Here is a 57,671-nt window from a genome sequence, read left to right as displayed (position 1 = left end):
CTCGATGCGCTTCACCTCCGCCACGACCAGACTGTGGTCGTGGTGTCCGAAGACCGCGACCGGTAGGCAGAGCAGATACGCGAGCGTGCCGGGCAACCGCGGCACGGACCCGTCCCACGACCAGTCGAGTCCGCTGAACTTGTCGACAGCGCGGCTGCTGAACACTTCCGCGATCCGTCGCTGCCGGGCGGTGAGCAGGTGCACCCCGATGGAGTCCGCCTCGACGATGGGCGAATGGGAGCGAGCAGTCATACGCACGTTGAAGCACACGCTGGGAGGAAGACTGCTGAACGACGTGAGTGAGGTAACCGTGAGCCCGGTCGGGATTCCCGCTCCGCTGGCGGTGACGACCGCGACCCCGGCGGCGTGTCCGCTCATCACTTGTTGGAAATCCGTGGTCGCGGTGTGGTCCGTCGGGAAGCTCGGGGCAGCCATGGGAGGAGACTGCGCACTCGTGTTCTCAGCCTTTCCTGAACGCATCATCGGCACCGTTTCCCTGGGTTTCGTGAACTGTGTCGTCGGCGATGGGTCCGCCGCGTTCCGCGAGATCCTTCAGCTCGCGCAGGTGCTGACGAAACTGCCGCGTGGCGAAACGCGCCATGGCCTCGCCCGACCAGCCGCTGAATCGGATCCGCGCGCGCACTTCGGTTCCGCCCTCGGTCGGTACACAGGTGAAGGCACCCTCCATGCTGATCGGGCCGCTTGTGGTGCGAAAACCCCAACTCCTCGGCGCTGCGTGCTTGGTGATCTCGTATTCGGTGATGACGGAGCGGCCCATGACGTGTCGGACCTCTCGTCCCTGACTTCCGACACCGCCGTCGCCGGAGACGATTCCGTCACTCGTCAGATCCTTCTGCCACAGTGGATGCCGATCGGGCCGCGCGATGAGTTCGAATACCTCAGGCGCGGGAACCGCGACGTGCTCGGTCACCTCGGTTGTCGCCATGTCTCCACCTCTCAGCCGTCGGGTTCTCGGTGGCGGCCGTGAGCCGCCACCGAACGAAGGCCGCCTCGTGGTTACCGGACCGCGCCGGTTTCCCGTTCCGAACCGATCTCGCGTGCTTGCTCGTTCCGCTGCCGCTCATAGCGAGGTCGGATGCCCGCCCAACGCCGTGCGGCCTCGGTGCGGACCAACTGACCCGCCTCGCGCAGCGTCGTGTCGACGGGGACCTCGCCCTTACGCAGCTGTGCCGCGATCACCAGCGCGAACCGGTACGGGGCGATGAATCGTCGAACGCCGTAGCGTCTCCCGAGCACTTCCTGCAGCCGAAGCTTCAGCCGTGGTGATGCCGCTATTCGCGCGAAGAAGCTTCCATACAGCGGGGAGGTGACCCCCGCCTTGCCCATGTCTCGGGAGAGCCAGTACATGGGTGCTGCGTCCCGGTCCTTCGAGCGCCACCAGCCACGCGTCGCGCTGTCCAGCGAGCGGTCGGACCCCCAGCCGTGTGATACCCGTGCCGTGAGCTGCTCGGCGTGCCGCAGGGCGTCACAGATGCCCTGCCCCGTGACGACGTCTTTGACGTGACTGGCATCCCCCAGCAGAACCCAACCTGGCCCCGCGCTCTCCCGAAAGAAGCATGCGTAGCGCAACACCATATTGGCCGCTCCCTCGGGCGTGGCGTCCGCGAGCAGGTCCCCCCATTCGTGGTTGCCCTGTCCCCAGGGCCGTGCCCTGCGGAGGAACATCCGCTCGATCTCTCCCGGTGCTCGATACGCCGCAGTTTCCTTGAGCGCTGGCTGTACGGAGAGCATGACGCGGCCCTGATCACAGGGTGCGGCGAGCAGCAGGTCGCTGCCTCGGCGGCAGAAGAAGAACTCCGGCGGGGCGGGCAGGTCCTGGAAGTACCGCCACACCGCCCCGCGTTCGTTCCCGCTCCGGTTGTACTTTCGCGCCCCCACCAGTCGGCCCACCGTCGAACTGCGCCCGTCAGCACCCACCACCAGCCGGCAGGAGACGGTGAGATGCCGACCGTACGGGTCCTCGTAGCGCAGGCCGCGCACGCGTCCGTCGTGGTCGGTGCGAAGCAGGCCGGTCACCTTGCGCTCGAGGCGCACGTCGGCACCGGCCTGGCGCGCCGTGTCCAGCAGCAGCTCATCCAGCGTCGTGCGGCGTACGGACAGCCACGGCTGTTCGGGGTGGCCGACGGACAGGTCGCAATCGTCCATCCACAGCGTGGAGCGCGGCATAGGAGGCGAACCGGTGGCGAGCACCCTCTTCAGGACGCCGAGCCGCTGCAGGCAGTCGAGGTCCTGAATGGTGTGCGTGGACAGGGTGTCGCTGGGGAGTTTCGCTCGTTCCAGGAGGAGTACGGACAGTCCGGCGCGAGCGAGGTGGGTCGCGGCCGAGGAGCCCGCCACCCGCCCTCCCACGATCGCCACATCGAAGTATTCCGTGGTCACTTCGTGCACGTCGGCGCCCTTCTCAGCGCCGCGTCGCCGGGGCGCTCGCCGCCGGTCCCCGCGGTGGTGAGGTGGGCGTCTCCCGTTCGTGGCGGCGGGAGACGGCCAGCGCGACCAGAGCGATCACCACGGTGATGAACAGGGTACCGGCCTGCGGAACCGTGTCCCAGAAGCCCGACATCCGCCAGTTCACCATGTGGTAGATCATGTGCGGAAACGCGGCCACCGCGTTGGCCATGCATATGCCCTGGACGTAGTCGGGCGTCAGTCGGCGTGCGGCATGGTAGGTCGCGACTGTCAATCCGAGGTACAGCGCTCCGGCGTCCCGTGTCAGGTGCTCGCTGTAGGCACCCATCTCCTGTAGCCAGCTCGCGCCGAGGAAGAACTCCTCGTAGAAGTACCGGGGGAAGAACAACGCGTGGACGCCTATCACCAAACCCTCCAGGATGAGGAAGGTGAGGCACAGTCGGATGATCAGTGGGCGATTCGGCGAGTGGGTCGGGTTGGGCATGCTGGTCGTCCCCTCTCTCGTTGTTACGTCTGGCGGCTGGTGGGCTCAGCACTCAGCCCGTAGACGGACCTCCGAGGGTCCTCGCCGGTCGCGATACTGATCCCCTGCAGGTGGGTGGTGCTGAGGACGGGGAGGTTGGCCTCTCCGAAGGGGCCGCCGGAGAGCCCGGTGCCGCCGTGCGCGGGCAGCGGCGCGACGGTGCCGATGTGGGAGTCGTTGACCTTGAGTAGCCCGCCGACGGACACCTCGGTACAGAATCGGTCGATGACGTGCTCGTCCCGCGCCCAGAGCGAGTTCCGCAACCCGTAGCGGTTGCCGTTCAGAAAGTCCACGATGGCGCTGAGGAGTTTCTGGTCGTCCCCAGTATCCTCCGGCACGACGATCGGCAGGAGTGGGAAGAACGTCTCCTCACGTACCACGGGCATGCTGTCAGCGAGTTCCAGCCCGTTGACGCGCAGTACGGTCGGTTCGATGAAGGACCCAGCCTCGTCCTGCTCTCCATCGAGGTCGCAGCGGTGCCCGCCGACCAGGACGCGCGCACCCGCCTGCACTGCCGTGGTGAGGAAATCGAAGTACCGCTCGGACTTCATCACAGGACTGAGCCAAGCGGCCTCGTCAGCCGGCCGGGTGGGCCGGATCGCCGCTACCTCGTCACGCAACCGGGAAAGGAGCTCGTCGGCGACCGCGGGATGGACGATTCCGAACTTGGGAACAAGGCAGACCTGTCCGGAGCCGATGAAGCTCTCGGTGAGGGCGCGAGCGGCGTGTTTCAGGTCGGTGTCCCGCCACACCACCAGTCCGTCGTTGCCCGCGAGTTCCAAGACGGGCTTGGTTTCCTTGGCCATGCATTCCTGGGCGATGGCGAGACCGCGAGTGCTGTCTCCGAAGTAGAAGACGTCGTCCACAAGCGGGCTGTCGATCCAGTGTCGCAGTGTCAGCGCGGTGGGGGCCGTGACGATGTTGAGGGTGCCGGGTGGTGCCCCCATCCTGTCCAGCAGGGGCACGACGAGTTCGCGAAAGAGGAAGTGGACACCTGTGGGGCAGCCCTGAGGAGCCCGCAGCACCAGGGTGTTGCCCGCGGCGAGAACACAGACGCCGACCGCGCTGTTCGTCGTCGCGGCGTTCTGTGGCGGATTGAGGCCCACGACCCCGTCCGGTTTGCGTACGAGTGTGAGGTGACGTCGCGGGGTGTCGACCTCCTGTACGAGCTGTTGCCGGTAGAAGTCGATGGCCTCCTGGCCCGTGGAGTCCAGGATGCTCGTCGCTTCGATCTCGGCGAACCTGCGCGGATGCCCTTCAGCGATCAGCAGTTCGATGAACTCCTCGATCCGGCCAGACAATTCCTGGTGAAAGCTGCTGAGCAGGTCGAGTCGCTGCTCGAGAGGCACCGCCGCCCAAGCCGGCTTTGCGTTGTGCGCGGCCCGGGTCGCCGCCTCCAACTGCTCGGGGCCCGCTGTCGCGCAGCGGGAGAGGATCTCGTCATCCGGCAGCACCTCGCCACCCTTGTCGAGTCGGCGCTTCAGGGAGACTGCGGTGAGGACGTCGTCGAGCATCAGGCTTGCGTGGACGGCGTGCACCGCACCTGTCCCGTCCAGGTCCCTGCCGCCTATGTAGAGCCGGTAGTCCCTCATGGCGCCACCGCCCCCTGCCGCTCCGCGGAAGCCGTCGGCGCGGCGTAATCGAGAACGGTGTAGGTGGGGTGGACGGATTCGTCCGGCTGTTCGTCCGCCGGGAAGGAGACGGCAGGCCCGAGCAACCCGATCAGGATGAGCTCGAAGTTCTCCTTCAGTACGCGTGCGGCGATCGGTTCGACGATGGACTCGATGCTGCTGACACCGAAGTCGAAGGTGCTCTCCATGAGAATGTCGCAGCCGCCCTCGGTCGGTATCACTCGGTAGCGGCCGGTCAGGACGTCGAAGTCGCCCTCGTCCTGGTCGAAGCTGAGGGTGAGGCGGGCCCGATCGATGTGGTCCTTCTCGGACCAGTTGAGAATGCCCTTGCGGAAGAGCACGGACCAGCGGCTGTTGAAGTCGTCGTCAGAGGTGCGGTCGATCTCGATGGTCCGGACGGGATCTACCAACTCCGGATACTTCTCGAAGTCGATGATCTTCTCGAACGCGTCGCTCGGATCTCCGCCGGGAAAGCGAGCGAGCAGCCTGGCATGACGCATGGGTGCCTCCGGGAGGTGGTACGTGCGGGGAACGCTGGGTGGACGGCGCGCTTAACCACCCGTGGGGAAGAGGCCCGCCAGGTGCTCTGCCGTGGCCCTCACGGCGCTGAACAACCAGTCGAGATCGGCCTCGCTGAGACAGGCCGGCGGGGTGATGCGGATGACGCTGGACGCGTTCAGCGAATGATTCGTGACGACGCCGCGGTCCAACAGTTCGAACAGGAACTCTCCTGCGAACTCGCCTGACTTGAACTCGAGGGCGAAGAGCAGACCCGTCCCTCGTACTTCCTCGACCAGGTGTGGGCATACCTCGTCGAATATCTCGCGTAGCCCGTCCAGGATGATCGGGCCGAGTTCCGCCGCTCGCTCAGGAACTCGCTGTTCGACGATGGCGTGCGCGGCTGCCTCGGCGGCCGCCATGGCCACCGGCGCGCATGAGAACGTCGAGGAATGCAGCAGCGGGTCGCGATTGATGAGCGCGTACGCCTCCGGCGTGGCGACGGCCGCTGCCACCGGTACCACTCCGCCGCTCAGTCCCTTGCCGACGAGCATGATGTCGGGAGCGACGTCTCCGCAGGCCCAGAGTTGTCCGCAGCGGCCCATACCCGTAAGGATCTCGTCGAAGATGAGGGTCGCGTCGTACTCGTCGCACGCCTCACGCACCTCGCGCAGATAGCCGTCCGGCGGGAGGATGACCCCGCCCTCACCTTGCACCGGTTCCATGATGACGCAGCACTCACCGGGGGCGGCGACCAACTCGCCGCGGAGTGCGTCGATGTCGCCGAACGGCACATGACTGCGGTCGGGCAGTAGAGGCTCAAACGGCGTCTGGTATATCTCCCGCGCGGTCACACTCAGAGCGCCCATCGTCTTGCCGTGGAATCCGTTGATGGTGGAGATGAGGCGCCGCTTGCCGAGTCCACGTGCCATCTTGATGGCTGCTTCCGTGGCCTCGCTTCCCGAGGGGACGAAGTGCACGTACTCCAAGCCCGGGTGCGTGAGATCCGCGACCGCTTTGGCCGCACGGGCGGCCACCGGTTCCAACAGCACTCGGGTGGCGAGGGGATGTGTTGTCACCTGACGGACCACGGCCGAGGTGACGGAAGGATTCCGGTGCCCGAGGATAAAGACGCCGTATCCACCGCACTCCAGGTAACGCCGTCCATCATGGCCGAACAGATAGGCCCCCTCACTGGCCACTTCGCTGTGGCCGCCAAGCATTTCGGCGACTGCGGCCCGACCTTTGTTGAGGTGGGCCCGGGACGTTTTGACGACTTCGTGAAAGTCGAATCCGGAAGCGTCGGTTCGGGCGGAGGGGTTCTGCGGTGGGGCAGTGTCGATGGTCATCGTGCGGTCCTCTCACTTCATCGGTGTGTGTCCTCGAAAGGCGTGGAAGGGAGCACAGAGCTGAGGAGGGAGCGGAGTTGAGGGGAGGATGGCGCGACCCACTCAGGTGACGTTGATCTGGTCGCCCTTGATGTAGTCGGCGAAGGAATCGATCGTGCCGGTACGGTTCGGTGGGTGCAGAGCCAACGCGTGAGCTGAGGCCAGGAGACAGGCCACATCCGGAGAGGAGACGAACTCCACTCCACCGAGCAGCTCGACGCAGGAGGACGCCGCCCGGGCGAGCGCGTCCTGGATAGCGAACCGGCCGATCAGGCAATGGGCGAACGCCTCGGTGTCGTGCTCGGTCGCTTCCTGGGCTCGGGCCATGCCCTCCAGCTGAAGCGCGGCCCCCTCGACCTCACAGAGCAGTCGGACCTGTTCCGCCTTCGGAACCCGTTGGTGGGCGAAGACCCGCTCAGCTAGAGCGCTCACGGCACCCACGTAGCTCGCCGTGATGAGCAGTTCGAACCAGAGGAAGCTGTAAAGCGTCAGCTTGTCCAGTTGGTGACCAAAGCCGACGGTCGTCTCGATGACGAGGTCGCTGTGGACGAATACCTCGTCGATCACCACCTCCTCACTCTCGGCACCAGCCAGCGCCCAGGAGTTCCAGAACGGTTTCACGTGGACGCCCGGAGACTCGGTGGGGATGAGCGCGACAGCCATCACAGGAGTGTCGTCAGGCCCCTCGATAGCTATTCCGGCGGTGATCAGGTCCATCGAGCGGGACAAGCTGCACGGCTTCTTACGGCCACTGACGAGATAGCCGTCTTGGACCGGCGTCGCCCGCATACCCGGACTCAGGATTGGCTGTCCCGGCCGGCCTTCGGCGAACGCGGAGGAGACCAGGCGGTGGTCACGGGCCACCGCCTCCAGAAGCAACCACTCGAAGCCCGTGCTCTCCTCACCGAGCGAGACGATCGAGGCCATGCTGAAGTGATGCATCGTCGTCGCCACCGCCAGACTCGGTGATCGGGCGCCAATCGCCCGCTGCACGCGCACCGCGTCGACCGCGTTCGCGGCAGAGCCGCCGAACTCGGTGGGAATGAGCAATCCCGGGCCGGGTGAGTCGCGAAACAGTCCGATGGCCGGGCTCTCCTGGCTTTCCAGGACATGCAGGGGCAGCTCGGCGAGGGCCTTGTCGAGATGCGGAATGTACCGCTGGAGCGTCTGGCGCTCCCGCTCAAGGAACTTCATCCCACACCTCCGGCGTCGCGCTCGGCGGGTTTCAGCCGTGGTCGCGAGGCGGCTCCGTCAGCCTCGGCTGCCAGCCGTCGCCGTAGTAACTCGGCTCCCTCACCGCGCAGATCACGGGCGGCGTCCGCACGGCCGCACACCGCCATCACCAGGGCTTCCGCTGGACCACATACCTCGGCGCCGATCCCCGTACGGAAGGGCACGTCGTCCGCAGCGAGGCGCAGACCGCGCATTCGGGCCCCGCTGCCCACTCGTGCGCTGAGTCGCTTCAGCGAGTGGAGCGCGGCGAGCAGGCGAGCCTCCGGGATGTCCCGGGGCTGGCCCAGCGGGCGACGGATGTCCTGGTGGTGCACCAGGTGGTCGGTGAACAGCTCGGCCCGCCGTACGAGGGCTGTTGGCCCCTTTGGTCGTCCGGTGGTGCCGCGTCGGAAGGCGGCGAGGATCTCGGTGGGGCTGTGTGTCGCGGCGAACCGGCGAGCCATCACCTCCGACGTCTTCTCGACGGAGCCCCCGCAGCGGACGAGCGTCGCCAGGTAGCCCGCCAGCGAGGCACCGTGGCCCGCTGCCATGTGAGCCACCACCTCCTGCACGCGCCAACCCGCGCACAGGGACGCACTGCGCCACGTCGTATCGGGTAGTTCTTCCAGGAAGCTGGCGAGATCCCGGCTCTCCTCTAGCATCAGCCTCAGATAGTCGAACTTCACTTACACCTCCGGATAGATGGGGATGCCGGAAATCGGCAGCGAGGGCTCAGTGATCGTTCCGTGTCGGGACCCCACGCAGCCGCTGGACAAGAGCCCCGCCGCGGTCGACGGCGTCCATGGCTGTCACATAGCTCCTGACGAACGCGGGCTGTAGCGGCCCCAACCGTGGAGTGCCAGTCCGCGACCGGAGCCAGGGACGAGTGGTCGGTGTGTGCTCTTCCGTCAGGAGGTCAGCGATCGTGGGACCGCAGCCGACGGACATCGCCAGCCCGTGTCCGGTCCACGCGCCCGCGAACAGCACACCGGGCTGTCGGGGTAGCGGACCCAGCAGCGGAATCCGGTCGAGGGTGGCGCCGGTCAGCCCCGACCAACGGTGGGTGAAGGGCACGTGGTCCAGTGCCGGGAAGCGTCGGGCGAACTCGCGCGCCAGTCGGCTCCAGACCCGCTCGGAGAACTTCCGCGAGGCGTTCACGCCGCACACCGGACCACCGCCGAAGAGCAGGCGGCCCGTCTCGTCGAAGCGGTAGTAGGAGAAGAAGAATCGCTGATCGATGACAGCCTCGTGGCCGCTCCAGCGCAAGGCGGCACGCTCCGCCGCGGAAAGCTGTCGGGTCGCCAGCACATGTGTCCGGACCGGTACGATCCGCCGGCCGTGCGGCAGCCCGGGCGGGGTGTAGCCGTCCGTCGCGACCACCACCTGGCGCGCGTCGACCTGACCGTACGGGCCGACACGAAGTCTGCTGCCGCCGTTGTGGGGTCTGATTCCCGTCACGGGACTCTGTTCGGCGACACGGCCGCCCGCGCGAACCACAGCGTCGGCCAAGCCGAGGGAGAGCGCCAGCGGGTTGAGCTGGACGACGGGTTGGTAGGCGAGCGCACCGAAGTAGCTGGGATGCCCCAGCCTTTCGGAGAGTGGTCGACGGGGCAGGAAGGGGACGTCGATGCCGAGTCCGGCGAAGGCGCGCTCCTCGCGTCGGAGCATTTCCGCCTGAGCCTGTGTGGTGGCGCACAACAAGTGGGTGCTCGGGGACATCGCGCAGTCGATACCCTCGTCCTCGACGAGGCGGACTACCGTACGCACGCACTCCTGGCTGTACTCGTAGACGCCCCGGGCGGTATCGGCCCCGTAGCGCTTGTGGAGTTGTCTGATCCGGCCGCCGACCCCGGGGCCGACGATCCCCGTGCTGCGCCCGCTGGCCCCGGCACCCACACGGTCGGCTTCCAGTACCAGCACCGACCAGTGCGGGCGTTGCCGTAACAGGTGCAGCGCCGCGGACAGACCGGTCAGCCCGGCGCCAACGATCGCGACATCGACCAGGGCATGGCCCGTGTGGGGGTCCCGTGCGGGGGCCTCGGGCCGGCGTCGCTGCCATACGGGAGCATCCGGGACCGGGTACCCCGACCGGATAGAGCGGGCATGAGGGGCTTGACCCTGCCGGGGACTCATATCAGGTTCGCCACTTTCATGAGGCGCCACACGTCGATCAAGCGCAGACGGCCGGGGTACGCCAGGTACTCGGGCGTTGCCGGCTGTGGACGCCACTTTCGTTTGAACGACGCCTGACTGGCGGAGGGGTAGAGGAACTGGCCACGCTCGGCCAGCAGTCGTATCGCGCGAGCCGCGGACTGGTGGGTGCTGGCGAGTTCGTTAGTGGCATCCAGGCCGACGAACGGAGTCAGACCGAGATGCAACCACGGGTCGCCGTGCTGTTTCATGCGTTCGGCGGCAAGGGCGAAGGCCATTTCGATGGCTCCGCGTGCGCCCTCGGGCCGCCGTCGGGTGAGGTCGTACAGCCACCCCGGCTGCGTGCCGAAGACGGGAGAGTAGGAAATGTACGCGACGACGTCCTCGTGAGCGTGCGCGCTCTCCCGGCGTGCGACGAAGGTACGTCGCAGGTGCTGGTACTCTCCGGTGCGCTCGCCGACGAAGAAGCGGATCTCCCGGGTAAGTCGTCCTTTCTGGCGTAACCACGACGCGTCGATATCGTCCAGTTGGCGCCGCAGGGAGGCGACGTCTCCGGGTGCGCCCTCCTGGCCGAACTCCTGCACCGTGATGCCGTCCCTACGGGCCCGCGAGATCATGTTGCGCGTCTTTACGAACGCCTGACCACGCAGCGCGAATTCGGGCAGCGAGATGCTGAAGGAACTGCCGAACTGGTTCGTGTGGAAGTCGTGTTCCGCCTGCAGCTCGGCGTCCGCACGCAGCAACTGCACGCCCAGGACACGTACCCGCTGCTCTTTCGCCCGCTGCAAAAAGGCCGCGAGCAACTCACGGCGGTTTTCCGGCGGGGCCACGGGGCCGCCGAACTGCACCCAGATGCGGCGCGCCGGTCGGTAGGCGATGAATCCGTCCACGCCTGGTTCGGTGAAGTACTCGTTACCCGCATTGAGCGAGAGGAAGCCGGAAGGGTTGGTGCCGTACTGGTGCAACGTTCGCAGCCGAACATCGTGGGCGACGTGGGGAGGCAGTGGGGTCGCGGTCATGCCCGGCTTACCTCCACGGGTTCCGGCTCTGTCCGTAGCGTCGTACGAACGGGTGTGTCCGATGCTCCGGTAGCCCCGGCCTCGGTCGCCCAGCGAGGCGGCTGGGGGCGGTCGAGGAGGGGCTTGGCGGCGTAGTACGCGGGGTGTTCCTGTGGCTCGAAGCGGACACCGAACGGCTTGAGGAAGTTCCCCACGACGGAACGGTCCGCGAACAGGTGCAACGGAAGGGCCAGGAGAGCCCACTCGGCTCCCGCGATCAGGCACCACACGCCGGCTACCGCTGCGGCCGTGAGGAGCGTGTGCATGAGGTTGTAGAGCACGTAGTACCCGCGGTGGATGTAGCCCGTGCTGCTGCGTCTGGCCGCGATGGCGCCGGGGATGTAACCGATGACGTCGATGTATGCGAACAGGATCAGGAACGGCACCCAGCGGATCTCGTGCCAGTGCTGGACGACGAGTACTCCCACGGCCACGAGCGCGGCGAAGTACTCGAGCCGTATGACGCGGTAGGTCGTCGGTGTCTCGAAGAGATTGCGGCTGTCCATGGATGAATGGCCACCCCTCGGCAGTCGTTTACATACTCAAAGTATGTAACATAACAAGCGGAGCCTAACACTCATCGATTTGCTTGCCTAGCCGCCCCGGCAGCTGCCGGGGCGGCGGGCGGGGCCAGGGGCGAAGCCGCCACGTCCCGCCGCAGGTCGGATGGTTGAAGCACCATGGGCTGGAGGCGAGACCGACCGCGCGAGGGTGTGGTCGGTCCCTGACGTCCTACGACCGCTGCTCGCGCTGCCCGTGGCGCTCGGGTCTTCCGATCCGCAGCCCCCGCCGCGGGAGCCGGCCGGTTCCGAGGCCGGTAAGCGGCACCCTGAGGCGGATTCGGGAGCCGTGCTGGCCCGGCGTACTTGCGCTCCGGGGTAGCGGAGCCCTTCCGGGAGGCATGAAGCGTCCACTCCACAGCGCGGCCTCGTGCCGCGCCCCACCCGGAAAATGCGTCCCGAGCTCGGGGCCAGGTATCTCGACGAGCCATGTTCTTGCAGTTCAGGGCCACGTGCCAGTGCACCGCGCCGCTGGCGCGCAGCCCGCCTCGCAGGAGCCGGAGGTCAGTGCTGGGGCACGGTCAGGTTTACCTGTGTCGGATGTGCGGCAAACTAGGCCAGGGATTTCCTGTGCGGCCCGGCGGACGGGCATGACGGAGGAAGAAGGGGGATCGTGTCGCAGCGCCAGGCGGAGCCGTGCTCCCGACCGCATTCGGTTTGGCACGGGACCCCGCGAAGATCGACCGAGAGCGCGCTGGACGCGACGCCGGCGGCCTACTCGTAAATCACTCTGACCAGTGACTTCGCAGGTTCTGTGGATATTTCTCCCGGATTCCCCGGGTGCGAGGAACACTTCTCGCTCACAGGTCTTGTGCCTGCCCTTCGTCCATCGCGCGAGCAGATGTGTGTCCGTTGCTTGGGAGGGACCTTGCGCGGTCGTTTTGCCAGCCCCGGGTTGAGCCGATACATCACGTAGGCAGTTCGTCACTTCAGGAGCAAAGAGATGAGTAGTCCCTACCAGTTGGCGACTTGTCCGTCGGACCGTTCCAAAGAAGGGGGACTTCCTCGTCTGGTGGCTAGCGGACTCACGTTCTTCGAACCAGGCCGCAGTCGATTAGCTGGTGTGTCACTCACCGTGGCCTCCGGCGAGCAGGTGGGGTTAGTGGGTGGCTCCGGGGCGGGAAAGTCCACTCTTCTGGATATTCTCACTGGTCGGCTGAGCCCCACCTTTGGCATATTCAAGATCAACGACACGATCGTGCGCGGCGACGGGCCACCCTGGGGCATGGTGGGTACCGCGGTGCCCGAGCAGACCATGTGCCCCGAGTTGTCCGGGAGAGCCTGGCTCAAGGGCGTGGCGCGGCGAGCCGAGTTGGACGAACCAGCTGCCAGCAGGTGGCTTTCGCGCCTGCTGTGGCGTATGGGGCTCTCGGCGCTCGGAGCCAGCGCGCTGGGTTCCTATCCCCCGTGGGCAAGGAAATTGCTGTCCCTGGCCGCCGCATCCGCGGGGTGCCCGCCGGTCATCGTCCTCGACGAGCCAGCCGCTGGGCTGTGTGGACCACATATCGCGATCCTTCGGCGGCTGGTCAACACTTGGTGCGCGGAGGGGAGCGCGGTTCTCGTCAGCACGGCACGCACGGACGCGGCCGCCCTCGGCTGCCACCGTTTGTATGTGATGGAGTCGGGCACGATCGTCGCGAGTGGCACGAGGAACCAGTTGTATGGCATGGGCGCACTCGTTCCCCATCCTCTGGTGTCGACACTGTGTTGCCAACAGGAACTACACGACCTGAGAGGACCACGTTGACCAGGACGGAGATTCTCGGAGAGGCGAGATACGTTCACTTGCGACAGGGCCCTCTCAAGTATCACGAGCGCGGCCATGGGCGACCGGTGGTCTTCGTCCATGGCCTGTTCGTCAACGGAGACTTGTGGCGGCATGTCGTTCCACCACTCGCACACGCGGGATTTCGGTGCATCACGCCGGATTGGCCGTTCGGTTCACACGAGGACGCGTTGGCGCCCGATGCGGATCTCAGCCCGCCCGGGATCGCCCGCCTCATCACGGATTTGCTGGCGGCACTGGACTTGACGGACGCGGCTGTGGTGGCCAACGACACCGGCGGAGCGTTTGCGCAGATCGCGGCGGTGCAACAACCAGAGCACCTTGGGTCCCTGGTTCTCACACCAAGTGACAGCCTGCACCGGTTCTTTCCTCCGATGTTCCGGTACCTTCAGTGGTTCGGCCACCTACCTGGTTTTCCGTTCCTGATCGCGCAAACGCTCAAAGTAAGACCGATACATCGGCTCCCACTCGTCTTCGGACTGCTGTCGAAGCGTCCGATCCCCGATCAGGTCATGGACTCCTACCTGACTCCCATGCGTCGAAGCCGTGAGGTTCGGCGTGACCTCGGAAAGATCCTCAAGGGAGTGAGCAGTCAACACACACTGGCTGCGGCGGAACGCTTTCCCGAAGTCGATGTTCCGGTTCTGCTGCCCTGGGCCACTGAAGATCGGCTGTTCCCTCTGGAGCTGGCCGAGGAACTCGTCCGGCGTTTTCCTCAGGCGAGCCTGAAGCCGATCGAGGATTCCTACACGTTTGTCTCCGAAGATCACCCCGAGCGTCTCGTCGAGGTGCTCGTGGATTTTCTCACCAAGAGCTAGAGAGGTCTCCTTGGGCAGGTGCTCAGTTCGGCTCTGCTTATTCTGGCCGGGTCGATCTGGGTGCTCGTAGGGATTCTACGAGTTCTCCGATGAGCGCAGATGCCTCTTTTCGCGCCTGCTGCTTATTCGAACTGTTTGACACGGCCAGTGCCATTTCGTGAAGAGCTCCGATAATCGAGTTCATCAGCAATTCGCTTGGCATGTTCCGAACAAATTCGTCGGTGCAGCGCCGCTTAACCATCTCAGTGAAATGATCGGTCACGTGTCTTTGGGCCTGGCGCCACCGCTGCCAACCTAGCGCGATGGGCCCCTCTTTGAGTGCCATCTCGCAGAAGGCTGTCTCGAGACTCGCATCCAGGTATGCGTTGAGCGCGGTCGAGAGCGCTTCCCAGCCGGTAGCCTCCGCCTCGATCTCCCGCTCGACGCGTTGAGTGAAGTGCTGGTCGATTTCGGCGAGTACGGCCTCGAAAACTGCCTGCTTATTTGCGAAATGGTGGTAGATAGCACCTTTTGTCACTCGGGCGTGGTCGGCAATGTCGTCCAAGGATGTCTTGGCGTATCCGTTCTGCGAGAAGAGCTCCCTCCCTGCCTCAACGATGGCATTACGCGTTGCTTCCGCGTACTCGTCTCGGCGACGTTTGGTTTCTCCCATACGGTTCCTCCGTCGTCATGCGCCACGGTTCCTAGTGCAATCCTAGTACTCCAACCGTTGATCGTGATCTTCGTGTTTGATGCGCGGCTCGCCGGTGGCCCAGCGGAGCCGGTGGGCTTCATCGTGGGGGCTGGATGACGAGTGAGGTAACGAGTCGCTGGATCTCGGTGCAGCTGAATGTGATCAGCCCGTCGGGTACGGACACGAGAGGTACCCCTCGGCGTGGACGACGGCGAGGAAGGCGTGGGTGAGCAGAGCCACGGTGAGCCCGGCGAGACCACGAGGTGCAGCGGCGGAGTCGAGCCGGCGGATCAGCGGCTGACGGCCGCCGAGTCGGGGAGCGGGCGGGACGATGACGGCCCAGCCGTAGAAGTGATCCCCTGGCGTTGGCCCCGCGGCTTCCGTCAAATCCGCTCCGGGAATCTTCACAGCTCGGTCATGCTCGCCGAACGTCTCTGCGAGGCGGAGGAGTCGAGCGCAGCGGCACTGCGTGCGACGACAACGCGGCAGATGTGCGTGCCAGACCCCGCGCCCGCGGAGATCCGAACGACACGGCTTAGGTATCAGGAAGTGGCGATCAGGGGCGGCCAGTTCGGGCTTGGTCGTGACGACGCTGCCCTTGCCAGGGCCCGCGCCGCGCCAGATTGCCGGTGGACCAGCCGATTGCGCGCGGATCTCCGATGAGGACTTCTCGGGGGCAGGACGTACCTAACCCGTGATCCCCTGATGGGTCGACCCCGTCGGCCATGCACTGTGACGTGTGTCGCCCAGGCTTTGAGCGACGGGAGGGATGACGCGCCGACGTCAGCGGCCGGCGAAGGGGGACAGCACCAGACACGCGTTGTGCCCGCCGAAGCCGAAGGAGTTGGACATGACCGGTTGGGGGCCGATGGGTTGGGGAGCGTCGACCACCACGTCCAGTGTGAAGTCCTCGTCACCTCGCTCATGGTTGGCGGTCGGTGGCACGACCCCGTTCGTCGCGGACAGCATGGCGATGGCCGCTTCAGCCGCACCAGCGGCACCCATAAGGTGCCCGAAAACGCCCTTGACCGACGTGACGGGTGGCGGCCCCGTCGGGAACACCCCGTGCAGGGCCCGCGCCTCCATCGCGTCGTTGAGGTCCGTTCCGGTTCCGTGCGCGTTCACGTGGCCGATGCATTCCGGGGTGAGTCCCGCGTCCGTGATCGCCGCCCGCATACATGCGGCGGCGCCGCTGCCGTCTGGCCGCGGGGCTGTGAGGTGGTGCGCATCCGAGTTGAGCGCGTAGCCAACGACCTCGCCGTAAATTCGCGCGTCACGTGCCAGAGCCTGATCCAGCCGCTCGAGCACGAGGAATGTGGCGCCTTCCCCCATGACATAGCCGTCACGGTCGGCGTCGAACGGGCGGGAGGCCCCGGCCGGGTCGTCGTTGCGGGTGCTCAGCGCGCCGCTACGACAGAAACTGGCCATGGCGTACACATTCACGCTGTTCTCGGCGCCGCCGGCCAGCACCACATCGCACTGACCGTGCCGGATGAGCCGTGCCGCCTCACCCAGGGCGGTGGTACCCGACGCGCAGGCGCTGCCCACCGCGTAGTTGGGCCCGGTCCAGCCGAGCTCCATGGCGACGAAGGCACCCGTGGCGTTGGGCATGAGCATGGGTACCAGAAGAGCGGAGACGCGGTTGGCACCATTCCTCTCGAAGGCGATCGCCTGGTCGCCCATCGTGGGTGCGCCTCCCGTTCCGGTACCGACGATCACGGCTCGTCGTGCCGATTCGCCAGCTGGAGAGCCGGCGTCCCCGACGGCGTCCATGGCGGCGGCGAAGCCGAGTTGTGAGACCCGGTCCATGCGGCGGGATATCCGGCGGTCGACATAGGCGAGCGGATCGAAGTCCCGTACCTCGCAGGCGATACGCACAGGCAGGTCGCTCGCGTCGAAAAGGGTGATGGGCGCGGTCACGGGCGTGGCGTTGAGCATTGTCTCGTACATCGTCTTGAGGTCACATCCGGCGGGCGTCTTCACTCCCATGCCGGTGATCGCGACGCGCCATCGACCCTCGTGATCGCGGGCGAGACTCTCCGGGTCGCGGGTGGGGCGCTGATCCTCTGTCGGGCTGCCCTGCTGGGTGCTGTGGGACATACGTGTCCTCCGGAGTCGGTCAGGGCGTTCGTTCGTCGAGGGCCATTCCGATGGCGTGCGCCCCGCCGTCGACATGGACGATCTCGCCGGTGGTGGCGGGCAGCCAGTCCGATAGCAAGGTCACGCAGGTCCGTCCCGCCGGTTCGGGATCGGACGGGTCCCAGCCCAGTGGCGCGCGGGCTTTCCAGATCTGTGCGAGGGCGTCGATGTTCGGGACGGCGTTGGCAGCGACAGTGGACAGCGGCCCGGCGGACACCAGGTTGACCCGGATACCTCGTGGGCCCAGGTCTCGCGCTAGATAGCGGGCCGTCGATTCCAGAGCGGACTTCGCCACTCCCATCCAGTTGTAGTCGGGCCACGCTTGTCCCGCGTCGAAGTCGAGAGCGACAAGCGATCCGTGTCCTTCCATGAGGGGCGCGACGGTCTCGGCGAGGGCCTTGAGCGAGTAGGCGGAAACCTCCAGCGCGGCGGCGACGTCCTTCCACCGCGGACGTAGGAAGTCACCTCCCAGACAAGTTTCCGGCGCGTATGCGACGGCGTGCAAGGCGCCGTCAAGGCGCCCCCAGGTCCGCGCCAACTGGTCACCCAGCGCTTCGAGATCCGCAGGGCGGGTGACGTCCAGCTCCAGCACCTGCGGGGTGTGGGGCAGGCGTGCCGCACAACGCTCCGTCAGCCTCCGCGCTCGACCGTAGGATGTGAGGATGACCTCCGCGCCGTGCCGCTGCAACTGCCGCGCCGTCGAGAAGGCGATCGAGGACTCGTTCAGCACTCCTGTGACCAGGAACCTCTTACCAGTCAGCATGCCCGCTCCTCTCGCGCCTTGGCGTGCTGGTTCATAGCGCCGCCGGTAGGAACGCGAGGGAGGCGTTGTGCCCGCCGAAGCCGAAGGAGTTGGAGAGCATGGGCCCCTCCGGGAGCTTACGCACACCATCCGCGACGACGTCCAGGTCGCACTCGGGATCGCGCCTCTCCAGGTTGGCGGTTGGGTGGGCGACGCCCTCCCGCATCGTGAGCAGCGTGGCCACCGCCTCGACGGCTCCGGCGGCCCCGATGAGGTGCCCGATGACGCTCTTCGTGGAGGTGACGGGAAACCGCCTGCTGAAGAGTTCGACGATCGCCTTTGCTTCGGTCACGTCGTTCAACGGCGTTGAGGTGCCGTGGGCGTTGATGTGCACGATGTCGTCCGTGGTCAGACCGGCATCGGTCAGTGCCTGCTGCATGCAGGTACGCGCTCCAGAGCCGTCCGGCGATGGCGCCGTGATGTGGTGCGCGTCCGAGTTGCGCCCGTAGCCCGCCAGCTCACCGTAGATGGTGGCGTCCCTGGACACCGCGTGATCCCAGTTCTCCAGGACCAGAAAGCCCGCGCCTTCGCCCATGACGAAGCCATCCCGGTCCACATCGAAGGGCCTGGAGGCTCGCTCAGGGTCGGACACCCGCGTGGACAGCGCCCCCATTCTGGCGAAGGAGGACATCGTCAGAGGCGAGACGGCCGACTCACAGCCGCCGGCGAGGACCAGGTCGGCCGCGCCTTCCCGGACAAGTCGTGCACCCTCGCCGATTGCTTGAGCACCCGACGCGCACGCGGTGCAGATGCACAGACTGGGGCCCTTCAGCTCGTGCCGAATGCTGAGCAGCCCTGCCGTGGCGTTCGCCATCGTCATGGGAACGTAGTGGGGGCTCACACGCTGGTATCCGCGTGTCGGGACGGCACCGAACTCGTCCTCCTGAGTGCGGGTTCCCCCGTGACCGGTACCCGTCACCACGCCGCGTTGCTCCGGTGGGACAGCGTGGGCTCCCGCGTCAGCCAGAGCGTCCGTGGCCGCGGCGAAGCCGAGCTGAGCGGTCCTGTCCATCCGCTTCGCGCTCTTCGCGTCCATATATGCCCGGGGATCGAAGTCCCTGACCTCGCAGGCGAAGTCCACGGAGAGGGTCCCCGCGTCGAACGCGGTGACCTGCCTGGCCATGGAGCGTCCGCGGCACAGCGTGCCCCAGAAGGTCTCCAGGTCATTGCCCGCCGCCGTCTTGACTCCGAGGCCGGTGACGGCGACCCGCTGTCGCGATCCCCTGATCCGGTTCATGACCGCGCCGCGGCGAGATGCTGCTCGAGGAGGTCCAACGTATCGGAGACCGTAGCCACTTGCTTGAAATCCTGTTCCGGGACGGAGACGCCGATGCGGTCCTCCAACGCCATGGCGAGTTCCGCCAGGTCGAGACTGTCGGCGTCCAAGTCGTCCCGGAGCACGGCATCGTGCGTGACCGTGTCCTCGGACACCCCGAGGATCTCGCTGCAGGCTTCGACCGTGGCTTTGAAGATGTCGTCGCGGTTCATGCCGTGTTCCTTTCGTCGTTGGCGTATCGAGCGTTGGCGATGTGGGTGAGGACCACGACGGGTGACCGGTAGCGGAACCCAGGTCAGGACGTGGCGCCCCGTCACGGGGAACGCACGAGGGAGGGGGTGAGTGGGTCAGGATGCGGGGGTGGTCGCGGATGAGCCGCCCATGGACATGCCGCCGTCGACGGGCAGGGTGGCCCCGGTGATGAACCCGGAGCTGTCAGAGATCAAAAACGCCACCGCCTCAGCCACTTCGTCGGAGGTGCCCATCCGGTTCATCGGTGACATCCGGCTGAGTTCGCGCACTCGCTCCGTAGGTAGTTCGGACAGGATCTCCGTACGGATCGGTCCGGGCACGACCGTGTTGACGGTGATGTTCCGAGAGGCGACCTCGCGTGCCAGGGAGCGGCTCATCCCGAGCAACCCGGCCTTCGCCGAGGCGTAGTTGACCTGCCCGGCAGAGCCCAGCACCCCGGCGACCGACCCCACGTTCACGATCCGACCCCAGCGTCTACGGAGCATGCCGCGCAGTGCCCGGCGGGCACAGAGGAAGGGGCCGTCGAGATTCGTTCGCAGCACCTGGCTCCAGTCCGCCTCGGACAGTTGCAGAGCGAGCCCGTCGCGGATGACCCCTGCGTTGTTGACGAGGATTTCCACGGGGCCGAAGGTGGCCTCAACGGCGGTGAAGATGCCGTCCACGTCCTCTCCGAGGCCGACATCACCCTCTACGGCCACACCGGTGCCGCCGACTCGGTCGATCAAGTCCAGCGTCTCCTGCGCCTCGGCACCACCCGAGCGGTACCCAACAGCCACCAGGTGCCCACGCGCGGCGAGGGCCAGCGCGACGGCCCGTCCGACGCCCCGGGAGGCACCTGTCACCAGAGCGACACGGGGCTTCGTGCCCTCCGGGTTCCGGGCCTGATCGGTTGCATGTCGTCGTCCAGAGTCGGTGTGCTCTGCTCCGGGGCCTCCCGAGGACGGCCGTATGACACTGCTCAGCGTTCTCGCCTCCCAGTCAGCGGCGCTACGGTAGCGGCCAGCTCAGCCGCGACCGCGGTGACGGCTGCCGGGCCGTCGACGTTGTGGGTATCGCACGCCGGGACCGTGCGGCGGGCGATACCGGTCAGCGTCGTCCCGTGGCCGACTTCCACCAGAGACCGCACCCCGAGGTCTTCGAGCAGGAGTTGGGAAGTCCGCCAGCGCACCGGGCTGATGAGGTGCTCCGTTAGCAACTGAGCCCACACGCCGCCGTCCACGACGGGGCGCGCGTCGATGTTGGACACCACCGGACGTGAGGGCTCACCGAGGGAAAGATCGCGCAGATGTGCGGCGAACGGATCCTGGGCGGCCAGCATCAGCGGAGTGTGGAACGCCCCGGGGATGGCGAGCTTGATGACCTTCCGGGCACCCAACTCCCGCGCCCGTTCCTCGACACGACACAATCCGGTGCCGGTTCCGGCTAGGACGATCTGGCCGGGGGCGTTGTCGTTGGCGACCCAACATTCCCCCGGAGCTGCTCCACAGGCCCACACGGCGTGGTCGTGCCCGAGTCCCAGGACCGCCGCCATGCCCGCGTCCTGGCTTCGGCACACTTCGTCGGTGACGTCACCCCGTCGTGCCACCAGACGGATACCGTCGTCGAATGTCAGCACGCCAGCAGCCGTGAGCGCGCTGATCTGGCCAAGCGAGTGTCCTAGGAACACGATGGGTGAGCCGAGTACTGAGCGGAGTGCCTCCCAGGCCATCATCGATGTCAGGAACACCGACACCTGGATGTCTCGGGTGGACTCCGGCACGTCGTTCTCGCTGAGGAGGAAGGGGGCCAAGCTTTGGCCCAGTACGTCCTCAGCGTGCTCCACGAGGCCCCAGCTGGGGTGGTGACGCCATGCCGCGCCCATACCGGGAGCCTGTGATCCTTGCCCGGGGAAAGCTACGGCCGCGTACTGTAACGGGTTTTGGGCAGCGTTCTGGTTGAGGTGGGACGATTCTCGCTCAACGTGCGCGGGGGTGGGGGCCACGATCTGCTTTCCTGCCATCAGTCCCGCCCCTTTCTCCTCGACGTGTCATAAGCGGATGGGTGGCGAGGTCAGTCGACGATGGCGACTTGATCCGGTCGTCGCGCTTCGGACGGCAGAGCGCGGGATACCCCCGCGCGCCGTGCGCCCGCACGGCGCTCTTTCCGCAACTCCTTGAGGTACTTTCGGAAATCAACCTGGATCGTGTGCCGACTCGACTTCACGTAGCGTCGTGCAACGGAGGACTGGTACGCCTCAATCTCCTTTGCCATATCGGTGTGTCCGGGCAACTTCGCTCGCCCTTCGAGGAGATCGGCGACCCATTCGGACTGTGCCTCGGCCATTGGCATGATGGCACCGATCGGTTGCACCAGTCCGATGAAGTACAAACCCGGGTGCTGCGGCGGCACCACGCGGTGGTAGAGAGATATCCAGTTTTCCTCTGCATCGATCAACTGGGAGTTCAGGAAGGGAAAGCTGATGTTGTACCCCGTGGCGTACACGACCACGTCCACTTCCTCGGAACTGCCATCCGCGAAGTGCACCGTGTCATGGTCCAGCCGCTCGATGTTCGGCTTGACGGTGATGTCACCGTGGCCGAGCTTGCTCAGCAGTGTGTCCGATGCGGTGGGGTGGGCGGCGAGAATTCGGTGGTCTGGTGTCGGCATCCCGTAGCGTGCCGGCTTTCCGCGGGCGAGGCGCAACGCGGTTCCGAGGACCCACTGTTGGGCCCGCAGGGGGAGCAGGGTGGAAGCCCAGGAGAGGGTCAAGTGGTCCACGGGTACGCCGAAGACGAACTTCGGCACGATGTGCGCGCCGCGCCGTAGGGCCAGGTACATCCGATCGGCCACCTGGGAGCCTTCGACAGCGATGTCCGAGGCCGAGTTGCCGATGCCCAGGACCACGACCCGTTTGCCAACGAATGGGTCGGGGGTCCGGTAGTCGTGCGAATGGAGCTGGACTCCTTTGAAGGTGTCGGCACCGGGAAACGCGGGGTCGGGCATTCGTGGGTCCCAGTGGTGCCCGTTGGCGACCAACACAGCGTTGTACGATCCAGTGCGCTCGTCGCCGGTGTCCCGATCGCGCGTCGTCACCCGCCAGCAGTCGTCCGGGCCCTTCTCTACCCGGGTAACCTCCGTGCGGAACTGGATGCTGTCACGGAATCCGAAGTGGTCGACGAAGTCGTCGAAGTACTGCGCCGCCTGCGCGTGATTGACGTACGGCGGCAGGTCGTCCGACATGGGGAAGTTCGTGTACTGCATGCTCTGCCGTGATGAGTTGATGTGCAGTGAGCGGTACGCGGACGACATGCCGTTGTCATTCATGTAGCGCCAGTTCCCACCTACCTCTGACCCCGCTTCGAAGCAGTCGAACGGTATCCCCCGGGAATGCAGCACTTGACACGAGGTAATGCCGGATGAGCCAGCTCCGATAATGCAGACGCGCTTCATGAAGGTATCCCGTCCTTCGGTTTCAAGACCCTTGGCGCTGCCGCATGGCCGCCGGCCATGCGTACCGTACGTTGCTTACATACTTGAAGTATGTCAGTGGGTTGATGGTTGGTCAATGGTCTCGTGGATCCCGTTCCTTGGCCCCGGTACGCATAGGCGGGCGAGCGGTGCCAACCACCTCGGCCTGGAGTCACGACGGAAATCACGGTGGAGGAAACTCGCCCCTCGGCGGGAAAGTCCTGGACCGACGGCGGGGAGGCGCACGACCGGCGTGGGCTGAAGCAACGCAGCGCGGGGGAGGTGCGGTTGGTCCCGATCCCACCGCCGCTCGTACGGATGCTGAATGAGCACCTGGAGGAGTTCGGGCACCGCGAAGGACCGGCGGATCTTCGCCAGCGAACGCGGGAACCTGATCGCCTCTTCCCCGTACTACCGGGTCTGGCGCCAGGTCAGAGAACTGGGGCTGCCGCCAGAGCAGGTGTCNCCTCGGCCGCCCTGGCCCGCCACGGCCGGGACGCGACCGCGCCGAGCGCCACCCGTACGTCCCGTACGACACCGTCCTGGACGTCGAGCGCGGCGGCGACCGAGCCGATGGCGAAGGCGTACGAGGCACGCTCGCGCACCTTGCGGTAACGGGAGCGGGCGGCGACCGGGGCGGCCGGCAGCGTGACGCCGGTGATCAACGCGCCGGACGGCAGGGCGGTCTCCCGGTGCGGGGTGTCGGCCACCGGGAGGTAGAACTCCTCCAGCGGCAACTCGCCCAAGCCGTCGGCCGTCTCGTACGAGACGACGGCGTCGAAGGCAGCCAGCGCGACACCCATGTCAGAGGGATGCACGGCCACGCAGTGCTCGGAGGCGCCGAGGATGGCGTGGTTGTGGTGCGCGCCCTCACGGGCGGGGCAACCGCTGCCGGGCACACGCTTGTTGCAGGGGCTGGCGACGTCGGTGAAGTAGCCGCAGCGGGTGCGTTGCAGCAGGTTGCCGCCGACCGTGGCCATGTTGCGCAGCTGACCGGAGGCCCCGGCCAACAGCGCCTGTGTCAGCGCCGGGTAGCGGCGGCGTACGTCGGGGTGGGCGGCGAGGTCGCTGTTGCTCACGGTCGCGCCGATGCGCAGGCCGCCGTCCTCCGTCGACTCCACCTGGTCGAGGGGGAGTTCGCGGACGTCCACGAGCCGGTCCGGGCGCTCCACGCCCGTCTTCATCAGGTCGACGAGATTGGTGCCGCCGCCGAGGAACCGGGCGTTCGGATCGGCGTTGAGCAGCGCGACCGCGCCCGGGACGTCGTTGGCGCGCTGGTAGTCGAACTCCCTCATACCCTTGCCTCCGTGTCCCTCGCCTCGACGCCGCTCGCGTTGGCGGCCTTCGTCTCGGTCCCGGCGGCCTGGGAGACCGCCCGTACGATCGACACGTACGCGCCGCAGCGGCACAGGTTGCCGCTCATCCGTTCCCGTATCTCTTCGTCGGACAGGGGTGGAGGTGCCGCTTCCGGTCGTACGTCCCCGGTGACGGCACTGGGCCAGCCCGCCTCGTGCTCCGCGAGCATGGCCACGGCCGAACAGATCTGCCCGGGCGTGCAGTAGCCGCACTGGTAGCCATCCCGTTCGAGGAACGCCTGCTGGACCGGGTGCAGTTGCTCCCCGTCCGCCACGCCCTCGATCGTGGTGATCTCCCGGCCCTCGGCGGCCACCGCGAGTTGCAGGCAGGAGACCGTACGACGCCCGTCGAGCAGGACCGTGCAGGCGCCGCACTGGCCGTGGTCGCAGCCCTTCTTGGAGCCGGTCATGTCGAGTCGCTCGCGCAACGCGTCGAGCAGGGTGGTGCGGTGGTCGACGGTCAGGGTGTGCGTCTCGCCGTTGATGCGCAGAGTGACGGCGCTGGACGACGATGGGGCCATGGTCAGCCTTCTTTCGGTATCCGGACACGTCGGAACCGGCCCGCGGCACGGCGTGGACCGGGTGCGGTCGAGTGAGGGCGGTCGGGCACGGGCGGAGAATGCCGTGTGTGGCGTGGATGGGCCGGAGGAGTGCAGGATGCGGGCAGGGAACGTCGGTGGGACGGCCACCGGTTGCCGAGGTCGGCCGCGCCCGTCGCCAGGACGGCAAACCTAATCGGACAACTGTCCGCTTAGCAAGGACGAGTTTCGGCCAGCAGCTCGGAGGTCCGGAGGAGGAGACGAGTGCGGGAGAAGAGGGAGACGCCGCTGCGCTCGGACGCCAGACGGAACCGGGAGCGCATCCTCGCGGTGGCCCTGGTCGAACTCACTCGCTCCGCGGACACCCCACTGAGCGTCATCGCGAGGAAGGCGGGAGTCGGACAGGGCACGCTCTACCGCAACTTCCCCAGCCGCGAAGCGCTCGTACTGGAGATCTACCGGCACGAGATGCGGCAGGTCGCCGACAGCGCGGTGCAACTGCTGAACGACAGGGAGCCCGAGCGGGCGCTGCGCGAGTGGATGGACCACCTCGCACGGTTCGCGATGACCAAGGCGGGGCTCGCGGAAGCCATCCGCCAGGCCACCAGCACCTCCGGGAACCTGCGGAAGCCGGCGAACACGCCGGTGACCTCCGCGGCCGAACTCCTCCTCCGGGCCAACGAGGAGGCCGGCACCATCCGCCCCGGAGTGACCTGGGACGACTTCCTGCTGGCGATCTCCGGTCTCTGGCAGATCGACCCGCACAGCGACTGGCAGCCGCGCGTTACCCGGCTGCTGGACCTCATCATGGACGGGCTGCGCGCGGGAGCGCCCGGTCGTTGACGCCGGGGCGCCGCACCTCTCCCCGCCCGATGCTGCGGAAGCGGTGGAACTGGTGGTTCCTCAGCTCGGCACGGGCCTCCATGCCGTACCTCAACGGCGCATCGCCGAAGGTCGCACGCCCTTCGGCGATGACCAGTTCGGCGTGTGACGCCGACGAGGTCCGGGGCGTATCCGTGCCGAGACGACAGGCCTGTCGTACTCGCCTCCGCCGCGACGAACCGGTGAAGACCAAGACTCCGCGGTCAGGCGTGCGGATGTACGCGACCCGTCGCGTGCGCAGCGGAGGTGTCGTGTGGTGCCGGGGCGATCCCGAGCACCGGCAGACAATCGGCGACCCCGAAGAGCTCCGTGTCGTCACGCCGCTGCGCGGCCCACTGCTCGCGGGTCAGCCTCCAGCATCTGATCCGCGCCGGCTCGCCCCGCCGCGTGTCCCAGCTGAACCGTTCGGCACGTATCCCAGAGTCTCGGAGACACGGTTCGACGCGTGGTTGTCGACGAAGGCGTCGCTGCCCGCCTCGCGTGCTCCCAGCCCGTCGAAGGCCAGATGCGGCACTGCCTGCCGCATCTCCTTTCCCAAGCCGTCACCACGAACGTCCGGACTGAGCCAGGAGAAGGTGGTGACTGTTCCGAATGCGGCGAAGTCCGCGCTGATCAGGTCCTGCATGCCCACCGGCTCGCCGTCGATCACCACGACGAAGTAGAGCCGCCACAGGCTGGCACTGACGCGGCCTCGGCCCCTCCACGCCCCCCGCAGCCAACTCCACTCGCGTTCCGGCCCCTCCTCGTACAGGGACGACGGATCGTTGAACGGCCACGGAGGGCCCGTGGCCACCCCCTCGCGCACCCTCGAGACCAGGCATTCCAGGAGGTCATCGGTCGCCCCCCAGCAGGGAAAGGCGGGGCGTGTGCACCCGCACGTTCAACGGAGATACGCGGACGGGGGCGACTCGGGCGTCGGCATGTGCGCAACCCTAGAACCGAGCCGTATACCGGGCGGGGCAGCTGCTTCTCGTCGGCGGCTCACCGACCGCCCTCTGTGCGGGCGCGGCGCCAGGCACCGTCGGCCAGCAGGCGCAGGCCGTTGAGAGCGACGACGATGGTGGAACCCTCGTGGCCGGCGACACCAATCGGCAGTGGCAGGGTTCCGGCCAAGTCCCATACGACCAGGCCAGTGATGAACACCCCGGCGATCACCAGGTTCTGCACCACTAGGCGGCGGGCCCGGCGGGAGAGGCGAACGACGGTGTGGATGGTGGCCAGCTCGTCGCGCACCACCACGGCGTCAGCGGTCTCCAGGGCGAGGTCCGAACCGGCGCGGCCCATGGCGATCCCGGTGTGCGCGGCGGCCAAGGCGGGAGCGTCGTTGACGCCGTCGCCGACCACCAGCACCTTGCGCCCGGCGCGCTCCAGTTCCTTGACGGCGCTCACCTTCTCCTGAGGCAGCAGACCGGCACGTACGTCCGTGATACCGACCTCGGCGGCGAGCCGTTCCGCAGCACGTGCGTTGTCGCCGGTGAGAAGGACCGGGGAGGTGCCGGTCAGCTCACACAGGGCAGCGGTGGAGGAGGCTGCCTCGTTCCTGAGCCGGTCGGCGACGCCGAGTACGCCTACCGGGGTGCCGTCGAGGGTGACCAGCACGGCGGTGTGCCCGTCCTCTTCCAGGCCCACAGTCAGCTCTGCCGCGGGATTGTCCTCGCCGTCTAGTAGCCGCGCGGGACTGCCGACCGCGACCCGAGCGCCATCGACGCTCGCCGTCACCCCGGTGCCGGGTGCGGAATCGAAGTCCAGTGCGACAGGAATGGTCAGGTCACGGGCCCGGGCGGCCTCCACGACAGCACGGGCAAGTGGATGCTCGCTGGGATGCTCGGCTGCGGCCGCAAGTCGCAGCAGTTCCTGCTCGCTCAGCTTGGAGGCGTTCAGTGGCAGGACGGTGGTCAACCGAGGCGTGCCCTCGGTCAGGGTGCCCGTCTTGTCCAGCGCCACCGCGTCCACCTGCCCGAGCCCTTCCATGGTGACGGCGGACTTCACCAACACCCCGTGCCGACCGGCATTGGCCATCGCCGACAGCAGCGGTGGCATGGTGGCCAGCACCACCGCACAGGGGGAGGCCACGATCATGAAGGTCATCGCTCGCAGCAGCGTGGACTGCACATCGGCGCCGAACAGCAGTGGCACGACGAACAGCGCGACCGTTGCCGTCACCATCCCCAGGCTGTAGCGCTGCTCGACCTTCTCGATGAACAACTGCGTCGGGGCCTTGGTCTCGGACGCCTCCTCGACCATGGTCACGATCCGTGCGATGACGGACTCCGACGGATCCCGCTCGACGGCCACTCGCAGCGAGCCGGTGCCGTTCAGGGTGCCGGCGAAGACCTCGTCCTGCTCACCCTTGGCGACGGGCAGTGGTTCACCGGTGATGGTGGCCTGGTCGACGTCACTGGCGCCCTCCAACACCCGGCCGTCGGCGCCGATCCGCTCGCCGGGCCGCACGAGAATCGTGTCACCGACTTGCAGTTGCCCCGTCGCCACCGACTCTTCGGTGTCGTCTTCGTTCAGCCGGGTGGCTGTGGCGGGAGCAAGGTTGAGTAGGCCGCGCACGGAGTCGGCGGTCCGGGCGGTGGCGATCGCTTCCAGGGCGCCGGAAGTGGCGAAGATGACGATCAGCAAGGCCCCGTCCAGTACCTGCCCGATCGCTGCCGCCCCGGCCGCGGCGACCACCATCAGCAGGTCCACATCCAGCGTCTTGTCCTTCAACGCTTGCAGTCCGGACCAGCCTGGCTCCCACCCTCCGGTGACGTAGACGGCAGCGAACAGCGGCGCCCACAGCCATGTCGGAGCGCCGACCAGATACAGCGGCAGCGCGGCGAGGAACAGCACCAGGGCGATCGCGGCCCAGCGGACCTCGGGCAGCGCCAGGATCCGGGTGCGGCGCCGCGGCACCGCACCATCACGGACGGGACCCCCGGCCCAATCCGGGCGGGTCAATGTGGAAGTCATCGGGAGGCGTCCTTCGGCAGGATCGGCGGACACGCGGACCGCGTCACTTTAACAGGAAAGAATGAACATAGATTCATGCATTCGCTCGCGGCGTACCATGCACACATGGGTCATGGAGCAGTACCGCCAGCCGACGGCGTCCCGCGCGCACGCCTGGACGCGGACGCGGCCACCAAAGTCGCCAGCACTCTCCAGGCGCTGGCGACCCCGTCCCGGCTGCTCATCCTCGCCCGTCTACGCGAAGGCCCACTGCCGGCGACCGAACTCGCTGCCGAGGTCGGCATGGAGCAGTCTGCCTGTTCCCACCAACTCCGCCTGCTGCGCAATCTCGGTTTGGTCACCGGGACGCGGAAGGGCCGCACGGTGGTGTACACCCTGTACGACAACCATGTCGCCGAACTCCTCGACCAGGCCCTCTACCACGTCGAGCATCTCCGCCTCGGCCTGAGCGACGCCCCGGCAGTGCAGGCGACGACCCAGGGTCTGCGGCGCTAGACGCAGTTCCCCCACCCGGCACCAGGTCCTCTCTGCGCGGGCCCGTGAGTGTCCCGGAGTGACGTCGCGAACTCGCACTCCGCCGGTGGGTCTTACCTCTGACTCAGCCTCCGGCGAGACATGGAACCAGCCGCCCGTTCGGATCGGTCTGGCCGGCTTGGTGGGCGCCCTGTCGGGTGTCTCGAAGGGTCCTCGCAGGGCAAGAACGAGGTCAGCTTCCGTTGCCTTGCCGGTGTTGGAACGGTGCGCTTCCACAGCTATGTCCGGGTGCTTCGCGGGGGTCCCGGACACCTTCGAAATCGGTCAGGGATTTTCACGGCCGTGGTTGGGGTTCTAGTACTCCAGTTACATTTCGCTATCGTTGCTGGTCAGGGACGTGTTTCTAAGTGTGGCGGGCTGATGTCCCGTCATGTGCGGTGAGTTTGTGACCCCTGGTGCGGCGACGGTAGTGGCATCGTTGGGCGGTGGCTCGGTGACGTCGTCGCCAGCGGGACCAGCTCAATGTGTGATCGAGTCTGCGGTGGGGTGCGGAGTGGGGGCGGTGAGCTGCCGGGAGTCGCCGGATCTCTGCCACGGTGAGGGGTATGAGGGTGTCGGAACCGTTTCTGCTGCCCCTTTTCCTCTTCCAGGGCGGCGATGGCGGACAGGAAGGCGTGGGCGAGCATGGCGAGGGTGATGTGCCGGTACCAGCCGGGGTAGCGGCGCACTTCATATTCGTCCAGGCCGCACTCGTTCTTCGCGGCCTGGGACGCTTCCTCGATCGCCCACCGGCTACCGGCGATGTGCATGAGTTCCTCAGCATTGGTGCCCTCGGGCGCGTAGGCGAGGTAGTAGGTGATCTCCTCTGGCCGGGTCAGGCTGCTGCGGGCCAGTACTCACCGGTGGTGGGTGGGCTGGTCACCGTCGAAGATGTCGATGCCCGGCAGCTTCGCGGCGGCCCAATCGTAGAGGCGTGGCCCCTTGGCGCCGTCCCCGCAGGATAGGCGCTGCCAGGCGTCCTCGGGTGCGTCGGCCATGAGTTGGTTGATGCGCCAAACTCCGTCCAGTGAGGGCATTGATCTGCTGGGACTTCGGCACGGCCAGCACATCGCTGACCCCAGCCTCTTCCAGCATGCGGCGGAAGCGCCATTCCTGACCGTAGGCGGAATCCGCGGTCACCCAAGCGATCGGCAAGGGCGAGGCCAGGGCTCTGGCCACCATCGCCTTGGCCAGGTCGCCCTTGGTGGCGAACTCCCGCTCCGGGGGGACCTTCGCTGCCGAGCAGCGGTCCGCGTCCTGCGTCCAGGACTTCGGCAGATACAACTTCCGGTTCACCAGTGCCCGCCCCTTGCTGGTGGTGTAGGCGGCGAAGAGGCCTACCTGGCAGTTCTCCGTGCGGCCGGCCGTGCCGGAGTACTGCCGCTGCACCCTGGCCGACGTGGTGCCCTTCTTGAGGAAACCCGTGTCATCGATGATCAGTACGCCACCGGTATCGCCGAGCTTCTCGGCTACGTATTCCTGCAGATCATCCCGTATCTCGTCAGGATTCCAGCAGCCCCGGCCGAGTAGGTGCTGCAACCCTGTGGGCGTGCTGTGCCCGGCATGCTCGACCGATTGCCAGCCGTTCTTCCGGCCCACCTGGCCCAGCAGCCCCCGCATGTAGGCGCGCATCCGCCGTCGCAGATCCACTCGACGGAACCGGTGACCGACCCGCACGAGCACTTCTTCCAGTTCCGCCGACCAGACGTCCAGCTGCACATCGTCCCGCACCACCAGGACAACGACCCCGCCGCACCAGAGGTCACTAACTCACCACACATGACGACCCATCAGCCCGCTAAACTCAGAAACACGTCCCTGACCAGCAACGATGAGCGAACTGCAACTGGAGCACTAAGGACTTTCACCAAAGCGCACGCGGCCTGGAAGCGCACGACCCGCCAGTACCCGCGCTTCTTCGCGCATTGGGGATGGGTCCCAAAGTTCCGACGGCGAGGTTGAGAAGAGCCCGGTGACGGGAGACTGTCACGCCGGGATCTGTGGGAGCCCGGAGGTGAGACCCCTCCGGGCCACCCGACCTTCACGTCCGGACACCGCCCTCCGCCTCAACTAGCCGCCCACCGCATCAGGTTGGAATCGGCTGAATGGTGTGCCCGGATCAGGCACCAGGAGATGCGAAGGCCTGAAATGCGGGGAATAGCCCTCGGCTTCGGCCCGTCGCGCGCACCCTGCGTCGCTATTTGATCTCCGAGCGTAGTGCTGTGCGGAAGTGTCGTGCATCGCCGGGCTTGTTGTGGTTAATATTCCTGTCAACGAAGCTGCATGCTTGCGCAGGTAGCGAGATGGAGTGCTGGGTGCAGGCGTCGATGAACGGGGGAGCGTGTGTCTACCAAGGCTGATGTGGTGATGCCGGCGGCTCGGGTAATTGGTGCCCGCTGGCGCGACGGGCGGATTGGCCCATGGCAAGCCGCAGATTCCAAGTGTGGGCGTGAAAACCCTTCCTAACGACTCCTCGACCGACTCTGGCGTCCACAGTCCAGGCGGCCCCGGGGTGCCGATGCACGCCATCGGTCATGCTCTGCCGACTGCCCGGCTCGACAACCAGACACTTCTCCGGTTCTCAGGCGTCTCCTTCGAATTCCCGTCATGGTGCGTCAGGCGAGTCAGGTAGAGAGATCTCGCACTCGCCCTTCTCTAGCGGAATGAGACGTGTTTCTGAGGCCCACACACGATACTGCGTCAGAAAAGGAACCTGGTATGCACACGGCGGCGAGCCCACACGGACTGAGTAATCTCACTCGATACGAGATCCTCGCTCTCGACGGTGAGATCAACGTCAGCGACGGACACCCCCGAAACAGTCTGACCGCCGGACAGTCCGCGATCGTCGACCGCATGCCCAGTCTCTTCCGGGCAGCGGGAAAGGAAGCCTTCGCAGACCTCGAAGCCCGGGCCCAGCGCGCCTTCCTGAGCTCCGTCGGGCAGCACAAGGCCCCTGTGGAGGAAGGGCGTGTGTTGTCCTGCTACGCCTCCTCCGTGGCCATGGACGTTGTGGCGCGATCGCTGGCACAGCGCGGAAACCGTATCGGCCTCATCCACCCCACTTTCGACAACATCCCCGACCTGCTGCGCGGTTGGGGTCACCAGTTGGTGCCCCTGGAAGAGGACGCCCTGGCCGACGGCGCAGTACCCCACATTGATGACCTCGACGCTCTCTTCCTCACGGTGCCGAACAACCCGACCGGCGTGACCATCAGTCACGAGGCACTTCGTAGCATCGCGGAAGCGTGCGTCCAGCAGGGGAAGATACTCGTGCTCGACACCTGCTTCCGGGGCTACATCAGCGGTGAGCGTCAGGACACGTACGAACTCTTGGACGCAGTCGGCGTCGAGTGGGTGATGATCGAGGACACCGGGAAACTGTGGCCGCTGTCCGAACTGAAGCTGGGCTTTATCTCCTACAGCGCCAACTGCTCCCTCGACCTGCACGAACACCTCTCCGACGTGCTGCTGAGCGTGAGCCCTTTTGTGCTCAGCCTGGTTGCCGAGTTCGCACACGACGCCACGCACGGCGGATATCAGCAACTGCACAGGCTCGTCAAGCACAACCGCGAGATCCTGTACGAGTCACTGTCCTCCACGAGAGCCGCACTGCCGGATGGGCCCTCAGACGTCGGCGTCACCCTTGTAGGTCTGCCGAACCACCTTTCCTCCCGGGGGGTATGGCGCGAGCTCCAGGCAGGCGGACTTCATGTCCTGCCCTGCGAGGACTTCTTCTGGGCCGACGGCAGGCGCGGCGAGCGCTTCATCCGTGTCGCTCTGGTCCGCGACACGGACGTGATCGAAAAGGCCTCGGCTTACCTCCGGGACTACTTCACCAGTACCGGTTGCCGGTAGCGGCACGCCCCGTACCGCCCTGCCCCGGCCCTCCTTAGAACCCGCATCTCGCATACCTCGCAAAGGGTGAACAGTGTCAGACGGACCCGCCCAGAGCTTCCCGCTGTCGGCTGCGCAGTCCGAGATCTGGTTCGCGCATCAGATCTCCGATGACAAGGCCGCGTACAATCTCGCTGAATACGTGGAGATCCGCGGGCAGGTTGACGAGCGTCTGCTCCGAGCCGCGCTTGCCCAGGCGGTTTGTGAAGCCCGTGCGTTCCATACCCGGTTCGTCATACAGGACGACACCCCTCGTCAGATCATCCCCGAGGCTCCGCAGTGGAGCCTGCCGGTGACCGACGTGAGCGGGCAAGACGCCCCCCAGGCGGAGGCCGAAGCGTGGATGCGACAAGACGCGCGGCGTCCGATGGATCTTGTACAGGACCTGCTTTACACCGACCGGCTCTTCAAGGTCGCCGACGACCGGTACCTCTGGTACCGCCGGGTTCATCACATCGTCATCGACGGTTACAGCGGTGCCCTGGTCACCGAACGCGCCGCCGACATTTACACCGCGCTCCTCAACGGCGCGTCCTCGGACAGCACGTTCACACCGGTGGAAGAACTGCTCAAGCAGGACGCGGCCTACCGCAGCTCCGAACAGTTCAGTCAGGATCGGGCCTTCTGGGCGGAGCGGCTCTCCGACTGCCCGCCCCCCGCCAGCCTCAGCACCGGCCGCACCGCCCGCCAGCACGGACGTCTCCGGCACACCGGGTTCCTGACGGCAGCAGAATTCGAAGGCCTTCGGCACACCGCGCGGCGCTGCCGCACCAGTTGGCCCGTCGTGGTGATGACCACTCTGGGCCTGTTCGTGCACCGGCTCACCGGCGTCCGGGACATCTCGTTGGGGCTTCCGTCAGCCGGCCGGAGCAAGTCCAACGTCCAGGGCACCCCGGGAATGTTCTCCAACATGCTGCCGCTGCGGACGCCCGTACTCCCCGGCTACACCCTCTTCGACGCGGTGCGGCAAGTCTCGACCGAGGCACGCACTGCCCTGCAGCACCAGCTCTACCGCTACGAGGACATGCAGCGCGACCTGCAAACCTCTAGCAGACAGCGGCTCTTCGGCCCGCAGATCAACATCATGCCGTTCCCCCATCGGTTCCAGTTCGGCGACTGCCAGGCCGTCGCTCACAACCTCACCATCGGGTCCGTGGACGACCTGTCCGTGGTCGTCTACCCCGAGGTCTTCGGCGGCTCCCTGCGGGTGGACTTCGACCTCAACCCGCAGCTGTACGGGCCGGAAGAGCCCGAGGCCCTCCAGCGCGCGTTCACTGATCTCCTGCGCAACATCGTCGACGCCGAGATTCACACGTCGGTAGAAGCGCTGCCCATGACGACCACCCAAGGGCGCGAGCAACTCACCGCTGCGGGCGCAACCGGGCCGGTTTCCGTCCCCGAGGTGTGCGTGCCCGAGCTCTTCGCGGCCACCGTCGCGCAGCGGCCGTCCTCCACCGCTGTCACTTGCGGGGATGTGTCCTTGAGCTACGCCGAGCTGGACGGGAAGGCGAACCAGCTCGCCCGGCTGCTGATCGGTGCGGGGGTCGGCCCGGAGAAGTTGGTGGCGCTGACTCTTCCCCGGTCGATCGACATGGTCGTCGCCATCCTCGCTGTGCTCAAGGCGGGAGGTGCTTATCTCCCCCTCGACCCCAACTACCCCGCCGACCGGATCGCCTTCACCCTTCGCGACGCCGATCCGGTCGCCGTGGTGTGCACCACGGCGACGCAGCACACTTTGCCACAGACCGCGGCACGGATGCCGCAGCCGCTGGTACTCGACGAGCCGTCGGTCACCGAGGCGATCGCCGCTCGCTCGGGCGCTCCCCTGCACCCAGGAGAGCGCACAGCGCCCATCCTGGCCGATCACCCGGCCTACGTGATCTACACCTCCGGATCAACCGGCACCCCCAAGGGCGTCGCTGTCACTCACCGCAACGTTGTCGCACTCCTGCATGCCGCCCAGGACCTCTTCCACTACGACGAGAAGGATCGCTGGACCCTCTTCCACTCCTACGCCTTCGACTTCGCAGTTTGGGAGCTGTGGGGCGCCTTGCTCCACGGTGGGAGCCTCGTTGTCGTACCGCAGCAGGTCACGCGCAACCCCGCCGCGTTCCTGCGCCTGCTCGCGGAGGAGCAGGTCACCGTACTCAACCAGACCCCCTCCGCTTTCTACCAGCTCGCCCAAGCCGACGAGGACGACCCGCAGTTCGGGGAGGACCTGGCCCTGCGCACGGTCGTCTTCGGTGGTGAGGCGTTGGAGCCTGCACGCCTGCAGAGCTGGTACGCGCGCCACGGAGACTCCGGGCCGGCCCTGGTCAACATGTACGGAATCACCGAGACCACGGTGCACGTCACACACCGCCGACTGCGGAGTGACGACACCACCGAAGGCACCGTCAGCCCCGTGGGCAAGCCGCTGCCGGGCTTCCGTCTGTACGTGCTGGACCGTGGGCTCTGCCAGGTCCCTGTCGGTACCGTCGGTGAGCTCTACGCCGCGGGCCCTCAGGTATCGCGCGGTTACGTCAACCGGCCGAAGCTGACCGCCACACGGTTTGTGGCCGACCCCTTCGATGCCGAAGGCCAGCGCATGTACCGCACTGGAGACCTCGTTCGGTGGAACAGCCGAGGTGAACTGGAGTACGTCGGCCGTGCCGACGAGCAGGTCAAGATTCGTGGCTTCCGCGTCGAGACAGGCGAGATCTCCACAGTCCTCTCCCAGTGCCCCGGCATTGACGAGGCCTCGGTCCTGGCCCGTGAAGACGGCACAGGACACCAGCAGCTCGTCGCCTACGTCATCCCGAGCAGCGACGCCAGCACCGCCGTATCCGACGCTCCCCTCGGCGAAGTGGTCGCCGACTGGGAAGCGGTCTACGACTCTCTCTACGACAGCGGGGACGCGCAGCCCTTCGGCGAGGACTTCTCCGGCTGGGACAGCAGCTACACCGGTGCCCCCATCCCGCTGGAAGCCATGCGCGAGTGGCGCGACCACACCGTGCGGCGGATTCGTGAACTCAACCCTCGGCGGGTGCTGGAGATCGGTGCCGGTACCGGCCTGCTCCTGTCACAGCTGGCGCCCACCTGCGAGGAATACTGGGGCACCGACCTCTCTCACGTGGTCATCGAACGACTGCGTGACCAGATGCATCAGCATCCGCAACAGTTCGATCACGTCACCCTCCGCGCCCAGCCCGCGGATGACACCGACGGCCTGCCGCACGGCACCTTCGACACCATCATCCTCAACTCCGTCATTCAGTACTTTCCCACCGCGGAATACCTGGCCGACGTTTTGCGCGGCCTGCTGCCCTTGCTGGCCCCGCACGGTCGTGTCTACGTCGGCGACGTTCGCCATCGCGAGCTCCTGCACTGCTTCCGCACGGCCGTACGACTGACCCAGGCCGCCGACGACACCGACCCGGCGACGCTGCGCCGGGCCATCGCGCAGGACATGCTGATGGAGAAGGAACTTCTCCTGCACCCCGACTTCTTCCCGGACCTCGCCGCGCACACCGATGGCATGTCCGCCGCAGAGGTGCGCCTCAAACGAGGCACGCACCACAACGAGCTCAGCCGGTACCGCTACGACGTCGTCCTGCGCACCGCCCCCGAGCGCCCGCTCAGTGAGTGCCAGGAGCACCGTCTGACCTGGAGCCGGGACGTCGCAGACCTCGCTGCGTTCCGTCAGCTCCTGACCAGTAACCCGGCAGAGCGCGTACGCCTCCAGGAAATACCCAACGCCCGTATCGTCCACGAACTCCATACGCGCGAGGTCTTCGAAAGCCATCAGGCGCCTTCCGAAGCGCGCGAACTGCTCTCTCGCACCGGCGGTGCTCCCGACCCCGAGGACCTCCACAGGCTTGGCGAACAACTTGGCTACGACGTCGTCATCACCTGGTCCTCACGCACCCAGGCCGGCCACGTCGACGCCGTCTTCCGCCGCTCCGCCACATCCTCCCCAGCGCTTTCCCGCCCCGCTGCCTACGAACCCACGGACCAGCTGACCGGCGACCTCGCCCGGCACGCGAACACGCCTGCCACAGCGCATCTGCTGTCCGCCCTGACCGCTCAGGCCCGTCACTGGTGCGCGCAGCACCTCCCCGAGCACATGGTGCCCGCCGCCTTCGTACCGATGGACCGGCTGCCCCTCACTCTGAACGGAAAGCTGGACCGCAGGGCATTGCCGGCACCGGAGTTCACCTCGTCCTCCGCACGCCGACCCGGCACAACCAACGAGCGGCGGTTGTGCGGCCTGTTCGAGGAGGTACTCGGCCTGTCCGATGTGGGCCTTGACGACAGCTTCTTCGAACTCGGTGGCCACTCCCTCCTGGCCACCCGGCTCACCAGCCGAATCCGTACCGAGTTGCGCATCGAGATGGAGATCCGCTCCCTCTTCGAAAACCCCACCGTCGCTCAACTGGCGCCGTTGCTGCGGCAGACGGCACCCGCCCGGCCCCTTCTGACGCACGCCGAACGCCCCGAGATCGTGCCCCTCTCCTTCGCCCAGCGCCGCATGTGGTTCCTGCAGCGCATGGACGGATCAGACCTCGCCTACAACATGCCCGGCGCCCTGCGGCTGCGCGGAACTCTGGACCGTCAGGCTCTCCAGAGCGCGCTCACCGACCTGGTGACCCGGCACGAGACACTTCGTACGGTCTACCCGGAGGCCGACGGAAGCCCGCACCAGGTCGTCCTCGAACCCTGCGCTGCCACTCCACGGCTGCAGGAGCAACACCCCGACGGCCAGCACATCCACCACGAACTTCTCGCCGCGGCACGCACCAGCTTCGACCTCACCGCCGAACCTCCGGTGCGCGTCTTCCTGTACGAGCTGGCGGAGGGCGACCACGTGCTCCTGGTGGTGATCCACCACATCGCGGCGGACGGCTGGTCGCTCGCTCCTCTTATGCGGGACCTCGCCCACGCCTACCGCCAGCGCAGCCAGGGCTCGGCCCTCACCTGGCCCGACCTGCCGGTGCAGTACGTTGACTATGCGTTGTGGCAGCGACAGATGCTGGGCTCGGAGGACGACCCTGACAGCGCCATCAGCACGCAGCTCGCGTACTGGACCTCCGCCCTCGCCGGTATCCCTGACCAGCTGACCCTGCCCTTCGACCGCTCTCGTCCGGCAGTGGCCAGCAGCCGAGGTGAAGCCGCCTCAGTCCAGATTGATCCGGAGCTGCACGAGAGTATCCGCCGACTTGCCCACGACACGGGCAGCAGTGTGTTCATGGTCCTCCAGGCTGCACTGGCGTCCCTGCTGACGCGTCTCGGCGCCGGGGAGGACATCCCGCTGGGTACACCCGTTGCCGGACGCACCGACGAAGCGCTCGATGATTTGGTCGGCTTCTTCGTCAACACACTCGTATTGCGCACCGACACCTCCGGCAACCCCACCTTCCACACCCTGCTGAACCGCGTCCGAGATCACGACCTCGCCGCATACGCCCAGCAGGACCTGCCCTTCGAACGGCTGGTGGAGGTTCTCAATCCCGCCCGCTCCACCGCACGCCACCCGCTGTTCCAGGTGATGCTGGCGCTGCAGAACAATGCCGAGGCCGAACTCGACCTCCCCGGCCTGCAGGCCGAGATCGAGCCCCTCGAACCCGGCATCGCTCGCTTCGACCTGACCTTCAGCCTCACCGAGCACCAAGACACCGAAGGAACCCCCGGAGGCATCGACGGCTCCGCCATCTACGCCACCGACCTGTTCGACCGTACGACGGTGCAAACCACCCTGCGGCGACTCGAACACTTCCTGCGAGTTGTGGCCACCGAACCACACACCCCCATCGGAGACATCGACCTCCTTACCCCAGAGGAGCAGCACCGGCTCCTCACCGCTCACAACGAGCCTCTCCGACCCGTCCCCGAGCTCTGTCTGCCGCAGGCCATCGAGCAGCGAGCCGCCGCACAGCCCGACGCCACCGTTCTGGTCACAGACCACGAGACCCTCAGCTACGCCGAACTCGAAGCGCACGCGAACCAGTTGGCCAGGCTCCTCCTCGATCACGGCGCCACGACCGAGCAGACCATCGCCCTCGCTCTACCGCGCTCCGCGGAACAGGTCATCGCGCTCCTCGCCGTACTCAAGACCGGAGCCGCCTACCTGCCTCTGGACCCTGACCACCCGCGCGAGCGCACCGCGTACATCCTTGACGACGCGCAGCCGGCCTTCGTTGTGTGCACCGAGGCCACCGAAAGGCTGCTCGCCGACGACACATCCTCCATCCCGTGTGTCCCGCTGAACAGCTCAGCTACCCAGATGGCGCTGGCCACCCACTCTCGGCAGCCGGTGACCGACCGTGACCGTGGCACCCAACTGCACCCGCACAACGCCGCCTGCCTCCTCTACACCTCCGGCTCCACCGGTAACCCCAAGGGGGTGGTGCTGACCCACCAGAACATCGCCAGCCTCGCCGACGCCGTCCAGCACCAGTTCCCCCTCGAAACCCACGACGTCGTCCTCCATAAATCCCCCTTGAACTTCGACGCCTCGGTCGAGGAGATCTTCTGGGCCCTTCTCGCCGGAGCACGCCTCGTCATCGCCGCCCCGGGAGGTGACAAGGATCCCGCATACCTCGCGGACCTCATCCGCCGCCACGGCGTCACCGCCATCGACATCGTCCCCGCCGTACTGGACCTGCTGACCGACGAACTCGCCCGGTGCCCGGCTCCCTCACTCGCGCAAGTGATCTGCGCCGGAGACGTCCTGTCCAGGGAAGTCATCGAACGCTTCGCTGCGCACTCGGACGCACATCTGGCCAACGCTTATGGCCCGAGCGAAGCTACCGTCAACGCTACGATCTGGCGTACGAGAGCCGATGATCTTCCCAGCCATCCGCCCATCGGACGCCCGACACCCAACACCCGCGTCTACGTTCTGGACGCGCGGCTTCGCCCGGTGCCTACGGGCGTGCTGGGGGAACTGTACGTCTTCGGCCCCGGCCTCACCCGTGGGTACGGTCGGCGCGCGGCACTCACCGCCGAACGGTTCGTCGCGAACCCCTACGTGGCTGGCGAGCGCATGTACCGCACAGGCGACCTGGCTCGCTGGAACGCACAAGGTCTTCTCGAATTCGCCGGCCGCCAGGATCATCAGATCAAGATCCGCGGAGTACGCATCGAGCCCGCTGAGGTCGAGCGAGCCCTCGTCGCACACCCCCGCCTCGACTCAGCCGCGGTCACGCTCCTATCGGACACCCGCGGCGAGAGCCTGCTGGCGGCCTACGTTGTTCCCGTAACGGGCCACACACCCGACGAGATCGCATCCGCCGACATCCGCTCCCACCTGGCGGAACGACTCCCCGAGTCCATGGTCCCGAGCGTGGTCGTCGCTCTTGAGCGCCTCCCACTCACTTCCAACGGCAAACTCGACCGGCAAGCCCTGCCTGCTCCCGACCCTGGTGACGACACCGCTCCACAGCAGCAACCCAGCGCCCCCCTGGAGAGCCTGCTCTGCGTCCTCTTCGCCGAGGTCATCGGAATCAGCGAGGTCGGCATAGACGACAGCTTCTTTGACCTGGGTGGCCATTCTCTGTTGGCCACTCGCCTCATCAGTCGCATTCGGGCCGAAATCGGAGTGGAGCTCCCGATCAACGCCCTCTTCGACACGCCGAGTGTGTCGGGTCTCGCAAGCAGGATGAACGCCCCCGGGGACACCCGGCCGGCGTTGGGCCCCACCGCCCGGGCGGAGTACCCGCCCCTGTCCTTCGCCCAACGCCGCATATGGTTCCTGCACCGCATGGATCAGGAGAACCTGACCTACAACATCCCTGGCATCCTGCGTCTTGATGGTCCGTTGGATGTGGGGGCGCTTGAGCGGGCGTTGGGTGATGTGGTGGCGCGTCACGAGGTGCTGCGTACGGTGTATCCCGAGGTTGATGGTGCGCCGTACCAGTGCATCCTCGGCCGTCATGCTGTTCGGCCTACGATCGATCGGGTATCCGTAACGCCTTGTGGGCTCGAGTCGGTTCTGGTTGCGGAGGCGCGGCGTGGGTTCGATCTGCGTCGGGATCTTCCGCTGCGTGGGGTGTTGTACGCGGTGGGGGAGGGTGAGCATGTGCTGTTGCTGGTGCTGCATCACATCGCGGGTGACGGGTGGTCGCTGGGTCCGTTGATGCGGGATCTGGCGCAGGCGTATGCGGCGCGGTGTGCGGGTGTGGAGCCGGGTTGGGCGCCGCCGGCGGTGCAGTATGCGGACTATGCGGTCTGGCAGCGGGAGCTGCTGGGGTCGGAGGAGGATCCGGGCAGTCGGGCGTCGCAGCAGTTGGAGTACTGGACCACCGCATTGCGGGGGCTGCCCGACCAACTCGCCCTGCCCTTCGACCACCCCCGACCCCCCGTCGCCAGCTATCGAGGGGCCCAAGTCCCCTACCATCTTTCCTCCGCCCTCCACGCGGATCTGACCCGTCTGGCGCGGGAGTGTGGGGTCAGCACGTTCATGGTGTTGCAGGCGGCGTTTGCTTCCCTACTGACGCGGTTGGGTGCGGGAGAGGACATTCCGCTGGGTACGCCGGTGGCCGGGCGTACTGATGAGGCGGTGGAGGACCTGGTCGGGTTCTTCGTCAACACTTTGGTGCTGCGTACCGACACCTCCGGCAATCCGACGTTCCGGGAACTGCTGGCGCGGGTGCGGCGCTGTGACCTGGCCGCCTACAACCACCAGGATCTGCCGTTCGAGCGGCTGGTGGAGGTGCTGAACCCGACCCGCAGCATGTCCCGGCACCCGCTGTTCCAGGTGATGCTGGCTTTGCAGAACAGCCCCCAGCCCGAACCCGCCCTACCCGGCCTCACCACCACAATCCAGCCTCTTGACCCAGGCATGGCGCAGTTCGACCTGGCACTCAGCCTCACCGAACACCACGGCCCGGACGGCGACCCTCGTGGCATCACCGGGCACGCCATCTACGCCACCGAACTCTTCGACGAGTCCTCGCTCCGCCTCCTGCTCAAGCGACTCACGCGAGTCCTGGAGGAGGTTCTGAACGATCCGGACCAGGCCCTCAGCTCCGTGAATGTCCTGGACGCGCTGGAACGACGCCGGCTTCTGACCGACAACAACGACACCTTTTGGCCGATGCCGCGAATGCCGCTGCCGGAAGCCTTCGAACAGCAAGCCGCCCGCACCCCCGACGCTGTCGCCCTGATCTGCGACGACGAGCAGCTGACGTACGCCGAGCTCAACGAGCGCGCCAACCGCCTCGCTCGGCTCCTGGTGCGCCACGGCGCAGGGCCCGAACAAGTTGTCGCCGTCGAGGTTCCGCGGTCACCGCACCTCACGGTCAGCCTGCTCGCCGTGTTGAAGAGCGGCGCTGCCTACCTGCCTCTTGACCCCGACTACCCGACCGAACGTCTGGCCTTCATGGTCCAAGACGCCTCTCCGATCTGCATCGTGACGACCTCGCAGGGCGCGACCGCCCTGCGAGGTGGGCACCCGCTCATCGATCTCGATTCCCGGGACGTCCACGGTTTCCTCGACGCCAGCACCGGCGGTGACGTGACCGACAGCGAACGGCACGCCACGCTGTGGCCCGAGCACCCGGCCTACCTCATCTACACGTCCGGTTCCACCGGCCGGCCCAAGGGTGTCGTCGTCACGCACACCGGACTACCCAACCTGGCACAGTTCGTGGCCGACGAACTCGACCTCGGCATCGGTAGCCGCTTCCTCCAGTTCTCCTCGGTGAGTTTCGACGCCGCCGTGTTCGAGATGGTCAGCACCCTGCTGTCCGGAGCGGCACTCGTCGTGGCCCCCTCGCATCATCTCACCCCGGGCGCAGCACTGGCCCAGACCATCCAGCGGCACCAGGTCACCCACCTGTGTGCGCCCTCCTCGGTGATGGACGCCCAGGCGGCCGAACCACTCGGTGACCTGCCCGCCTTCCTGGTCGTCGCCGGTGAGGCCTGCTCCGCCGAGACCGCAGCTCACTGGTCAACCGGCCGCCACATGTTCAACGCCTACGGGCCCACCGAGTACACGGTGTGCGTCAGCATGACCGAGCCCCTCAACGGCGGCCCGCACCGCCCACCCATCGGAAGCCCCATCTTCAACACCCGGGCCTACGTCCTGGACACGGGTCTCCAACCGGTGCCCGCTGGGATCGCTGGAGAACTGTACGTAGCAGGTGCGGGACTGGCCCGCGGATACGCCCACCGCTCCGGGCTGACCGCCGAACGGTTCGTGGCCGACCCCTTTAGCACCGAGGGCGGACGTATGTACCGCACCGGTGACCTGGTGCGCTGGGACAACAAGGGCAAACTCGAATACCTTGCCCGGGCGGACCAGCAGATCAAGCTGCGGGGCTTCCGCATTGAGCCCGGGGAAATCGAATCGGCCCTGTCCTCCCACCCGACAGTGGCCAGGGCCGCCGTCCTACTTCGAGACGGCCATCTGGTCGCCTATGTGACCCTGGCCCTGACAGGCGAACCAGCCCCGCAGATGCAGGAACTCAGGTCACACGTAGCCGTGAAGCTGCCTGAGCATATGGTCCCCGCCACTGTGGTCAGCCTCGACGAGCTTCCGCTGCTGCCCAACGGCAAGCTCGACCAGGCCGCCTTGCCCGCCCCTGACTTCCACAGCCGCGCCTCCTCCCGCAGCCCGCGCACCCCCCAGGAGGCAGCGCTCAGTGCGCTGTTCGCCGAAGTGCTGGAGCTGCCCGAAGTGGGCATCGATGACAGTTTCTTCGAACTCGGCGGACACTCGCTGCTGGCCACCCGCCTAGTCAGCCGCATTCGCGGTACGCTCGCGACAGAAGTACCCGTCCGGACCCTCTTCGAAGCGCCCACCATCGCTCGCCTCGCAGCCCGTCTGGACGGCGCAGCCCTCGTGCGGCCGGCACTCCGCCGTGCCCCACGGGCGGACACGGTGCCCCTGTCCTTCGCCCAGCGACGCCTGTGGTTTCTCCACCGCCTTCAAGGCCCCAACCCCACCTACAACATTGCCCTGCCACTTCGCCTGACCGGTCACCTTGACCAGGAGGCACTCAGCCTCGCGCTCACCGACCTGGCACGACGCCACGAGACCCTGCGCACCGTCTTCCCCGAGACTGACGGAAACCCCCGCCAGGCCGTCTTGGATCCCGACCAGCTGGACGACCTCCTCACAGTCACCGCCACCGCCGAGGAGAAGCTGGCCGCCGATCTCAATGCCGCCGCCGCGCACTGCTTTGACCTCACTACCGACGTCCCACTGCACTGCACGCTGTTCCGGTTGAGCGAGGACGACCAGATCCTGCTCCTCCTGCTGCACCACATCGCCGGCGACGGCTGGTCCGCCGCGCCGCTGGGGCGTGACCTGGCACAGGCCTACGCCTCGCGCCTCGACGCCCGCTCCCCGGACTGGCAGCCGCTGCCCGTGCAGTACGCCGACTACACCCACTGGCAGCACCAGCTCCTGGGAGCCGAGGACGACCCGCACAGCAGGGCCTCTCGGCAACTCGCCTTCTGGAGGTCCACCCTGGCAGACCTTCCCGAGCAGACGACCCTGCCTTTCGACCGGCCAAGGCCGGCCTTGGCCCGGTACCAAGGCGACAGCATCGCCTACACCCTGGACGGCGAACTGCACACGGCCCTCGGCTCCCTTGCACAGGGCAGCGGGGCCAGCGTGTTCATGGTTCTGCATGCCGCCTTGGCGGCGCTTCTGAGCAGGATGGGAGCGGGCGAGGACATCTCGATCGGCACACCTGTTGCCGGACGCACCGACGAAGCACTCGACGACCTCGTCGGCTTCTTCGTCAACACCCTCGTGCTGCGCGCGGACCTCTCAGGGAACCCGACCTTCCACGAACTCCTGCACCGCACCAAGAGCACCGTCCTCGCCGCTTACGAGCACCAAGACCTGCCCTTCGAGCGTCTGGTCGAGGTGCTGAACCCGACACGCAGCACGGCACACAATCCGCTGTTCCAGGTGATGCTGGCCTTCCACAATCTGCCACTGACGGAGCTGGACATGCCCGGACTCCAGTCCGAGCTCCAACCCCTGCCTGTCACGACGGCGAAATTCGACCTCCACCTGGAGCTGACCGACACCTCCGTCCCCGGTCAGGAGCAGCACGGAGGTATCGCAGGAGCCGTGCACTTCAACACCGACGTCTTCGACCGCCGCACCGTCGAGACGCTCCTGCAACGCCTGACGCGACTGCTGTGGACTGTCGCACGCGAGCCTGACCTGCCGGTCGGCTCCATTGGGATCCTCACAGCGGACGAACGCCATCAGCTGCTGATGGGCAACAATGCCACCGCGCACCACCTGCCCCCAACAAACCTCGTGGACCTCTTCGAACAGCAGGTCGACGCCAGCCCACAGGCCACCGCGGTCACCTTCACCGACGAGCACCTCTCCTACGCCGAGCTGGAAACCCGTTCCAACGCCTTCGCCCGTGCCCTGCTCGCCCACGGCGCCGGCCCGGAGAAGATCGTCGCCGTGGCGCTGCCGCGGTCGACGGAACTCGTCGTAGCTCTCCTCGCCGTGCTGAAGGCCGGTGCTGCGTACCTGCCTCTCGACCTGGACAATCCCGCCGACCGACTGGCCTTCGTGCTTGACGATGCCGCCGCCACCTGCGTTATCGCACCACCTGCGGCGCATCAGCAGCTGCCCGGGGAACTCCCGGTCATCCATGTCGGCGATCAGTTCAGTCACGAGACCGCAGGTACCGCCCGGATCAACGACCGCGACCGGCCTGTTCCGCTGTATCCCCAGAGTCCGGCCTACCTCATCTACACCTCCGGCTCCACCGGCGAGCCCAAAGGCGTCGCTGTTCCGCACACCGCGATCGTCAACCGGCTGCTGTGGATGCAGGACACATACCGTCTCGGAACCGACGACCGTGTGCTGCAGAAAACCCCTGCCACCTTCGACGTGTCCGTCTGGGAGTTCTTCTGGCCCCTCCTACAGGGGGCCACACTGGTGGTGGCACAACCCGGCGGCCACAAGGATCCGGCCTACCTTGCCCGGATCATCCAGGACGAGGACATCACCACCGCGCACTTCGTCCCCTCCATGTTGCGAGAGTTCCTTGGGGAACCGACAGCCGCGGGATGCACCAGTCTTCGCCGCGTCATGTGCTCCGGCGAAGCGCTCACACCGCAACTGCGTACCCAGTACCACCGGACAGTGGATGCCGAACTACACAATCTGTACGGGCCGACGGAAACGGCCGTGGACGTCACCGCACGGGCATGTCCGCCGGTACAGGCCACGGCGCCGGTGCCCATCGGCCGACCGGTATGGAACACCGGCGTATACGTCCTCGACGCGCACCTGGCACCTGTTCCCGTCGGCGTGGTGGGCGAGCTCTACGTCACCGGCGCTCAGCTCGCTCGCGGCTACGCCAGCCGTCCGGCCGAGACCGCCCAGCGATTCGTCGCCGACCCCCTGCAAAACGACGGCGAACGCATGTACCGCACCGGCGACCTGGCTCGCTGGACGACAGCAGGGGAGCTGGAATACCTCGGGCGCACCGATGATCAGGTCAAAGTCCGCGGCCTGCGCATCGAGCTGGGCGAGATCGAGAACACGCTGACAGAGTACGACGGCACCGCCCAGGCAGCGGTCATCGCACACGAGCCGGGACCGGGTGACGCACAGCTTGTCGCCTACCTCGTCTCCGACCCCAACGCCCCCGCTCTCTCGCCGGGCGACTCCGAAACCGACATGGTCAGCGGCTGGGAAGACGTCTACGACACCCTCTACGCAGACCAGAAGGCCCCCCTCGGTGAAGACTTCGCCGGCTGGGACAGCAGCTACGACAAGGCCCCTATCCCGCTGGACGCAATGCGCGAGTGGCGCGACCGGACCGTTGACCGCATCCGTGCCCTGAATCCGCAGCGCGTCCTGGAGGTGGGAGTGGGAAGCGGGCTGCTCCTCGCTCCGCTGGCTCAGGACTGCGAGGAGTACTGGGGGACGGACCTGTCCGCCACCGTGATCAACAAGCTCGCGCGCCAGCTCGCGCAGAACCCGACGTTGAACGAGAAAGTCACTCTGCGTGCCCAACCGGCCCACGAGCTGGCAGGTCTGCCCCAGGGCTACTTCGACACCATCGTCCTCAACTCCGTGGTCCAGTACTTTCCCAGCGCCGACTACCTCACCGACGTCCTTCAAGGACTCGGGGATCTCCTGGCTCCCGGAGGATCGGTGTACGTGGGCGATGTCCGCCACCGAGGCCTGGAGCGGAACCTGCGCACCGCGGTTCACCTCCACCAGGCGCGTATGGGAACCGAGGCTGCGGCGTTGCTCCGTTCCGTTGCGCAGGACCGGCTGATGGAGAAGGAACTACTGCTCGACCCCGCCTTCTTCCCGGCGCTCTGCAGTGCGATCCACGGCTACACCTCGGCAGAGGTGTTCCTCAAGCGAGGACGTCAGCACACCGAACTCACCCGCTACCGCTACGAGGCCGTCCTGCACACCGCGCCAGCCGACAGCGTTCATCCGCAGGTGTTGGAGAACGGCCTCACCTGGGGCAGCGACATCGTGGACCTGGCCGAGCTGCGCGAGGTGCTCACCGACACATCCCTCAGCGCCCTGCGGGTCCGTGGTATCCCCAACCTGCGTACTCTCCCCGAGTACACAGCCATGGCCCATTTCGATGAGCACTTCGACGTCGAGGGAGCACGGGCCCGCTTGACGGACACCAGCGGGATCGACCCCGAAGATGTTCACGAACTCGGACGCCTCACCGGTCGGAGAACGGCCACGACGTGGAACGGCGCAGCCGACGGCAGCTACGACGCGCTCTTCACCTCGCACGAGACCACTCCCGCCGCCGTCGCGCCGAACACCGCCGTCGAGAACCCCGCCGCCTACGCCAGCAAGCCCTCCTCCGGACGGGCGCTGTCGACTCTGGTGACCCGTTTGCGTGCACACTGCGGCGCACACTTGCCCGACTACATGGTGCCCGCGGCATTCGTCGTCCTGGACCGCCTGCCGCTCACCCGGAACGGTAAGCTCAACCGCAAGGTCCTCCCCGCCCCCGACTTCGCCTCAAGCGCTGCCTACCGGGAACCAACCACTCCTCGGGAACAACTGCTCTGTCAACTGTTCGCGGAAGTCCTCGGGCTTGAGCAGGTCGGAATGGACGACAGCTTCTTTGACCTGGGTGGCCATTCTCTGTTGGCCACTCGGCTCACCAGCCGCATTCGTTCCACCATGAGCGTCGAAGTCGCCATCAGCACGCTCTTCGAAACCCCCACGCCGGCCGGCGTGGCGGTCGCCATCGCCGCCACGAGCCAAGCTCGCCCACCGTTGAGGCCCGTCGACCGGCCCGACCCCCTCCCCGTCTCCTTCGCCCAGCGCCGTATGTGGTTCCTGCAACGGGTCGACGGCGACAACCTCGCCTACAGCATGCCCGGCATCCTGCGTCTTGATGGTCCGTTGGATGTGGGGGCGCTTGAGCGGGCGTTGGGTGATGTGGTGGCGCGTCACGAGGTGCTGCGTACGGTGTATCCCGAGGTTGATGGTGCGCCGTACCAGTGCATCCTCGGCCGTCATGCTGTTCGGCCTACGATCGATCGGGTATCCGTAACGCCTTGTGGGCTCGAGTCGGTTCTGGTTGCGGAGGCGCGGCGTGGGTTCGATCTGCGTCGGGATCTTCCGCTGCGTGGGGTGTTGTACGCGGTGGGGGAGGGTGAGCATGTGCTGTTGCTGGTGCTGCATCACATCGCGGGTGACGGGTGGTCGCTGGGTCCGTTGATGCGGGATCTGGCGCAGGCGTATGCGGCGCGGTGTGCGGGTGTGGAGCCGGGTTGGGCGCCGCCGGCGGTGCAGTATGCGGACTATGCGGTCTGGCAGCGGGAGCTGCTGGGGTCGGAGGAGGATCCGGGCAGTCGGGCGTCGCAGCAGTTGGAGTACTGGACCACCGCATTGCGGGGGCTGCCCGACCAACTCGCCCTGCCCTTCGACCACCCCCGACCCCCCGTCGCATCCGGCCGCGGCGACTCCGTTGCATGGCATCTCGACGCTGCTCTGCACTCCAAGGCCGCCGAANTGCGGCGCGGTGTGCGGGTGTGGAGCCGGGTTGGGCGCCGCCGGCGGTGCAGTATGCGGACTATGCGGTCTGGCAGCGGGAGCTGCTGGGGTCGGAGGAGGATCCGGGCAGTCGGGCGTCGCAGCAGTTGGAGTACTGGACCACCGCATTGCGGGGGCTGCCCGACCAACTCGCCCTGCCCTTCGACCACCCCCGACCCCCCGTCGCCAGCTATCGAGGGGCCCAAGTCCCCTACCATCTTTCCTCCGCCCTCCACGCGGATCTGACCCGTCTGGCGCGGGAGTGTGGGGTCAGCACGTTCATGGTGTTGCAGGCGGCGTTTGCTTCCCTACTGACGCGGTTGGGTGCGGGAGAGGACATTCCGCTGGGTACGCCGGTGGCCGGGCGTACTGATGAGGCGGTGGAGGACCTGGTCGGGTTCTTCGTCAACACTTTGGTGCTGCGTACCGACACCTCCGGCAATCCGACGTTCCGGGAACTGCTGGCGCGGGTGCGGCGCTGTGACCTGGCCGCCTACAACCACCAGGATCTGCCGTTCGAGCGGCTGGTGGAGGTGCTGAACCCGACCCGCAGCATGTCCCGGCACCCGCTGTTCCAGGTGATGCTGGCTTTGCAGAACAGCCCCCAGCCCGAACCCGCCCTACCCGGCCTCACCACCACAATCCAACACCTTGACCCGTCGATAGCTCGTTTCGATCTCACGCTCAGTCTCACCGAGCACCACGAGCCCGACGGAACACCCGCGGGCATCTCCGGTCCGCTCACGTATGCGACCGACGTCTTCGACCAGGACACCGTCGAGACTCTCGGACGTCGCCTGACACGTCTCCTCGAAACCGCGCTGGCCGATCCCGACATCGCGCTGACGAGCATCGACTTGCTCGAACACCACGAGCACCGTCAACTGACCCGGAAACTCAGCCACACGACTGCTCCTGCCCCCGTCCAAGGCCCACTGGAGCAGTTCACCAACCACGTCCGTCTTCGCCCCGACGCCCCCGCCGTCACCTACCGCGACGAGGTGCTGAGCTACAGCGAGCTGGATCAGCGTGCGGCACGACTCGCTCACGTCCTCTTCGCACACGGAGCAGGCCCCGAGGAGACCGTCGCAGTTGCCCTTCCCCGCTCCATCGAACTCGTCGTCGCACTCCTCGCCATCCTGAAGACCGGGTCCGCGTACTTGCCGATAGACCCCGACCACCCGGCCGAACGACTCTCGTACATGCTCAACGACGCGCTGCCGGTCTGCTGCATCGGCGTGGAGGCGGTTTCCGAGAAGCTGCCAAGCGGAACGCTCACGCTGGACGACGCGCGAACCGCCGCAACCATCGACGCCAGCCCAGCGACGTTCTTCGCCTCTGACTCCCAGTCCTCAGGCCACATGCGGATGGCCGTCCTCTACACCTCGGGCACCACCGGGACACCCAAGGGTGTGGTGCTCACCCGCAGCAACATCACGTCCATGGTCGACGAGGTGCAAAGAATCTTCCACCTGGACGAAACCGACGTCGTCCTGCACAAGGCCCCGCTCGGTTTCGACGCGTCGATCGAGGAGATCTTCTGGCCTCTCCTCACCGGTGCACGACTGGTGATAGCTGAACCCGACGGTGACAAGGACCCTGCGTACCTTGCCGATGTCATCCGCGCTCACCAGGTCACCACCATCGACGTGGTTCCCACGTTGCTCGAAACGCTCGTGGACGAAGCCGCACCCGACGGCCTCCCCTCGCTGCGCCGGGTGCTGTCTGCCGGCGACGTCCTCAGCCATGAGGTGGCAGACCGCTTCACCGCCGTGACCTCGGCGGCGCTCACCAACCTCTACGGCCCGACCGAGGCCACCGTCAACGCGACCTACTGGAACAGCTCACCCGAGGTGGACAATGGAGCACCCCCGATCGGACGGCCCACCCCGCACACGCACGTCTACCTGCTCGACAACCACCTCCAGCCGGTTCCCCCCAACGTCACCGGCGAGCTCTACATCGCCGGTGACGGGCTGGCGCGCGGCTACCTCAACCGCGCGGCGCTGACCGCTGACCGCTTCGTCGCCGATCCGTTCCGGGATGACGGAGCACGCATGTACCGCACGGGCGACCTCGCACGCTGGAGTCGGAGCTGGCAACTCCAGTTCGCCGGACGCAGTGACCACCAGGTCAAGATTCGTGGTGTGCGCATCGAGCCGAGTGAGATCGAGGCCGTCCTGGCCAAGCATCCCGCGGTCCGCACAGCGACCGTCGCCCCGCACGAAGACCGACTCGTCGCCTACGTCACCGCCCTCCAGGGAACCCGTCCTGCGGAGGCGGCAGAACTGCAAGCCCACGCTGGTGCGTTCCTCCCCGACCACATGGTGCCGTGGGGCTACATCACCCTCGACGAACTCCCCCTGACACCCAACGGCAAACTGGATCGCAAAGCACTTCCCGCCCCGGACCTGGCAACCCTTTCACCCTCGCGTACAGCCGCCTCGCCCACAGAACAACTGCTGGCAGCCCTGTTCGCGGAGGTTCTGGGCGTACCAGAGGTCGGGGTGGACGACAGTTTCTTCGACCTGGGCGGCCACTCCCTGCTGGCCACCCGCCTGGCCGGGCGTATCCGGGATACGTTCGGGGTGGAGCTGCCTATGAGCACGCTCTTCGAGACCCCCACCGTCGCCGGCCTCCTCCACAGCCGATTCGGTGCGGAAGGCACCCAGGCGACCGAGGCGGCCCTGGAGGTCGTGCTGCCGCTGCGCTCCGGCGGTGGGCCAGCCCTGTTCTGCGTTCACCCGATCGCGGGCATCAGTTGGAGCTACGCGCGCTTGCTCCCCTTGCTGGACAGCACCATTCCCGTCTACGGACTGCAAGCCCGGGGGTTGCTGCCGGAGCACACCGTCTCCGGTTCCCTTACGGAGATGGCCGCCGACTACGTGGAACAGATGCGCAAGGTGCAGCCCTTCGGCCCCTACCACCTCGCCGGATGGTCACTCGGCGGGTCCATCGCTCACGAGATGGCCGCTCAACTCAAGCGTGCGGGCCACGAGGTGGGTGTCCTGGCGCTCTTGGACGCACATCCGCAGGACCCCCCGGAGCTAAGGGGCCACACCGGAGTGAACGAGCGGGATGTCGTGGGCTCGCTGCTCGCCCACTTCGGGCTGGAGCCCCAAGCCTCCGACGACGCCCGCCGCGCGCAATTGCTGGCCTATCTCGGCGAGCAAGAGCACCACCCCCTGGGTGCCGACTCCGAAGGACTCGGCCGGCTCATCGCGGTGTACGCGAACACTGCACGGCTCGCCAGTGCCTTCACCCCGCAGCACCTGGACCACGATGCCCTCACCTTCACCGCCACGGCAGAACCGGAAGCGGCAAGCTCAGCCCAGAGGTGGACACCCTTCATCGCCGACGAGATAGAGGACTATCCCGTCTTCTGCCGGCACGCGGACATGTTGGAGGCAGCCCCTGCGGCACTGATTTGCCGGGTCCTGAACGACAAGATCACAGCCACTTCGCCCCGAACCGGACAGGAATCTCAATGATCGTGTCAAGCCGCCTGCGTGACCGGGGGGACGGGGGTGAACAGCCTCTGGTCACGGAGCATGGCCCACAGCACATCGACTCGCCGTCGGGCGAGCGCAAGCAACGCCTGGGTGTGGATCAACCCTTCGGATCGCTTCCGCAGGTAGTAGTCGCGAGAGGGCCCGGGCCTCATCATGGCGGTCTGTGCGGCCAGGTAGAAGATGTGCCGCAGACGGCGGTTGTAGCGTTTGGGCCGGTGGTTGTTGCCGGTGCGGCGGCCGGAGTCCCGGGCGACCGGGGCCAGGCCGGCGTGGGAGGCGAGGCGGCCGGCGTCGCGGTAGCCGGACAGGTCACTGACGATGGCGACGAACTCGGCTCCCAGGATGGGGCCCATGCCGGGCATGGACTCGATGATCTCGGCGCGGTCGTCGGTGCGGAACGTCTCGCGGATCTCCCGGTCGTTGTCCTTGATCCGCTCGTCCAGGGCCAGCAGTTGGTGGGCGAGGTCACAGACCAGCTTGGCGGCCCGCTTCTCGCCGGGCAGGGCGATCTGCTGGGACTGGGCGGCCTCGACGGCCTTGGCCGCGACGGTGCCGGCGCTGCGGACCTTGCGTCGTTCCAGCCAGGTCGTCAGCCGCTTGACGCCGATCCTTCGCAAGGCTGCCGGGACCTGGTACTCGGTCAGCATGACGACTGGGCCCTTGGCCGAGGAGTAGTCGAAGGCCCTTTCCAGGGCCGGGCAGATGCCCACCAGCAGGTCACGGAGCCGGTTGATCAGCCGGACGCGGTCGGCGATCAGGTCGGCGCGGTGGTTCGTGAGCACCCGCAAGGTGGAGACCAGCTCCGGGGGTGTGTCCAACGGAGCGAAGCTCTTGGGGCGCATGCGGGCCTGGTCGGCGATGACCAGGGCGTCCTTCGCGTCGGTCTTGCCCTCGCCCTGGTAGGCGCCGGACATCCGATTGACCGTCCGGCCGGGAACGTAGACCACGTCCTGGTCGTGTGCGATCAGCAGGGCCAGCAGCAACGTGGAGGCCCGGCCGGAGATGTCCACCGCCCACCGCACGTCCTCAGCCCGCTCACAGGCGGTCTCGATGAGAGCGAGGATCTGGGCCTCGTCGTTGATTACCTTCGTCGAGAACATCGCCTCGCCGTCGGCGTCGACCGCCACCGCCCAGTGGTGCCCCTTGCCGGCGTCGATCCCGACCCATATTCGAGCCTGCCGCGTACTCAAGTCCATCGCTCCGTATCCCTCGTGACCCGCATTCCATGGTCCGAGGAACACCCCGCCGACAGGTCCCTAACCAGCGATGACCGCAGTTCTCAATCAGTGGCCGGAGCGTCCCGGAGGACCGGGCGGCCATTCCTCTCGAGCCATCAACGGCAAACCGTCATCAGCCACACCCGGTCCCCCCGGACCGCCAACCATTCTTAGGGAAGCGTCATGACCAACCCTTTTGAAGAGGACGCCAGCTATCTCGTGCTCATCAACGAGGAGAACCAGCACTCACTGTGGCCGGCTCATCTCGTTGTGCCCGGCGGATGGCAGACCGTTTTCGGCCCCGAGCCCCGGCAGGGCTGCCTGGAGTACATCGAGGCGCAGTGGACGGACCTGCGCCCCAGAAGCCTGATCGAGCAGATGGGCGGGTGAGGCGGGCGGCCCTTCGGACCGCCCGCGTGGCAGCGAGAAGCTTGTCTCCACCTCGCTCAGGCCAGTACCTCACCACCCGTCAGGGTCTCGGCGTAGGAGAAGGAGTACCCCTTCCCCACCTGTTCGGGAATGAGAGTCGCCAAATCCGTGTCCAGCGCCCGTACACCGTCCTCGAAGAACCGCATATCGGCCACACCGGACCACACCTCGGAAAACTCAACACCCTCCACACAAGAGGTGATGAGTCGTTGCCGGGAACCCGCACCAGCCAGCCACGGCGGCGTCACCTCGCTGTGCACCAGCGGGAGGAGGCTCAAATCCGGAGGGGAGTCGACCTTCTCGGTCAGTGTCACGGTCGCTTCCGCGATACGCCGGTCGTGTACGGCCAACGACCCGGACATCCGACCACCAGGTTCATGGTGAGTGGCGGCCCGCCCCACAGCGATTGGCCGACTCATACGAATGCTGCCGAACTGCTTGGGCATTCCCTGTATCCAACCCCGAGCCAGGGACACCGCGGAGTCGACCCACGCGTATGGGCACCGGGCCATGGCACGTCCCTCGTACTGGCAGCCCAACAGCAGGAGAAATTCCGAGAATTGACAGCGTGCGGGGTCGGTGAGTTCCGACTTGTCGGCGGAGCACCACTGCCAGTCGGAGAACACCGCAGCGGCAGCGCCCGGGTCCGACGCCGACACTCCTTCGGGGAGGAACCTTTGAGCTGCGTCCGGGTCCACACGGCAGTCGACCCACAGCATGTTCCCCGAAAAATGCCATGGAGGAGGCGTAATCATCGAGGAGACACCAGTGGGAGACAGCGGAAGCGAATACCCGGCGAGTTCTTTCGGAGGTTGCAAAGACATGGGGAAATACTACCGGGAAACGCCACTCGAAAGGTCGGAGACGGGTGAATCACGAACCATCGACTGGTCCTTCGAAAGCATCGTCCAACATGCGGCAGCAGAAGGGGTATACGACCTGGGGCCAGGCTATCTAGACCCTCAGCTGATACCGGTGCCGGACATCAAGGCAGCCTTCGACGAGGCGCTCTCCCGCTATGGCGCCGCCGCGCTCGCTTATGGCCACAACCAGGGCGCGTTGCCCTTCCGGGCAGCGGTCGCCGATCGGCTAGCCGACGGTGACGGCACCGATTACACACCATCCCACCTCCTCGCCACCGGAGGAACCTCGCAAGCGCTCGACCTCCTGGCGGCTGCGGTAGCCGAGCCGGGTCAGGCAGTCGTGGTTGAGTCACTCACCTATGATCTGGCCCTGCAGATTTTCCGGGACCGCGGCCTCGTGGTGTACGCAGTGGAACGGGACAGCGAGGGCATGCTGCCGTCCGCTGTTGACCAGGCCGCGGCACGGGCCCGGCAAGAACGTAGAGGGATCGCGTTCGTCTACCTCGTTCCCACCTTCCACAACCCCACGGGCAGTGAGATGTCGCAGCCCCGTCGTACCGCGCTGCTGGAATCAGCGGCACGCCACCAGATGCTTGTCGTCGAGGACGACGCCTACGCCGATCTGCCGCTGACGCCCCGGACCCGGCAGCCGTCGCTGGCAGGCCTGGCTGATTTCCGCGGAGTCGTACGGCTCGGTACCTTCTCCAAGTCACTGGCGCCCGGACTGCGCCTGGGATGGTTGGCCGCGGGCCCGCGGCTTTGCCGAGAGCTGGCGGGCAGAGGGCTGTTCACGAGTGGCGGATGCCCCAGTCACTTGGCAGCTCTCGCGGTTGGTCTGCTATTGGAGAGCGGTTTCTACGAGGACCACCTCAGATGGCTGCACAGCGAACTGAAGTGTCGCCGTGATGCTCTGACCGACACCCTGCACAACCTGCTCCCCGGTGAATGGCATCTGCGCCCTGCCGATGGCGGCCTGTTCAGCTGGGTCGATATCCCCGCCGGAGTCAGCGAATTCGACGCGGTGGCAGCGGCAGAGCAGGGCGGCGTCCTGACCTCGCCCGGTGAGCGTTTCGGTAGCGACGCCGAGCCCGGCGTCCGGCTCTCCTACGCCTACAACTCCCCGGAACGTCTCGCGGCTGCGGCGGCGTCACTCGCGGACGCGTGGCGGCCCTTGTCCGCAGGGTAGCCCCACTGCCCGGCGTGACGACCGATCTGAACGAAGAAGGGCACAACCATGGAATTCGAGATATCAACGCTGGCACAGAGGCCGAGCCTGCTGGGCGATGTCTGGTCGCTGAACCCCACATGGCCGGAGTTCATGTACCACGGACCGGTAGGCGACTCGCACTACGGCGGCTTCGTCGACACCTTTCACGACTTCACCATGGTGGCGACGGAATCCGGGCGAGTCGTCGCCCGGGGTCACAGTGTCCCGTTCGCCCTCGATCTTCCCGGGCGCAAGCAACTGCCCCCCGGCGGCTGGGACCGCATACTGATATGGGCCTTTGACGACCACCGGCGCCGCCGCAAGACCGACATCGTCAGCGCTGTCGAGGTCGTCATCAACCCTGACTACCGGGGGCAGGGACTCTCCACGCAGATGCTTCGGGCCATGTCCGACAACGCTCGTGAGAAGGGGTATGGGCGACTCGTGGTCCCGGTCCGGCCCGCTGCGAAGCACGAGGAGCCGCACACTCCGATGGACGACTACCTCGCCCGCACAGGTGCAGACGGCCTGCCACAGGACCCATGGCTGCGGACCCATGTGCGTATCGGCGGTAAGATCGTCGGTGTCGCACCCAGCTCAATGGTGGTTCCCGGCTCGCTGCAGCAGTGGCGGGAGTGGACCGGACTCCCCTTCGACACTGACGGCGCTATCGCCGTGCCCGGCGGCCTCGCACCCGTGCTGTGCTCTCTGCAGGGTGATTGCGCCGTGTACGTGGAGCCCAACATCTGGGTGGAACACAAACTCACCTGAGAACTCTCAGACAACCAGATCCTGCTTGGTCAACGTCCGGGTTCCACGGACTGGTACCTCGCTGGATCTACCGAACTCGTGGACTCGTCCACCTCCGTCGCAACGCGCCAGCCGCGCCGGAGGTGGACGAATGGTGCCAACAGGGCCGATGGGGAACCGTCGGCCGAGCGGGGGTACTCGGCCGACGGTGGTGAGGGGGTCGCACTGCGCAGTTCCGTCTACGGGCCTTGGCGTTGCCACCAGCGGGCGAGATGAGAGAGCGGTGCAAGCAACGAGGTCCCACGTGTGGTCAGGTGGTAACTGACCGCAGGTGGCGAGGACTCGGTATGCACTGTTCTGCCCACCAGCCCATCCCGCTCCATCGCACGTAATGTCCGGATGAGGACCCTGTCGCTGATCTCTCCGGGAATCGCTCGCAGCAGCTCGTTGTGGCGCTTCGGACCAGAGACCAGCGAACTCATCACGGCGACGCACCACTTGCTGGCTACGAGTTCGAGGGTGGCACGCGCGTGACTCCAGTCGATGTCCGGAGGAACCGGATAAGCAGCTGCTTGATCGCCCCTGCGCGACGTTCGGCCGACTTCAGCGTTGGTGCGGTGCAGCTGCTGAGCACTCCTCGCATGGGTGGAGGTCACCTGCTGAGTACGTCCGCCCGTTACGTGGCCGTCATCGGAAGCGGCAGGGTGTTGAGCCGTACTGGACGGCAGGCTTCTTGAAGTCACTTACCGTTCCCCCATATCCGTGTGTCACTCCGGATCCGCCACCACAGCTGCAACGTCGACTCGAACGGCGTCTCTGAGCCATGGCCGACGGCGCTTGGCCACGAGGACCCTCAGAAGCGTGACTCTCCCCGCTGGCTGCACGTAGCTACCTGCGCATCCATGCAG

36 protein-coding genes and 4 pseudogenes (1 of these 40 only partly in view) are annotated in these 57,671 nt (G+C 66.7%); 11 read left to right on the top strand and 29 right to left on the bottom strand.

Annotated features, from left to right (window positions below):
* From AN216_RS02130 to AN216_RS02075, 12 genes are all read right to left on the bottom strand, one after another.
* Window positions 1-435, bottom strand: partial view of a flavin reductase family protein gene (locus AN216_RS02130; protein WP_070194834.1) — the 5' portion only. It extends 72 nt beyond the left edge of the window; only the first 435 of its 507 coding nucleotides appear in the window; the start codon lies at window positions 433-435; its stop codon lies off the left edge, out of view.
* A 25-nt stretch (window positions 436-460) separates the two neighbouring features.
* Entirely contained in the window at window positions 461-946 is a 486-nt protein-coding gene (locus AN216_RS02125; RefSeq protein WP_070194833.1) for an SRPBCC family protein, read from the bottom strand.
* Between the two features lie 71 nt (window positions 947-1,017).
* A complete protein-coding gene (locus AN216_RS02120) occupies window positions 1,018-2,409 on the bottom strand; it encodes an NAD(P)/FAD-dependent oxidoreductase (RefSeq protein ID WP_079166144.1) in 1,392 nt (463 codons plus the stop codon).
* A 13-nt stretch (window positions 2,410-2,422) separates the two neighbouring features.
* Entirely contained in the window at window positions 2,423-2,911 is a 489-nt protein-coding gene (locus AN216_RS02115; protein WP_070194831.1) for a hypothetical protein, read from the bottom strand.
* A gap of 23 nt (window positions 2,912-2,934) precedes the next feature.
* Window positions 2,935-4,542, bottom strand: a complete 1,608-nt coding sequence (locus AN216_RS02110) for an aldehyde dehydrogenase family protein (RefSeq protein ID WP_070194830.1) — start codon at window positions 4,540-4,542, stop codon at window positions 2,935-2,937.
* The gene (locus tag AN216_RS02105) at window positions 4,539-5,081 is read right to left on the bottom strand and encodes a type II toxin-antitoxin system RatA family toxin (RefSeq protein WP_070194829.1); all 543 of its coding nucleotides are present in this window, start codon (window positions 5,079-5,081) and stop codon (window positions 4,539-4,541) included. Before AN216_RS02105 ends, AN216_RS02110 begins: the two co-directional genes overlap by 4 nt.
* A gap of 51 nt (window positions 5,082-5,132) precedes the next feature.
* The gene (locus AN216_RS02100) at window positions 5,133-6,428 is read right to left on the bottom strand and encodes an aspartate aminotransferase family protein (protein WP_070194828.1); all 1,296 of its coding nucleotides are present in this window, start codon (window positions 6,426-6,428) and stop codon (window positions 5,133-5,135) included.
* A gap of 102 nt (window positions 6,429-6,530) precedes the next feature.
* The gene (locus AN216_RS02095; RefSeq protein WP_070194827.1) at window positions 6,531-7,661 is read right to left on the bottom strand and encodes an acyl-CoA dehydrogenase family protein; all 1,131 of its coding nucleotides are present in this window, start codon (window positions 7,659-7,661) and stop codon (window positions 6,531-6,533) included.
* Window positions 7,658-8,365 (bottom strand): maleylpyruvate isomerase family mycothiol-dependent enzyme, encoded by a 708-nt coding sequence (locus tag AN216_RS02090; RefSeq protein WP_070194826.1) that lies wholly within the window; start codon window positions 8,363-8,365, stop codon window positions 7,658-7,660. The genes AN216_RS02095 and AN216_RS02090 overlap by 4 nt, the downstream gene beginning before the upstream one ends.
* Window positions 8,366-8,411: 46 nt before the next feature.
* Window positions 8,412-9,812, bottom strand: a complete 1,401-nt coding sequence (locus AN216_RS02085) for an NAD(P)/FAD-dependent oxidoreductase (RefSeq protein ID WP_079166143.1) — start codon at window positions 9,810-9,812, stop codon at window positions 8,412-8,414.
* Window positions 9,809-10,849: a DUF2156 domain-containing protein gene (locus tag AN216_RS02080; RefSeq protein WP_070194824.1), complete on the bottom strand. Its 1,041-nt coding sequence runs from the start codon at window positions 10,847-10,849 to the stop codon at window positions 9,809-9,811. Before AN216_RS02080 ends, AN216_RS02085 begins: the two co-directional genes overlap by 4 nt.
* Window positions 10,846-11,394 (bottom strand): hypothetical protein, encoded by a 549-nt coding sequence (locus AN216_RS02075; protein WP_070194823.1) that lies wholly within the window; start codon window positions 11,392-11,394, stop codon window positions 10,846-10,848. Before AN216_RS02075 ends, AN216_RS02080 begins: the two co-directional genes overlap by 4 nt.
* Window positions 11,395-12,460: 1,066 nt before the next feature.
* Between AN216_RS02075 and AN216_RS02070 the strand changes: the two genes are divergently transcribed.
* Both AN216_RS02070 and AN216_RS02065 read left to right on the top strand, forming a co-directional pair.
* A complete protein-coding gene (locus tag AN216_RS02070; RefSeq protein WP_170843002.1) occupies window positions 12,461-13,195 on the top strand; it encodes an ATP-binding cassette domain-containing protein in 735 nt (244 codons plus the stop codon).
* A gap of 86 nt (window positions 13,196-13,281) precedes the next feature.
* Window positions 13,282-14,052 (top strand): alpha/beta fold hydrolase, encoded by a 771-nt coding sequence (locus AN216_RS02065; RefSeq protein WP_212732663.1) that lies wholly within the window; start codon window positions 13,282-13,284, stop codon window positions 14,050-14,052.
* A gap of 37 nt (window positions 14,053-14,089) precedes the next feature.
* Here the strand turns inward: AN216_RS02065 and AN216_RS26335 are convergent, their stop codons facing one another.
* The 9 genes from AN216_RS26335 to AN216_RS02025 all read right to left on the bottom strand — a co-directional run bounded on the left by AN216_RS26335 (window position 14,090) and on the right by AN216_RS02025 (window position 22,623).
* On the bottom strand, window positions 14,090-14,704 hold the full coding sequence (locus tag AN216_RS26335; protein WP_079166141.1) for a TetR/AcrR family transcriptional regulator: 615 nt from the start codon (window positions 14,702-14,704) through the stop codon (window positions 14,090-14,092).
* A gap of 183 nt (window positions 14,705-14,887) precedes the next feature.
* Complete coding sequence (locus AN216_RS02060; protein WP_170843001.1) at window positions 14,888-15,133, bottom strand: hypothetical protein; 246 nt, start codon at window positions 15,131-15,133, stop codon at window positions 14,888-14,890.
* 375 nt (window positions 15,134-15,508) lie between these two features.
* On the bottom strand, window positions 15,509-16,825 hold the full coding sequence (locus tag AN216_RS02055; RefSeq protein ID WP_079166140.1) for a beta-ketoacyl-[acyl-carrier-protein] synthase family protein: 1,317 nt from the start codon (window positions 16,823-16,825) through the stop codon (window positions 15,509-15,511).
* Between the two features lie 19 nt (window positions 16,826-16,844).
* On the bottom strand, window positions 16,845-17,627 hold the full coding sequence (gene fabI / locus AN216_RS02050) for an enoyl-ACP reductase FabI (protein WP_070194819.1): 783 nt from the start codon (window positions 17,625-17,627) through the stop codon (window positions 16,845-16,847).
* 31 nt (window positions 17,628-17,658) lie between these two features.
* Complete coding sequence (fabF, locus tag AN216_RS02045; RefSeq protein ID WP_070194818.1) at window positions 17,659-18,903, bottom strand: beta-ketoacyl-ACP synthase II; 1,245 nt, start codon at window positions 18,901-18,903, stop codon at window positions 17,659-17,661.
* Window positions 18,900-19,154, bottom strand: coding sequence for a phosphopantetheine-binding protein (locus AN216_RS02040; RefSeq protein ID WP_070194817.1), 255 nt, complete (start codon window positions 19,152-19,154; stop codon window positions 18,900-18,902). Before AN216_RS02040 ends, fabF begins: the two co-directional genes overlap by 4 nt.
* Before the next feature lie 135 nt (window positions 19,155-19,289).
* Window positions 19,290-20,036, bottom strand: coding sequence for a 3-oxoacyl-ACP reductase family protein (locus tag AN216_RS02035; protein ID WP_244502278.1), 747 nt, complete (start codon window positions 20,034-20,036; stop codon window positions 19,290-19,292).
* A 116-nt stretch (window positions 20,037-20,152) separates the two neighbouring features.
* Entirely contained in the window at window positions 20,153-21,193 is a 1,041-nt protein-coding gene (locus AN216_RS02030; protein ID WP_079166138.1) for an ACP S-malonyltransferase, read from the bottom strand.
* A gap of 50 nt (window positions 21,194-21,243) precedes the next feature.
* Entirely contained in the window at window positions 21,244-22,623 is a 1,380-nt protein-coding gene (locus AN216_RS02025) for an NAD(P)-binding domain-containing protein (protein WP_070194814.1), read from the bottom strand.
* A 201-nt stretch (window positions 22,624-22,824) separates the two neighbouring features.
* Here AN216_RS02025 and AN216_RS29895 point away from each other — a divergent pair.
* Window positions 22,825-23,104, top strand: a pseudogene (locus AN216_RS29895) (tyrosine-type recombinase/integrase); the annotation flags it as partial.
* Here AN216_RS29895 and AN216_RS02020 read toward each other — a convergent pair.
* Window positions 23,082-23,936 (bottom strand): annotated as a pseudogene (locus tag AN216_RS02020) (FAD binding domain-containing protein); the annotation flags it as partial. The pseudogenes AN216_RS29895 and AN216_RS02020 overlap by 23 nt on opposite strands.
* Complete coding sequence (locus AN216_RS02015; RefSeq protein ID WP_070194813.1) at window positions 23,933-24,517, bottom strand: (2Fe-2S)-binding protein; 585 nt, start codon at window positions 24,515-24,517, stop codon at window positions 23,933-23,935. The pseudogene AN216_RS02020 and the gene AN216_RS02015, both read right to left, overlap by 4 nt.
* Window positions 24,518-24,799: 282 nt before the next feature.
* Between AN216_RS02015 and AN216_RS02010 the strand changes: the two genes are divergently transcribed.
* Window positions 24,800-25,378: a TetR/AcrR family transcriptional regulator gene (locus AN216_RS02010; protein ID WP_070194812.1), complete on the top strand. Its 579-nt coding sequence runs from the start codon at window positions 24,800-24,802 to the stop codon at window positions 25,376-25,378.
* Window positions 25,379-25,763: 385 nt separating this feature from the next.
* Here AN216_RS02010 and AN216_RS02005 read toward each other — a convergent pair whose 3' ends face one another.
* Window positions 25,764-26,210: a GNAT family N-acetyltransferase gene (locus tag AN216_RS02005; RefSeq protein ID WP_244502277.1), complete on the bottom strand. Its 447-nt coding sequence runs from the start codon at window positions 26,208-26,210 to the stop codon at window positions 25,764-25,766.
* A gap of 188 nt (window positions 26,211-26,398) precedes the next feature.
* A complete protein-coding gene (locus tag AN216_RS02000) occupies window positions 26,399-28,375 on the bottom strand; it encodes a heavy metal translocating P-type ATPase (RefSeq protein ID WP_070194811.1) in 1,977 nt (658 codons plus the stop codon).
* A 105-nt stretch (window positions 28,376-28,480) separates the two neighbouring features.
* Between AN216_RS02000 and AN216_RS01995 the strand changes: the two genes are divergently transcribed.
* Window positions 28,481-28,870: an ArsR/SmtB family transcription factor gene (locus AN216_RS01995; RefSeq protein WP_070194878.1), complete on the top strand. Its 390-nt coding sequence runs from the start codon at window positions 28,481-28,483 to the stop codon at window positions 28,868-28,870.
* A gap of 596 nt (window positions 28,871-29,466) precedes the next feature.
* Here AN216_RS01995 and AN216_RS01990 read toward each other — a convergent pair.
* A pseudogene (locus tag AN216_RS01990) lies at window positions 29,467-30,607 on the bottom strand (IS701 family transposase); the annotation flags it as partial.
* A gap of 999 nt (window positions 30,608-31,606) precedes the next feature.
* Here AN216_RS01990 and AN216_RS01985 point away from each other — a divergent pair.
* From AN216_RS01985 to AN216_RS26320, 3 genes and pseudogenes are all read left to right on the top strand, one after another.
* Complete coding sequence (locus AN216_RS01985) at window positions 31,607-32,746, top strand: aminotransferase class I/II-fold pyridoxal phosphate-dependent enzyme (RefSeq protein WP_070194810.1); 1,140 nt, start codon at window positions 31,607-31,609, stop codon at window positions 32,744-32,746.
* Window positions 32,747-32,819: 73 nt separating this feature from the next.
* Window positions 32,820-48,695 (top strand): annotated as a pseudogene (locus AN216_RS29890) (amino acid adenylation domain-containing protein); the annotation flags it as partial.
* Between the two features lie 116 nt (window positions 48,696-48,811).
* Window positions 48,812-52,276, top strand: a complete 3,465-nt coding sequence (locus AN216_RS26320) for a non-ribosomal peptide synthetase (protein WP_170843000.1) — start codon at window positions 48,812-48,814, stop codon at window positions 52,274-52,276.
* A 5-nt stretch (window positions 52,277-52,281) separates the two neighbouring features.
* Here the strand turns inward: AN216_RS26320 and AN216_RS01975 are convergent, their stop codons facing one another.
* Window positions 52,282-53,493 (bottom strand): IS110 family RNA-guided transposase, encoded by a 1,212-nt coding sequence (locus tag AN216_RS01975; RefSeq protein WP_170842999.1) that lies wholly within the window; start codon window positions 53,491-53,493, stop codon window positions 52,282-52,284.
* A gap of 204 nt (window positions 53,494-53,697) precedes the next feature.
* On the opposite strand from AN216_RS01975, the gene AN216_RS01970 reads away from it, so the two are divergent.
* Entirely contained in the window at window positions 53,698-53,904 is a 207-nt protein-coding gene (locus AN216_RS01970; RefSeq protein WP_070194808.1) for an MbtH family protein, read from the top strand.
* 56 nt (window positions 53,905-53,960) lie between these two features.
* Here the strand turns inward: AN216_RS01970 and AN216_RS01965 are convergent, their stop codons facing one another.
* Window positions 53,961-54,767 (bottom strand): acetoacetate decarboxylase family protein, encoded by an 807-nt coding sequence (locus tag AN216_RS01965; protein ID WP_070194807.1) that lies wholly within the window; start codon window positions 54,765-54,767, stop codon window positions 53,961-53,963.
* On the opposite strand from AN216_RS01965, the gene AN216_RS01960 reads away from it, so the two are divergent.
* Together AN216_RS01960 and AN216_RS01955 are read left to right on the top strand one after the other, a co-directional pair.
* Window positions 54,766-55,992 (top strand): aminotransferase class I/II-fold pyridoxal phosphate-dependent enzyme, encoded by a 1,227-nt coding sequence (locus AN216_RS01960; protein ID WP_170842998.1) that lies wholly within the window; start codon window positions 54,766-54,768, stop codon window positions 55,990-55,992. The genes AN216_RS01965 and AN216_RS01960 overlap by 2 nt on opposite strands.
* 48 nt (window positions 55,993-56,040) lie before the next feature.
* Window positions 56,041-56,784 (top strand): GNAT family N-acetyltransferase, encoded by a 744-nt coding sequence (locus AN216_RS01955; protein WP_070194806.1) that lies wholly within the window; start codon window positions 56,041-56,043, stop codon window positions 56,782-56,784.
* A 218-nt stretch (window positions 56,785-57,002) separates the two neighbouring features.
* Here the strand turns inward: AN216_RS01955 and AN216_RS30585 are convergent, their stop codons facing one another.
* On the bottom strand, window positions 57,003-57,419 hold the full coding sequence (locus AN216_RS30585; protein WP_275522091.1) for a winged helix-turn-helix transcriptional regulator: 417 nt from the start codon (window positions 57,417-57,419) through the stop codon (window positions 57,003-57,005).
* Window positions 57,420-57,671 lie beyond the last annotated feature (252 nt).

Source organism: Streptomyces oceani (assembly GCF_001751245.1).
Classification (GTDB): domain Bacteria; phylum Actinomycetota; class Actinomycetes; order Streptomycetales; family Streptomycetaceae; genus Streptomyces; species Streptomyces oceani.
This window is presented reverse-complemented; position numbering and strand designations above follow the sequence as displayed.

Coding starts and splice junctions, on each gene's coding strand:
- AN216_RS01960 (WP_170842998.1), top strand. CDS start 54,766: ATGGGGAAATACTACCGGGAAACGCCACTCGAAAGGTCGGAGACGGGT.
- fabI (WP_070194819.1), bottom strand. CDS start 17,627: ATGCTGACTGGTAAGAGGTTCCTGGTCACAGGAGTGCTGAACGAGTCC.
- AN216_RS02000 (WP_070194811.1), bottom strand. CDS start 28,375: ATGACTTCCACATTGACCCGCCCGGATTGGGCCGGGGGTCCCGTCCGT.
- AN216_RS02105 (WP_070194829.1), bottom strand. CDS start 5,081: ATGCGTCATGCCAGGCTGCTCGCTCGCTTTCCCGGCGGAGATCCGAGC.
- AN216_RS01965 (WP_070194807.1), bottom strand. CDS start 54,767: ATGTCTTTGCAACCTCCGAAAGAACTCGCCGGGTATTCGCTTCCGCTG.
- AN216_RS02075 (WP_070194823.1), bottom strand. CDS start 11,394: ATGGACAGCCGCAATCTCTTCGAGACACCGACGACCTACCGCGTCATA.
- AN216_RS02015 (WP_070194813.1), bottom strand. CDS start 24,517: ATGGCCCCATCGTCGTCCAGCGCCGTCACTCTGCGCATCAACGGCGAG.
- AN216_RS02030 (WP_079166138.1), bottom strand. CDS start 21,193: ATGGCAGGAAAGCAGATCGTGGCCCCCACCCCCGCGCACGTTGAGCGA.
- AN216_RS02055 (WP_079166140.1), bottom strand. CDS start 16,825: ATGTCCCACAGCACCCAGCAGGGCAGCCCGACAGAGGATCAGCGCCCC.
- AN216_RS02080 (WP_070194824.1), bottom strand. CDS start 10,849: ATGACCGCGACCCCACTGCCTCCCCACGTCGCCCACGATGTTCGGCTG.
- AN216_RS02085 (WP_079166143.1), bottom strand. CDS start 9,812: ATGAGTCCCCGGCAGGGTCAAGCCCCTCATGCCCGCTCTATCCGGTCG.
- AN216_RS02115 (WP_070194831.1), bottom strand. CDS start 2,911: ATGCCCAACCCGACCCACTCGCCGAATCGCCCACTGATCATCCGACTG.
- AN216_RS02040 (WP_070194817.1), bottom strand. CDS start 19,154: ATGAACCGCGACGACATCTTCAAAGCCACGGTCGAAGCCTGCAGCGAG.
- AN216_RS01975 (WP_170842999.1), bottom strand. CDS start 53,493: ATGGACTTGAGTACGCGGCAGGCTCGAATATGGGTCGGGATCGACGCC.
- AN216_RS01970 (WP_070194808.1), top strand. CDS start 53,698: ATGACCAACCCTTTTGAAGAGGACGCCAGCTATCTCGTGCTCATCAAC.
- AN216_RS26335 (WP_079166141.1), bottom strand. CDS start 14,704: ATGGGAGAAACCAAACGTCGCCGAGACGAGTACGCGGAAGCAACGCGT.
- AN216_RS02110 (WP_070194830.1), bottom strand. CDS start 4,542: ATGAGGGACTACCGGCTCTACATAGGCGGCAGGGACCTGGACGGGACA.
- AN216_RS02125 (WP_070194833.1), bottom strand. CDS start 946: ATGGCGACAACCGAGGTGACCGAGCACGTCGCGGTTCCCGCGCCTGAG.
- AN216_RS01955 (WP_070194806.1), top strand. CDS start 56,041: ATGGAATTCGAGATATCAACGCTGGCACAGAGGCCGAGCCTGCTGGGC.
- AN216_RS01985 (WP_070194810.1), top strand. CDS start 31,607: ATGCACACGGCGGCGAGCCCACACGGACTGAGTAATCTCACTCGATAC.
- AN216_RS01995 (WP_070194878.1), top strand. CDS start 28,481: ATGGGTCATGGAGCAGTACCGCCAGCCGACGGCGTCCCGCGCGCACGC.
- AN216_RS02025 (WP_070194814.1), bottom strand. CDS start 22,623: ATGAAGCGCGTCTGCATTATCGGAGCTGGCTCATCCGGCATTACCTCG.
- AN216_RS02100 (WP_070194828.1), bottom strand. CDS start 6,428: ATGACCATCGACACTGCCCCACCGCAGAACCCCTCCGCCCGAACCGAC.
- fabF (WP_070194818.1), bottom strand. CDS start 18,903: ATGAACCGGATCAGGGGATCGCGACAGCGGGTCGCCGTCACCGGCCTC.
- AN216_RS02095 (WP_070194827.1), bottom strand. CDS start 7,661: ATGAAGTTCCTTGAGCGGGAGCGCCAGACGCTCCAGCGGTACATTCCG.